57 protein-coding genes (3 of these 57 only partly in view) are annotated in these 54847 nt (G+C 62.4%); 32 read left to right on the top strand and 25 right to left on the bottom strand.

Annotated elements, in window-relative coordinates:
* Positions 1–357 carry the start of a DMT family transporter gene (locus tag ACFFP0_RS02960; protein WP_377255920.1) on the bottom strand. It extends 534 nt beyond the left edge of the window, so the window shows 357 of its 891 coding nt (coding positions 1–357); the start codon lies at positions 355–357; its stop codon lies beyond the left edge, outside the window.
* A gap of 321 nt (positions 358–678) precedes the next feature.
* Between ACFFP0_RS02960 and ACFFP0_RS02955 the strand changes: the two genes are divergently transcribed.
* The 4 genes from ACFFP0_RS02955 (at position 679) to ACFFP0_RS02940 (ending at position 4629) form a co-directional block, all read left to right on the top strand.
* Positions 679–2088, top strand: a complete 1410-nt coding sequence (locus ACFFP0_RS02955; protein WP_377255917.1) for a circularly permuted type 2 ATP-grasp protein — start codon at positions 679–681, stop codon at positions 2086–2088.
* A gap of 11 nt (positions 2089–2099) precedes the next feature.
* On the top strand, positions 2100–3041 hold the full coding sequence (locus ACFFP0_RS02950; protein ID WP_377255914.1) for an alpha-E domain-containing protein: 942 nt from the start codon (positions 2100–2102) through the stop codon (positions 3039–3041).
* A gap of 11 nt (positions 3042–3052) precedes the next feature.
* Positions 3053–3895: a transglutaminase family protein gene (locus ACFFP0_RS02945; protein WP_377255912.1), complete on the top strand. Its 843-nt coding sequence runs from the start codon at positions 3053–3055 to the stop codon at positions 3893–3895.
* Positions 3896–4155: 260 nt separating this feature from the next.
* Positions 4156–4629, top strand: a complete 474-nt coding sequence (locus ACFFP0_RS02940; RefSeq protein ID WP_377255909.1) for a hypothetical protein — start codon at positions 4156–4158, stop codon at positions 4627–4629.
* Positions 4630–4722: 93 nt separating this feature from the next.
* Here ACFFP0_RS02940 and ACFFP0_RS02935 read toward each other — a convergent pair whose 3' ends face one another.
* Together ACFFP0_RS02935 and ACFFP0_RS02930 are read right to left on the bottom strand one after the other, a co-directional pair.
* Complete coding sequence (locus tag ACFFP0_RS02935) at positions 4723–4896, bottom strand: DUF3329 domain-containing protein (protein WP_377255902.1); 174 nt, start codon at positions 4894–4896, stop codon at positions 4723–4725.
* Between the two features lie 4 nt (positions 4897–4900).
* A complete protein-coding gene (locus tag ACFFP0_RS02930) occupies positions 4901–6127 on the bottom strand; it encodes an ROK family transcriptional regulator (protein WP_377255899.1) in 1227 nt (408 codons plus the stop codon).
* Positions 6128–6430: 303 nt separating this feature from the next.
* On the opposite strand from ACFFP0_RS02930, the gene xylF reads away from it, so the two are divergent.
* From xylF to ACFFP0_RS02900, 6 genes are all read left to right on the top strand, one after another.
* On the top strand, positions 6431–7471 hold the full coding sequence (gene xylF, locus ACFFP0_RS02925) for a D-xylose ABC transporter substrate-binding protein (RefSeq protein WP_377255897.1): 1041 nt from the start codon (positions 6431–6433) through the stop codon (positions 7469–7471).
* Between the two features lie 179 nt (positions 7472–7650).
* On the top strand, positions 7651–8973 hold the full coding sequence (locus tag ACFFP0_RS02920; protein WP_377255894.1) for a sugar ABC transporter permease: 1323 nt from the start codon (positions 7651–7653) through the stop codon (positions 8971–8973).
* 26 nt (positions 8974–8999) lie between these two features.
* The gene (locus ACFFP0_RS02915; protein ID WP_377255891.1) at positions 9000–9785 is read left to right on the top strand and encodes an ATP-binding cassette domain-containing protein; all 786 of its coding nucleotides are present in this window, start codon (positions 9000–9002) and stop codon (positions 9783–9785) included.
* Positions 9786–10119: 334 nt separating this feature from the next.
* Complete coding sequence (gene mgtA, locus ACFFP0_RS02910) at positions 10120–12678, top strand: magnesium-translocating P-type ATPase (protein WP_377255888.1); 2559 nt, start codon at positions 10120–10122, stop codon at positions 12676–12678.
* A gap of 958 nt (positions 12679–13636) precedes the next feature.
* Positions 13637–14422 carry a helix-turn-helix transcriptional regulator gene (locus ACFFP0_RS02905; RefSeq protein WP_377255885.1) on the top strand — a complete coding sequence of 262 codons (786 nt, stop codon included), beginning with the start codon at positions 13637–13639 and terminating at the stop codon, positions 14420–14422.
* A 261-nt stretch (positions 14423–14683) separates the two neighbouring features.
* Entirely contained in the window at positions 14684–15121 is a 438-nt protein-coding gene (locus tag ACFFP0_RS02900; RefSeq protein ID WP_377255882.1) for a universal stress protein, read from the top strand.
* Positions 15122–15314: 193 nt separating this feature from the next.
* Here ACFFP0_RS02900 and ACFFP0_RS02895 read toward each other — a convergent pair whose 3' ends face one another.
* The 4 genes from ACFFP0_RS02895 to ACFFP0_RS02880 form a co-directional block, all read right to left on the bottom strand.
* Positions 15315–15752 carry a hypothetical protein gene (locus tag ACFFP0_RS02895; protein WP_377255879.1) on the bottom strand — a complete coding sequence of 146 codons (438 nt, stop codon included), beginning with the start codon at positions 15750–15752 and terminating at the stop codon, positions 15315–15317.
* 151 nt (positions 15753–15903) lie between these two features.
* Positions 15904–17472, bottom strand: a complete 1569-nt coding sequence (locus ACFFP0_RS02890) for a SpoVR family protein (RefSeq protein WP_377255876.1) — start codon at positions 17470–17472, stop codon at positions 15904–15906.
* Positions 17469–18743, bottom strand: coding sequence for a YeaH/YhbH family protein (locus ACFFP0_RS02885; protein ID WP_377255872.1), 1275 nt, complete (start codon positions 18741–18743; stop codon positions 17469–17471). Before ACFFP0_RS02885 ends, ACFFP0_RS02890 begins: the two co-directional genes overlap by 4 nt.
* A gap of 19 nt (positions 18744–18762) precedes the next feature.
* The gene (locus ACFFP0_RS02880; protein WP_377255869.1) at positions 18763–20706 is read right to left on the bottom strand and encodes a PrkA family serine protein kinase; all 1944 of its coding nucleotides are present in this window, start codon (positions 20704–20706) and stop codon (positions 18763–18765) included.
* A gap of 697 nt (positions 20707–21403) precedes the next feature.
* Here ACFFP0_RS02880 and ACFFP0_RS02875 point away from each other — a divergent pair.
* From ACFFP0_RS02875 to ACFFP0_RS02865, 3 genes are all read left to right on the top strand, one after another.
* Positions 21404–21583, top strand: a complete 180-nt coding sequence (locus ACFFP0_RS02875; protein ID WP_377255866.1) for a hypothetical protein — start codon at positions 21404–21406, stop codon at positions 21581–21583.
* A 105-nt stretch (positions 21584–21688) separates the two neighbouring features.
* Positions 21689–22078 carry a group II truncated hemoglobin gene (locus ACFFP0_RS02870; protein WP_377255864.1) on the top strand — a complete coding sequence of 130 codons (390 nt, stop codon included), beginning with the start codon at positions 21689–21691 and terminating at the stop codon, positions 22076–22078.
* A 4-nt stretch (positions 22079–22082) separates the two neighbouring features.
* The gene (locus ACFFP0_RS02865) at positions 22083–22454 is read left to right on the top strand and encodes a DUF423 domain-containing protein (RefSeq protein ID WP_377255861.1); all 372 of its coding nucleotides are present in this window, start codon (positions 22083–22085) and stop codon (positions 22452–22454) included.
* A 90-nt stretch (positions 22455–22544) separates the two neighbouring features.
* On the opposite strand, the gene ACFFP0_RS02860 is transcribed toward ACFFP0_RS02865, so the two are convergent.
* Together ACFFP0_RS02860 and ACFFP0_RS02855 are read right to left on the bottom strand one after the other, a co-directional pair.
* A complete protein-coding gene (locus ACFFP0_RS02860) occupies positions 22545–22772 on the bottom strand; it encodes a hypothetical protein (protein ID WP_377255858.1) in 228 nt (75 codons plus the stop codon).
* Entirely contained in the window at positions 22753–23172 is a 420-nt protein-coding gene (locus tag ACFFP0_RS02855; protein ID WP_377255855.1) for a DUF2325 domain-containing protein, read from the bottom strand. The genes ACFFP0_RS02860 and ACFFP0_RS02855 overlap by 20 nt, the downstream gene beginning before the upstream one ends.
* Before the next feature lie 225 nt (positions 23173–23397).
* Between ACFFP0_RS02855 and ACFFP0_RS02850 the strand changes: the two genes are divergently transcribed.
* The 3 genes from ACFFP0_RS02850 to ACFFP0_RS02840 all read left to right on the top strand — a co-directional run bounded on the left by ACFFP0_RS02850 (position 23398) and on the right by ACFFP0_RS02840 (position 26406).
* Positions 23398–24759: an NAD(P)-dependent oxidoreductase gene (locus ACFFP0_RS02850; protein ID WP_377255852.1), complete on the top strand. Its 1362-nt coding sequence runs from the start codon at positions 23398–23400 to the stop codon at positions 24757–24759.
* Positions 24760–24773: 14 nt separating this feature from the next.
* Positions 24774–26087, top strand: coding sequence for an NAD-dependent dihydropyrimidine dehydrogenase subunit PreA (gene preA, locus ACFFP0_RS02845; RefSeq protein WP_377255849.1), 1314 nt, complete (start codon positions 24774–24776; stop codon positions 26085–26087).
* A 211-nt stretch (positions 26088–26298) separates the two neighbouring features.
* On the top strand, positions 26299–26406 hold the full coding sequence (locus ACFFP0_RS02840) for an SEC-C metal-binding domain-containing protein (RefSeq protein ID WP_377255845.1): 108 nt from the start codon (positions 26299–26301) through the stop codon (positions 26404–26406).
* 84 nt (positions 26407–26490) lie between these two features.
* Here the strand turns inward: ACFFP0_RS02840 and ACFFP0_RS02835 are convergent, their stop codons facing one another.
* Complete coding sequence (locus ACFFP0_RS02835) at positions 26491–26838, bottom strand: carboxymuconolactone decarboxylase family protein (RefSeq protein WP_377255842.1); 348 nt, start codon at positions 26836–26838, stop codon at positions 26491–26493.
* A 73-nt stretch (positions 26839–26911) separates the two neighbouring features.
* On the opposite strand from ACFFP0_RS02835, the gene ACFFP0_RS02830 reads away from it, so the two are divergent.
* Positions 26912–27214, top strand: a complete 303-nt coding sequence (locus ACFFP0_RS02830; protein WP_377255839.1) for an ArsR/SmtB family transcription factor — start codon at positions 26912–26914, stop codon at positions 27212–27214.
* A 1-nt stretch (position 27215) separates the two neighbouring features.
* Entirely contained in the window at positions 27216–27761 is a 546-nt protein-coding gene (locus ACFFP0_RS02825; RefSeq protein WP_377255836.1) for a rhodanese-like domain-containing protein, read from the top strand.
* An 84-nt stretch (positions 27762–27845) separates the two neighbouring features.
* On the opposite strand, the gene ACFFP0_RS02820 is transcribed toward ACFFP0_RS02825, so the two are convergent.
* Positions 27846–28859, bottom strand: coding sequence for a zinc-dependent alcohol dehydrogenase family protein (locus ACFFP0_RS02820; RefSeq protein ID WP_377255833.1), 1014 nt, complete (start codon positions 28857–28859; stop codon positions 27846–27848).
* 102 nt (positions 28860–28961) lie between these two features.
* Between ACFFP0_RS02820 and ACFFP0_RS02815 the strand changes: the two genes are divergently transcribed.
* On the top strand, positions 28962–29861 hold the full coding sequence (locus ACFFP0_RS02815; protein WP_377255830.1) for a LysR family transcriptional regulator: 900 nt from the start codon (positions 28962–28964) through the stop codon (positions 29859–29861).
* Here ACFFP0_RS02815 and ACFFP0_RS02810 read toward each other — a convergent pair.
* The gene (locus ACFFP0_RS02810; RefSeq protein ID WP_377256042.1) at positions 29851–30771 is read right to left on the bottom strand and encodes a LysR family transcriptional regulator; all 921 of its coding nucleotides are present in this window, start codon (positions 30769–30771) and stop codon (positions 29851–29853) included. The two genes, ACFFP0_RS02815 and ACFFP0_RS02810, sit on opposite strands and share 11 nt — an antisense overlap.
* A gap of 112 nt (positions 30772–30883) precedes the next feature.
* On the opposite strand from ACFFP0_RS02810, the gene ACFFP0_RS02805 reads away from it, so the two are divergent.
* On the top strand, positions 30884–31924 hold the full coding sequence (locus ACFFP0_RS02805; RefSeq protein WP_377255827.1) for a YeiH family protein: 1041 nt from the start codon (positions 30884–30886) through the stop codon (positions 31922–31924).
* A gap of 45 nt (positions 31925–31969) precedes the next feature.
* On the opposite strand, the gene ACFFP0_RS02800 is transcribed toward ACFFP0_RS02805, so the two are convergent.
* A complete protein-coding gene (locus ACFFP0_RS02800; RefSeq protein WP_377255824.1) occupies positions 31970–32167 on the bottom strand; it encodes a DUF2735 domain-containing protein in 198 nt (65 codons plus the stop codon).
* A 447-nt stretch (positions 32168–32614) separates the two neighbouring features.
* On the opposite strand from ACFFP0_RS02800, the gene ACFFP0_RS02795 reads away from it, so the two are divergent.
* A complete protein-coding gene (locus ACFFP0_RS02795) occupies positions 32615–33649 on the top strand; it encodes a glutamine synthetase beta-grasp domain-containing protein (protein ID WP_377255821.1) in 1035 nt (344 codons plus the stop codon).
* A gap of 140 nt (positions 33650–33789) precedes the next feature.
* Here the strand turns inward: ACFFP0_RS02795 and ACFFP0_RS02790 are convergent, their stop codons facing one another.
* Positions 33790–34434, bottom strand: a complete 645-nt coding sequence (locus ACFFP0_RS02790) for a TetR family transcriptional regulator C-terminal domain-containing protein (protein WP_377255817.1) — start codon at positions 34432–34434, stop codon at positions 33790–33792.
* Positions 34435–34680: 246 nt separating this feature from the next.
* On the opposite strand from ACFFP0_RS02790, the gene ACFFP0_RS02785 reads away from it, so the two are divergent.
* Genes ACFFP0_RS02785 through ACFFP0_RS02770 form a run of 4 tightly spaced genes read left to right on the top strand, consistent with a single transcriptional unit; the run spans position 34681 to position 38109 of the window.
* Positions 34681–35934, top strand: coding sequence for a Zn-dependent hydrolase (locus ACFFP0_RS02785; RefSeq protein ID WP_377255814.1), 1254 nt, complete (start codon positions 34681–34683; stop codon positions 35932–35934).
* A complete protein-coding gene (locus ACFFP0_RS02780) occupies positions 35931–36275 on the top strand; it encodes a hypothetical protein (RefSeq protein ID WP_377255811.1) in 345 nt (114 codons plus the stop codon). Before ACFFP0_RS02785 ends, ACFFP0_RS02780 begins: the two co-directional genes overlap by 4 nt.
* Positions 36272–37726, top strand: a complete 1455-nt coding sequence (gene hydA, locus ACFFP0_RS02775; protein WP_377255809.1) for a dihydropyrimidinase — start codon at positions 36272–36274, stop codon at positions 37724–37726. Before ACFFP0_RS02780 ends, hydA begins: the two co-directional genes overlap by 4 nt.
* A gap of 5 nt (positions 37727–37731) precedes the next feature.
* Positions 37732–38109, top strand: a complete 378-nt coding sequence (locus ACFFP0_RS02770; RefSeq protein WP_377255806.1) for a hypothetical protein — start codon at positions 37732–37734, stop codon at positions 38107–38109.
* Positions 38110–38111: 2 nt separating this feature from the next.
* Here the strand turns inward: ACFFP0_RS02770 and ACFFP0_RS02765 are convergent, their stop codons facing one another.
* On the bottom strand, positions 38112–38525 hold the full coding sequence (locus ACFFP0_RS02765) for a cupin domain-containing protein (RefSeq protein WP_377255800.1): 414 nt from the start codon (positions 38523–38525) through the stop codon (positions 38112–38114).
* 127 nt (positions 38526–38652) lie between these two features.
* On the opposite strand from ACFFP0_RS02765, the gene ACFFP0_RS02760 reads away from it, so the two are divergent.
* From ACFFP0_RS02760 to ACFFP0_RS02730, 7 genes are all read left to right on the top strand, one after another.
* A complete protein-coding gene (locus tag ACFFP0_RS02760; RefSeq protein WP_377255796.1) occupies positions 38653–39450 on the top strand; it encodes an ABC transporter ATP-binding protein in 798 nt (265 codons plus the stop codon).
* 39 nt (positions 39451–39489) lie between these two features.
* Positions 39490–40374, top strand: a complete 885-nt coding sequence (locus ACFFP0_RS02755) for an ABC transporter permease (RefSeq protein ID WP_377255793.1) — start codon at positions 39490–39492, stop codon at positions 40372–40374.
* Positions 40371–41498, top strand: a complete 1128-nt coding sequence (locus tag ACFFP0_RS02750; RefSeq protein ID WP_377255790.1) for an ABC transporter permease — start codon at positions 40371–40373, stop codon at positions 41496–41498. Before ACFFP0_RS02755 ends, ACFFP0_RS02750 begins: the two co-directional genes overlap by 4 nt.
* Positions 41499–41556: 58 nt before the next feature.
* Entirely contained in the window at positions 41557–42522 is a 966-nt protein-coding gene (locus ACFFP0_RS02745; protein WP_377255787.1) for an ABC transporter substrate-binding protein, read from the top strand.
* 296 nt (positions 42523–42818) lie between these two features.
* Entirely contained in the window at positions 42819–44012 is a 1194-nt protein-coding gene (locus ACFFP0_RS02740) for an efflux RND transporter periplasmic adaptor subunit (protein ID WP_377255784.1), read from the top strand.
* Between the two features lie 32 nt (positions 44013–44044).
* Entirely contained in the window at positions 44045–47380 is a 3336-nt protein-coding gene (locus tag ACFFP0_RS02735; protein ID WP_377255781.1) for an efflux RND transporter permease subunit, read from the top strand.
* A gap of 297 nt (positions 47381–47677) precedes the next feature.
* A complete protein-coding gene (locus tag ACFFP0_RS02730) occupies positions 47678–48361 on the top strand; it encodes a Crp/Fnr family transcriptional regulator (RefSeq protein WP_377256039.1) in 684 nt (227 codons plus the stop codon).
* Positions 48362–48490: 129 nt separating this feature from the next.
* Here ACFFP0_RS02730 and ureG read toward each other — a convergent pair whose 3' ends face one another.
* Positions 48491–49102: an urease accessory protein UreG gene (ureG, locus tag ACFFP0_RS02725; protein WP_377255778.1), complete on the bottom strand. Its 612-nt coding sequence runs from the start codon at positions 49100–49102 to the stop codon at positions 48491–48493.
* Between the two features lie 45 nt (positions 49103–49147).
* Positions 49148–49819, bottom strand: coding sequence for an urease accessory protein UreF (locus ACFFP0_RS02720; RefSeq protein WP_377255775.1), 672 nt, complete (start codon positions 49817–49819; stop codon positions 49148–49150).
* A 6-nt stretch (positions 49820–49825) separates the two neighbouring features.
* Entirely contained in the window at positions 49826–50314 is a 489-nt protein-coding gene (ureE, locus tag ACFFP0_RS02715; RefSeq protein ID WP_377255772.1) for an urease accessory protein UreE, read from the bottom strand.
* A 131-nt stretch (positions 50315–50445) separates the two neighbouring features.
* A complete protein-coding gene (locus ACFFP0_RS02710) occupies positions 50446–50988 on the bottom strand; it encodes a peroxiredoxin (protein ID WP_377255769.1) in 543 nt (180 codons plus the stop codon).
* 207 nt (positions 50989–51195) lie between these two features.
* Positions 51196–52905: an urease subunit alpha gene (gene ureC, locus ACFFP0_RS02705; protein ID WP_377255766.1), complete on the bottom strand. Its 1710-nt coding sequence runs from the start codon at positions 52903–52905 to the stop codon at positions 51196–51198.
* 60 nt (positions 52906–52965) lie between these two features.
* The gene (locus tag ACFFP0_RS02700; protein WP_377255762.1) at positions 52966–53373 is read right to left on the bottom strand and encodes a lysozyme inhibitor LprI family protein; all 408 of its coding nucleotides are present in this window, start codon (positions 53371–53373) and stop codon (positions 52966–52968) included.
* Positions 53370–53675 carry an urease subunit beta gene (locus ACFFP0_RS02695; RefSeq protein ID WP_377255759.1) on the bottom strand — a complete coding sequence of 102 codons (306 nt, stop codon included), beginning with the start codon at positions 53673–53675 and terminating at the stop codon, positions 53370–53372. Before ACFFP0_RS02695 ends, ACFFP0_RS02700 begins: the two co-directional genes overlap by 4 nt.
* A gap of 19 nt (positions 53676–53694) precedes the next feature.
* The gene (locus tag ACFFP0_RS02690) at positions 53695–53997 is read right to left on the bottom strand and encodes an urease subunit gamma (protein WP_377255755.1); all 303 of its coding nucleotides are present in this window, start codon (positions 53995–53997) and stop codon (positions 53695–53697) included.
* Between the two features lie 19 nt (positions 53998–54016).
* Positions 54017–54847, bottom strand: partial view of an urease accessory protein UreD gene (locus ACFFP0_RS02685; protein ID WP_377255752.1) — the 3' portion only. It continues 15 nt past the right edge of the window; the window shows 831 of its 846 coding nt (coding positions 16–846); its start codon lies beyond the right edge, outside the window; the stop codon is at positions 54017–54019.
* Positions 54799–54847 carry the end of a CE1 family esterase gene (locus ACFFP0_RS02680; protein WP_377255749.1) on the bottom strand. 1010 nt of this gene lie beyond the right edge of the window, so 49 of the gene's 1059 nt are visible here — the last part of the coding sequence; the start codon falls outside the window, past its right edge; the stop codon is at positions 54799–54801. Before ACFFP0_RS02680 ends, ACFFP0_RS02685 begins: the two co-directional genes overlap by 64 nt.

Here is a 54847-nt window from a genome sequence, read left to right as displayed (position 1 = left end):
CGGCCGGAGCCGCTCGCCGAGGAACATCGGCGCGACCATGGCGGTCAGCAGCGGCTGGAGCCCGGCGATGATGCCCGACAGGCCGGCAGGCACGCCCTGCCCGATCGCATACCATACGCCCGCCAGGTAGAACCCGTGAAGAAAGACGCCGGACAGGATGGCGTGACCGGCCTGGCTGCGGCTCCTCGGCCATTTTGCCCGCACGATCTGGCAGACGACGAAGAATGCGACGGCCGCCAGCGCATGGCGGGCGGCGAGGAACGTCAGGGGATCGGCGTGGGCGGCCGCATATTTCGCGACGATCCAGCCCGTGGACCACAGAAAGACGAAAAGGGCCGGAGCCAGACGGTCGAGCATGGGGGATTTCCGGCGGATTCTCGAAGGACGGACCACATCGTCTATGCGCGGCGGGTTTGATGGTCAAAGCAGAAAAACTGATCGTTGCATTGAACGACGCTTGAACAGCGCGTGGGCAGTTGACGCTTTTACAGGCAAGGAGCCGGAACGCCCCTGCGAAAGGAGTAGGCCCGCCCGTCGCCGAAAGTGGTACATTTGTCGGTGCGGAGTGCTTCGGGACGGCATTTTTCAGCTCTCCAAATTCTTCGCAGGCAACTGTGCATGGTTCTTGCATTGGTATCTGCGTTGTACTCTTATGGTCAAAAACCGGGGAACGCGCCTTTGGCATTTGATGAAATGTTAACTGCGGAGAACTTTCCGCGATCGCCATACAAGACCTACCATGAGTGGTATACCAGTCAGGATGCCGCCCATCTGATCCGCAAGACCCAGGATGCGGAGAACATATTCAGAAAGACGGGCATCACCTTCGCGGTCTACGGACACGCCGACAGTTCCGAAAAGCTCATCCCCTTCGACATCATCCCCCGCATCATCTCCGCCCGCGAATGGCGAAAGCTCGCCCAGGGCATCGAGCAGCGGGTTCTCGCCCTCAACGCCTTCCTCGACGACATCTACCACAAGCAGGAAATCATCAAGGCCGGCCGCATCCCGCGCGAGCTGATCGAGAAGAACAGCGCCTTCCTGCCGGAAATGATCGGCTTCAAGCCGCCGGGCGGCGTCTATACCCATATCGTCGGCACCGATATCGTCCGCACCGGCGAGGACCAGTTCTATGTGCTGGAGGACAATGCCCGCACGCCGTCCGGCGTTTCCTACATGCTGGAGAACCGGGAAACGATGATGCAGATGTTCCCGGAACTCTTCGCGCTGAACAAGGTCCAGCGTGTGGAGGACTACCCGCGCCTGCTCCGCCAGTCGCTCGCCTCGCTTGCGCCGCCCGGCTGCAAGGGCCGGCCGCGCGTCGCGGTGCTGACCCCCGGCATCTACAACTCCGCCTACTACGAACATTCCTTCCTCGCCGACACCATGGGCGTCGAACTGGTGGAGGGCTCCGACCTCCGCGTCATCGACGGCCGGGTGAAGATGCGCACGACGCGGGGCTACGAGGCGATCGACGTGCTTTACCGCCGCGTCGACGACGACTTCCTCGATCCCCTGACCTTCCGGCCGGATTCGGCGCTCGGCATTCCCGGCATCATGGATGTCTACCGCGCGGGCAACATCACCATCGCCAATGCGCCCGGAACCGGCATTTCCGACGACAAGGCGATCTATTCCTACATGCCCGAGATCGTCGAATTCTATACCGGCCGCAAGGCGCTGCTCGAAAACGTGCCGACCTGGCGCTGTTCGGAGCCTTCCAGCCTCAAATACGTGCTGGAGCACATCGACGAACTGGTGATCAAGGAAGTGCACGGCTCCGGCGGTTACGGCATGCTGGTCGGCCCGACCGCGACCAGGAAGGAACGCGCGGACTTCGCGGAGAAGCTCGCCGCCAAGCCGAACAACTACATCGCCCAGCCGACGCTGGCGCTTTCCACCGTGCCGATCTTCGTCAACAAGGGGATCGCGCCGCGGCATGTGGACCTCAGGCCCTACGTGCTGGTCTCCGACAAGGTGAAGATCATTCCCGGCGGGCTGACCCGCGTGGCGCTGAAGCAAGGCTCGCTGGTGGTCAACTCCAGCCAGGGCGGCGGCACCAAGGATACCTGGGTTCTGGAAGATTGAGGTCGTCATAAATGCTCGGAAGAACTGCAAACGGCCTCTATTGGATGTTCCGCTACATCGAGAGGGCTGAGAATATCGCCCGCCTCGTCGACGCCGGCCTTCGCGTTTCCCTGACCCGCGCAGGCTCCTCCGACGAGGACTGGCACGGCGTGCTCGAAAGCGCCGGCGTGCGCGAAGCCTATTCGGAAGTGCATGCCGAACTGACCGCGGCCAATGCGATCGACTATCTGCTGCGCGATACGTCCAACCCGTCGAGCGTCATCTCCTGCATCGAATGGGGCCGCAACAACGCCCGCATGGTGCGCACGGCGCTGACCCGCGAGACCTGGGAAGCCACCAACGAATGCTGGATCGACCTGAAAGCCAGGCTCGGGCACAGGCTGAAGCCGGCCGACCTGCCGGAGCTGATCGACGTCATCAAGCACCGCTGCGGCCTGATCCGCGGCGCCTTCCACGGCTCGATGCTGAGGAACGACCTCTACAACTTCTCGCGCATCGGCACGTTCATCGAGCGGGCGGACAATACGAGCCGCATCCTCGACGTGAAATATTACGTGCTTCTACCGTCGGTCAGCCAGGTCGGCTCGGCGCTCGACAATTTCCAGTGGGAATCCATCCTGCGCTCGGTCTCCGCCCACCGCTCCTACGGCTGGGTCTATGACGGGGAATACCAGGCCACCAATATCGCCGACTTCCTCATCCTCAAGGTTCAGATGCCCCGTTCGCTCGCCTATTGCTACGAGAAGATCGTCAGCAATCTCGGCTATATCGCGGAAGACTACGGAGAGCGCCTGAAGGCGCATGAAACGGCCGATGCCATCCGCTCGACGCTGAAGCGCGGCACGATCACCGACATCATGGATCACGGCCTGCACGAATTCCTGGAGGATTTCGTCAGCCGCAACAACCAGCTCAGCGTCGAGATCTCCGAAGGCTACCGTTTTTATCAGTAGGATGACCGCACATGCGGCTGAAAATTTCCCATACGACCGAATATGTCTACGACGAGCCCGTGGCCTACTCGCTGCAGCGCCTGCGGCTGACCCCCGTCGACGGCCCGGGCCAGAAGGTGCTGAACTGGTCGATCGCCGTCGACGGCGCCAAGATCGAGGCGGGCTATGCCGACCAGTACGGCAACCGCACCGAGCTCGTCTCGGTGGAAGGCGCCGAGCACACGATCCGCATCGCGGCTTCGGGAGAGGTGGAGACCCAGGACCGCGCCGGCGTCTACGGCCAGCATCAGGGTTTCTGCCCGTTGTGGCTTTTCCTGCGCGAAACGCCGCGCACCAAACCGGGCAAGCTCGTCAGGGAGCTGGCGAGAAGCGTCAAGGGCGACAGCGAACTCGCCCAGATGCATGCGCTGATGGAAACGATCCATGAAACGGTCGCCTATACGCCCGGCTCCACCGACACGGAGACGACCGCCGAGGAGGCGCTGGCGGCCAGAACCGGCGTCTGCCAGGATCATGCGCATATCTTCGTCTCGACGGCCCGGCTGCTCCATCTGCCGGCGCGCTACGTCTCCGGCTACCTGCTGATGGAAGGCCAGACGGAACAGGTCGCCACCCATGCCTGGGCGGAAGTGCATCTGCCCGGCCTCGGCTGGGTCGGCTTCGACGCAGCGAACAAGATCTGCCCGGATGACCGCTATGTACGGATCGCCTCCGGCCTCTGCTACCGCGACTGCGCCCCGGTCTCGGGCATGCGGATCGGCCCGGCCGGCGAAAACCTCAAGGTTTCGCTGACGGTGGCGGCGAGCCAGAAGCAGAGCCAGAATGGGCAGGGCCAGAGCCAGGAGCAAAGCTAAAGCCGATCGCTGGCTGATCCACCCGCCCCGATCTGTCCTTGCAACCCGGACCAGCCGGTCAGATCGGGGCTGGTCGTCGTGCCGTGTGACCGATCAAAGGGGCATTTTAACTTTGCGCAACGGCGTACAGTTCAACCTTGCGGCCACAGAGCCAGCCTGCCTCGTTCGGCCGGCAAGGCGATTTCCCAGCAGCTGATGACAAGCACAAGCCCTGCACCACCTCCACAGGTCATCTTGCGTCTCCGGCCAAGAGGTGAGGAATGCTGTTCGGACAATCCGTCTTCCAGTCGGTGCTGACGCGGCTGAAGGAAGAAAGCGGCGAGGAAGAGACCGAAGAGACGGGCGCGGCCTTCCGCATCCAGGGGCTGGGCCTTGGCTTCGTCGCGCCGACGGATGAGCGAGCGACTGCCGCCTCCGCCGACACCGAGGCCTATTTCGCCTTCCTGCCCGAACTGCCGGAGATCGTTTCGGAGTTACCTGCCCCGGAGCCTGAAGCTCCGGCATCGCCGCCGATCCCCCCGCATCTCACCCGCCTGACGCAGGAGGAGATCGCCGAGGAGCTCGCGATCACGGCCTCGGACACGGGGGCGACGCTGGCTGAAAAACGTCGCCGGTTCGCCAAGGCCAATCATCCCGACGGCCTCCCGCCTGAATTCCGCGACAATGCCAATATCCGCATGAAGACTGCCAATCTATTGATCGACACGGCGATCAAGGGACTTTTCTGGCGGTGACGGGCTCCGCCATCGCATGCCGGAAGTCCGATGTTCTCCATTCCGGCACGCTGGTCATTCCTGCGGCTCGTCCGCGGGTTGCTTGGCCGGCGGCTACCGCCTTTCGACAAACAGCTTGTAGGTGGCGTAGATGCCGATCGCTCCGACGATGGCGGCCCAGATGGGTTCGCCCGCAAGAAGCTCGAAAGCCACCCAGACGGCGCAGATCGCCGGGATCAGCAGCCGCCGCCAGAGCGGTTCGTAAAACGGATGGTTCGGATCGATCATGGCCTCACTCCCCGGCCGCCTGAAGATGGGGCCGCGAGGCGATAATATCCTGATCGACAATGGAAAACGCAAGGTTGAGATGGCCTTCGAAAACGAGCGACGGCTCGTCGGGCGCCACCGTGAGCGCCGGCATGCCGCCCAGGCGCACGACCTGGGTCTGCGAAAGCCCCTCCTCGATACCCGCCTGCAGCAGGTCCTGATGCCTGGTCCCCGGCCCCGTGATGAAGACCGGCATGTGCCCATGCAGGCTCAGCAGCCGCGACAGCCCGTTGCCGAGCGCCACGCCGGCCTGGCGAAAGGCGAATTGGGCCATGCGGTTGCCCTGCCTCGCCTGGGTGGCGATCTTGTCGATCTCGGCGAGGGGAACGAATTTCGCCGGGATCGTGTCCATCGGCACTTCGAAAGCGGTGCGCAGGATGGCGTAGAAACCCGCATAGGCCTCGATGCAGCCCCGCGCGCCGCAGCGGCAGAGGGCGCCATTCGGCATATGCAGCATGTGACCGAAATTCGGCGCCGATATTTCCGCCGCCCGGGCGGCGTTCCGGCGGGCGATGCCGAGACCGATGCTGTGGCCGAGCGAAAGCGCGGCAAGCATCGGCTCGCCCCCGCCTTCCTTTTTTGCCTCCCGCTCCAGCAGGGCGCCCGCCACCAGCAGCGTTTCGTTGTTGAGGATGACCTTGGCCGACCAGTCCTCCCCCAGCGCATCCGTGAAATCGACCGGCTGCGAACCGAAGACCGGCGACCAGACGAGAACCGGCTCGGCCGGATGCGCAAGCCCCTTGCTGCTGACGGAAACGAGTAGCACGCTGCCGGGATGGATGCGCGAGCGGGCGAGCGTACGTTCGAATGCCGCCGAGATGGAGGCAAGGAAGGCCGCCGTCCCGCCCTCGCCGCGCGGCTCGGTGAAACGGTCGAGCAGCGTGCCGGCATAATCGACCAGCGAATACTGGATGGAATCGGAGGAGATGATGACCGTGATCAGGTAACCGCAATTGCGCCGCTGGCTGAACAGCACGCGCGGGCGTCCCCTGCCGGTCGCCGCGAGCTGCTCGCTCTTCTCGATGATGCGGGCACGCTCCAGATCGGCGGTGATGGCGGATACCGTGGCCGACGCCAGTCCCGTCGCATCGGAGATTTCCGTATGCGCCAGCCGCCCGCGCCGCCGCAGGGCAGACAGAACCAACGCGCTGTTCTGCTGACGGACCAGTTCCGTGCTCGATTTCGCCAGCATTGATTTCCGCCGCCTCTCCTCGCTAGCGCATGGACCCGGAAACCGAACGGTTTTCGGCAAGCACGATGCGCAGACTCCCAGGTTGCTACAGCGTCCTTTGTGCGTCATGCATGACGCACGGCGCTGTAGTGTCGATACGGCACCCTCTTCTCCTCCACAAGTGCCGATTGACAGCCTTCCAAAACTCTGACATCTAATTTCTCGACTGTCGAGAAAAAGCTTTGATCTTTTCTCGGGCAGGAAATCCGGCGGGGGGAGAGCACGGAGGCTTCAGGTCCGTCCGCCGTCACTCGGGAGGACAACATGAGATCGTTCGTAAAGCTGATGGCCGGCGCGGCCATCCTCGTTTCCATGAACACGGCCGCCATGGCGGCGAACCTGGTGGTCGGCGTTTCCTGGTCGAACTTCCAGGAAGAGCGCTGGAAGACCGACGAGGCCGCCATCAAGAAGGCGCTTGAAGCTGCCGGCGCCAAGTATATCTCCGCCGACGCCCAGTCTTCCGCCGCAAAGCAGCTCACCGACGTCGAGTCGCTGATCTCGCAGGGCGCCAATGCGCTGATCATCCTCGCCCAGGATTCGAGCGCCATCGGCCCCGCCGTCGAAAAGGCCGCCGCCGAAGGCATCCCGGTCGTCGGTTACGACCGCCTGATCGAAAATCCGGCAGCCTTCTACATCACCTTCGACAACAAGGAAGTCGGCCGCCTGCAGGCCCAGGGCGTGTTCAAGGTGAAGCCTGAAGGCAACTATGTCTTCATCAAGGGCTCGTCCGCCGATCCGAACGCGGACTTCCTGTTCTCCGGCCAGATGGAAGTGCTGAAGGCGGCGATCGACGCCGGCAAGATCAAGAATGTCGGCGAAGCCTATACCGACGGCTGGAAACCGGAAAACGCCCAGAAGAACATGGAACAGTTCCTGACCAAGAACAACAACAAGGTCGACGCTGTCGTGGCCTCGAACGACGGCACCGCCGGCGGCGCGATCGCCGCGCTCGACGCCCAGGGACTTGCAGGTTCCGTTCCGGTTTCCGGCCAGGACGCAGACAAGGCGGCCCTGAACCGCGTCGCGCTCGGCACCCAGACCGTCTCCGTCTGGAAGGACAGCCGCGAACTCGGCAAGAATGCCGCCGAAATCGCGCTGGCGCTCGCCGGCGGCAAGAAGATGGCCGAGATCAAGGGTGTCCAGGTCTTCGAAGGCGGCCCGAAGAAGGCCAAGATGCAGTCGGTCTTCCTGAAGCCGCAGGCCATCACCAAGGACAACCTGAACCTCGTCATCGAAGCCGGCTGGATCAGCAAGGCGGAAGCCTGCCAGGGCGTCAAGGCCGGCACGGTGGCTGCCTGCAAGTAATGGCAAATCCGGTTTGACAAACAACCCGACGCCGCAGCGCTTCTGCCGCGGCGTCGGTTTTTGGCGTAAGATGGCATGGCCGCATGAGAAGAGAAAAAACGCGGCGTGGCGTCATTCGAGGCACGGCCGGTCCCGGTTTCGGACCGCAACGCCTCACGAACGGTGGAGAACGGCAGGACATGGCCGACACGATACATTCCACGGGCAATTCCACGACATCGGGAGCAAGCCAGACAGAGGGTAACATCGTCGCGCGCTTTTTCCGCGCGACCGAGATCGATACGCGCATGCTCGGCATGGTCGGCGCGTTGCTGATCATCTGGGTCGGGTTCCATATCCTGACGGGCGGTCTCTTCCTGACGCCGCGCAACCTCTGGAACCTTTCGGTGCAGACGGCGTCCGTCGCAGTCATGGCGACCGGCATGGTGCTGGTCATCGTCACCCGCAACATCGACCTGTCGGTCGGCTCGATCCTCGGCTTCACCGGCATGATCATGGGCGTGCTGCAGGCGCGCTTCCTGCCGGAGATATTCGGGTTCGATCACCCGGCGATCTGGATCATCGCTCTTGCCGGCGGGCTTGTCGTCGGCGGGCTGATCGGCACGCTGCACGGCCTGATCATCGCCTTCCTCGGCGTGCCATCCTTCATCGTCACGCTGGGCGGCCTGCTCGTCTGGCGCGGCGCGACCTGGTTCGTCACGAGCGGCCAGACGGTCGCGCCGATGGACGCCAATTTCCGCCTGATGGGCGGCGGCACGGAAGGCTCGATCGGAGCCACCTGGAGCTGGGTCGTCGGCATTATCGCCTGCCTCGCTATCATCGCGGCGATCGTCAACGGCCGCCAGCAGCGCAAGCGCTTCCACTTCCCGCGCCGCCCGGTCTGGGCCGAGTACGTGCTCGTCGCGCTTGGCTGCATCATCGTCCTTGGAGCGGTCTCGATCGTCAACGACTACTACTGGCCGATCAACATCGCCCGCCGTTATGCGGAAGAGAACAACATTCCCTGGCCGGAAGGCGGCCTGCTCATCTCGCAGGGCATCGCCATCCCCGTTCTGATGGCGATCGCCGCCGGCATCGTGATGACCTTCATCGCCACGCGGCTGCGCTTCGGGCGTTACGTCTTCGCGATCGGCGGCAATCCGGAGGCAGCGGAGCTCGCCGGCATCAAGACCCGCTGGGTGACGGTGAAGATCTTTGCGCTGATGGGCGTTCTCTGCGCCATCGCCGCCGCGATCTCCACCGCGCGCCTCAACGCGGCGACCAACGCCCAAGGGGAGCTCGACGAACTCTATACGATCGCAGCCGCGGTCATCGGCGGCACCTCGCTTGCAGGCGGCATGGGCTCGATCGCCGGCGCCATGCTCGGCGCGCTCGTCATGCAGTCCCTCCAGTCGGGCATGGTGCTCCTCGGCATCGACACGCCCTTCCAGCGCATCGTCGTCGGCGCCGTCCTCGTGCTCGCCGTCTGGCTCGACACCGTCTACCGCGCGAGAGCCAAGTAACCGGCCAAATAACAGGAGTTTTCATCGTGACGGAACAACCCACTCCGCTCGTGGAAATGAAGAATATTTCCATCTCCTTCGGCGGGATTCACGCTGTCGAGAACGCTTCGGTCGACCTCTTTCCTGGCGAGGTCGTGGCGCTGCTCGGCCATAACGGCGCGGGCAAGTCGACGTTGATCAAGATCCTTTCCGGCGCCTACAAACGCGATGCCGGCGACATCCTGATCAACGGCGAGGCCGCCGATATCCGCAACCCGCGCGACGCCAAGAAATACGGCATCGAGACGATCTACCAGACGCTCGCGGTGGCCGACAACGTCGACGCGGCCGCCAACCTCTATCTCGGCCGCGAGCTGCAGACCAAATGGGGCACGCTCGACGATGTTGCTATGGAGGCCAACACCCGCGAGGTGATGGGCCGCCTCAATCCCAACTTCAAGCGCTTCAAGGAACCCGTGAAGGCGCTTTCCGGCGGCCAGCGGCAATCGGTGGCGATCGCCCGCGCGATCCTCTTCGATGCCCGCATCCTGATCATGGACGAGCCGACCGCAGCGCTCGGGCCGCAGGAAACGGCGCAGGTCGGCGACCTCATCAAGCAGCTGAAACGCGAAGGGATCGGCATCTTCCTGATCAGCCACGACATCCACGACGTCTTCGATCTCGCCGACCGCGTCTTCGTGATGAAGAACGGCAAGGTCGTGGGCCACGCCCGCACCGGGGACGTCACCAAGGACGAGGTGCTCGGCATGATCATCCTCGGCAAGGTGCCGCCGGGCGCGACACCCGGCCCCGGCGCCATGAAAGTGTCGTGATCGGCCCGAGACCGCGGCTGCGCCGCCCTTCGCGATCCGCCGTCGGAAGGGCGAGCCGGGGCGGAACCAGGCTTTGCCCGGTTCCGCCTTACTCCTTTCACAGCAAACCCTTGCCGGATGGCGGCACTTTCCGGGCAGGCCTGCCGATGGCCCGCAGCCGTTCTGCAACGGCAGGGGGGCGGCATGGTTTTATGGCGTGGTTTTCATGATCGCGCATGCCGGCGAAGCGTGCTGATCTGCCGCTGATTTTCCCGCTATGCAGCGGCGGCGAAATTGCTCATACCTGCGGACGGATGGTTCATCGGCTTTGGAAAAACCGGGCGGGGCGAATAGCATGGCTGATCTCGTTGATGTTCACGTTGCCCCGGAACCTGCCCGCGGCGCCCCGACGACGGAGGACCTGTTCAAGGCGCTCGGCACCTCCGACAGGGGGCTTGGCGCGGACGAAGCGGCCAGGAGACATATCGCCGAAGGCCCCAACCTGCTCGACGAGCAACCGCGCCGCCATCTGGTTTTCAGTTTCCTCAAGCGTTTTGCCGATCCGCTGGTCCTCATCCTCCTGGCATCGGCAGGCATCGCCGCGCTGATGCAGGAACGGGAGAGTTTCTTCATCATCGTGACCATCGTGGTGATCTCGGTGCTGATCGACTTCGTTCAGGAACACCGCGCCGAGACGGCGGCGGAGGCGTTGCGGCAGCGGGTGGCGCTGCGGGTCAAGGCGGTGCGCGGCGGACAGGCCATGGATATTCCCGCAGCCGATCTCGTCACGGGCGATGTCATCCTGCTCTCGGCGGGAGACCTCGTGCCTGCCGATTGCCGTCTCGTCGAGGCGCGCGACCTGTACGTCAACGAAGCCCTCCTCACCGGAGAACCTTACCCTGCCCGGAAAACGGCGGCAGCGGCGCCCGAACCGGAAAACGAAGACGCGACGCCCGTCGACGGCGTCTTCATGGGAAGCTCCGTGATCAGCGGAAACGCACGCGCCGTCGTCACCGCGACCGGAAAGGCGACGCGGATGGGAGCGATCGCCGGCGCGCTCCGCAAGGAACCACCGCCGACCGCCTTCACGATCGGAATCCGTCGTTTCGGCATGCTGATCGTCCGGCTGACGGTGCTTCTCGTCCTGTTCGTGCTGCTGATCAACGTCCTGTTCGACCGCCCGCTGATCGAATCCTTTCTCTTTGCCCTCGCGCTGGCCGTCGGCCTCACGCCCGAGCTCCTGCCGATGGTGGTTTCGGTCACCCTCGCCCGCGGCGCGGTGCGCATGTCCGGCAAGCAGGTCATCGTCAAGCGGCTTTCGGCGATCCACGATCTCGGCAGCATGGACGTGCTTTGCAGTGACAAGACGGGCACGCTGACGGAAGCGCATATCAAGCTCGTCCGCGAGGTCGGCATCGAGGGCGACGACAGCCGGGACGTCCTGCAATGGGCCTATGTCAACGCGGCTTTCGAGACCGGCCTCAAGAGCCCGCTCGACGAGGCGATCATCGAAAGGACGCCGCTCGATATCGGCGCATGGCGGAAGATCGATGAGGTTCCCTTCGATTTCGAGCGCAGGCGCGTGTCGATTCTCGCGGAGAAGGAGGAGCAGCGCTTCCTGATCGTCAAGGGTGCGCCGGAAGACGTGCTGCAGCATTCCGCGCGCTACCGGAACGCCGCCGGCGCCATCGTGCCGCTGGATGAGAGTGCGCTGGAACGCGCGCGCGCAACGCTCGCAAGGCTCGGCGACGGCGGCTTGCGGGTGCTGGGCGTGGCCCTGCGGCAGGTCGAGCCCGGACGGAGCCATGCGGATATCAGCGACGAGACCGACCTGACATTCGTCGGCTTCGCCGCCTTCCTCGACCCTCCGAAGGAGAGCGCCGGACCGGCGATCGAGGCATTGGCCCGCCTCGGCGTCGACGTGAAGATTATCACCGGGGACAACGAAGGCGTCACCCGCCATGTCTGCAAGACGCTCGGCATCGAGGTCAAAGGCTGCCTCAACGGCGCGGAACTGGCCAACCTGAGCGACGAGGCCCTGAACGCCAGGCTTGCCGCGACCACCATCTTCTGCCGCGTTTCCCCGCCCCAGAAGGCGCGCATCATCCGCGCCCTGCGCCGCCGCGGCCATGTCGTCGGCTACCTTGGAGACGGCATCAACGACGCTCCGTCGCTGCAGGCGGCGGATGTCGGCCTTTCGGTCGACGGCGCAGTCGACGTCGCCAAGGAAGCGGCTTCGATGATCCTGATGGAACGCGACCTCGGCATCCTCGCCGAAGGCGTACGGGAAGGCAGGCGGACATTCGCCAATATCCTGAAATACGTCATGATGGGCACGAGCTCGAATTTTGGAAACATGTTTTCCATGGCGGGCGCGGCGCTGCTGCTGCCATTCCTGCCGATGATGCCGGTGCAGATCCTGCTGAACAACCTGCTTTACGATCTTTCCGAGATCGCCATCCCGCTCGACCGGGTGGACGACGACATGATCGCCCGGCCGCGCCACTGGGACATGAACTACGTCAGGGACTTCATGCTGACGCTGGGGCCGGTCAGCTCGCTGTTCGATTTCCTGACGTTCAGTCTGCTGCTCTGGGCCTTCAACACCAGCGAGGCGCAATTCCAGACCGGCTGGTTCGTCGAATCGCTCGCCACGCAGGTGCTCGTGATCTTCGTCATCCGTACCCGGTCGCGCCCATGGTCCAGCAGGCCGCACCCGATGCTGCTTGCAAGCTCCGTCGGCATCGTGGCGCTGGCATTCCTGCTGCCCTTCACCACGGTCGGAAGCTGGTTCGGCTTCGTCCCCCTGCCCGCTTCCGTGCTGCTGGCGCTGGCCGCGCTGACCGCCGCCTACCTCTTGATCGTCGAGCAGGCAAAGCGCCTCTTCTACCGCCACCATCGCCTGGCGCGGTGAACTCCTGGAGGCTCCGGAAAAGGAAGCACCTGAAGGAAACGGCGGCCGGAAGGCAAGCTCTGCGAAACTCGCCTTCCTCGCGCCGGCGTCTGCGAACGAGACCCGGGCACTCCACGCCGCGTCGACCACCTCAAGCCGAAAACCCAAGGCTGTCCGAACGGGCCGACGGGCGGTCCGAATGAGGCACCGCGATCGAGAGCTGCTCGATGGTTCCAACCAGCTCTCCCCCGCAGGGCCTCCCCTGCGTCGGTCCTATGGCAAGAGGACGCCACGATCACGCCGTCATCCCCGGTCCCGATTTCACATAGACCAGAAGGCCCACACTGGTCCGCCACTGCGCGGACCTTCCGGACTAGACGCACTACAATCAGGTTTGGATGAAGGTTTACCGTGACATGCCTTCAAGCGATCCGGCCAGAATAGGCGCGTCGCCGATGCGGGTGCAATTGACCAAAGGGATTATCCGACCATCGCCCCCATACCCATTAAGTATTAGCCTCAATCGAGCGCATCTCAACTCGACCGGAGGATGCAATCTTAAGTAAGATAATAGAAAAGGAATACACGCAAGATTCAGCCGATTCATCAATCCAGAAATTCCAAAGAAGAAGAATAAATACATTCAAGTATTCTCGTAAAAAATGCAAATAATATAATATTCACTTAAAAGTAGAATCCCGAATTCAGTTTTTGACGGAATCCAGGAACTAAAATTTAAGTCACTGATAATTAAAGAATAAAATCGGAGGCATCGAGGTCGCACACCAATACCATGTCAGCTACGGATTACGCAATTACAACGTTAATATTTGATGGTTTTGACAGATACTCATCCAAAGGTGTATTAGACATTATTGATTTTGAGAAATCTAAATTAGCAGGCAGATTCGAAAACTAAGCCTTATGGCCAATAAAAAAGAGGAAACATCAACAACAACAGAAAGTCAGGGGGCCACCCATGGACACGGAAAGACAAAATATGACTGGCTTGATCGTACTGATTGATAGTCTTGAGATGCGCCGAGCATGCCTTTTGTCTGCTCTCGAACCCTGGGCTCAAAGCTCATCTCTGGATTTGATACCTTCGACGCCCGAAGGTATTCATAGATTCAAGGACAGCGATGAAAACCTTGTCCGTCTTGTCATCATCAATATTGGCGGGGCATCACTGAGCGATCGCGAACAGCACGGGCTGCTGATGGCGGTAAAAGCGTGCTTCAGAGGTCCTTACGCCGTCATCTCCGACAGACCGGACCCGGACGACGCGGTCGCCGTCGCCGGATTGGGCTTCCAGGCGTTCCTGCCCGCAGCGCTGCCGCTGGAGATAGCAAAACAGGCGCTGAGCTTCATCATGAACGGCGGAACCTACTTCCCCCGTGAAGCCTTGCTTGCGAGCCTTTCCACGCCGGCCACGCGAAGCGCCGGCCGATATCATGCCTCCGAAGCCTCCGGCAACCTCACGCAACGGCAATGCGAGGTGCTGGAGCGTCTGCGGTTCGGAAAGTCGAACAAACACATCGCTCGTGAATTGAACATGCAGGAAGCCACCGTGAAGGTCCATGTTCGGCAGATCATGCGAAAGCTCGGCGCGGCGAACCGCACGCAGGCGGCGCTGCTTGCTCAATTGACGATGCCTTCGAACCCAGGCCTCACGCGCGAAGACGTTTTCAGCGAAGCCCCTCCGGGCCTGCTCGCCAGCCTGCCGGCGAAACTGCGACTGCCGGAAGCGACGGTTACCAGTTGAAGCCGGAAACCGGCGCGGATCGCGTCCTCCGAACCATGAAAATACAAACGCCGGCAGGTCGAAACCAATCTCCGGGCTTCGCCGGATGATACGGTTCGTCCGTGAGCCACGCATGATCGCGAACCGAGGCATCGGGCGATACGGCAAGCATCTCCGCGGCCGGCCGATAACGGTTGACCGTGTCCGCGATGCGGCGCTACGTAGATCGGATATTCTGCCAGGAAAACCTGATCTTCATTTCATCCGAAACGGAAACTTCCCATGTACAACCGTATATTGATACCCACGGACGGATCAGAAACCGCTGCCAAAGGTGTCGAACACGGCCTCGCGCTCGCGCAGGCCCTCAATATTCCGGTGACGATCGTCACGGTCACCGTGCCCCTTTCGGGACTGGCGCTCGAAAGCGTGGTGCAGGGCGAAGCGTTCGACAGCTATAACGAGGCTGTTCAGGAAGAGGTGAAGGGCCTTGAGAAACGTGTTCGCGAACAGGCGGCCAAGGCGGCCGTCCCGATCGAATTCGTCAGCGAATTCAACGTTTCCCCCGCCGCCGCCATCCTGGAGACGGCGCATGCGAGGAAATGCGACGTGATCGTCATAGCCTCCCATGGCCGCAGGGGTATCCGCCGGCTGATGCTCGGCAGCCAGACGGCCGAGGTCATCGCGAATTCGACCATTCCGGTTCTCATCGTCAAATAACGAAGCCCCCTCGGATCGCCTCTCCCCGGTCGATCCCGGCAATATCGGGATATGACGGCAAAACACGTCCGCGCCCGGCCTGCAGGCCGGCGCCGACATGCATCAAATAGAAGCCCAAGGCGTGATCGCGGCGCACCGCAGCGACGGGCGATGACGTTCGGACGATCGAGGCTGCATCGCCCCTTCGGACGGTCTATTGTCCGAAGAAGGCGGCCAGCCGGGCGATGATGCCGTTATTCTCGCGCGCGGCCATCGAACGCATATGGGGGGCGACCGTCCCCGCGCTCACATGCCCTCCGAAATGGCAAAAGCAGACCAGTCGATGCAGCTGCCGGTCGGTCAGTTCGAAAAAACGCTTGGCCTCGCCGTAGGTATCATTCTCCAGACCCGCAGCGCGCAGGACGGGATCGGCGAAAGCGACGGAGATCGCCGTTCCGTCGTCACGCATGGCAGCGCGCATGGCCGCCGGCTGATATTCGGTTTCATGAAGTGTCGAAAGAGATCGGCCGGCATCGTGCTCAAGAACCTCGGCCCACCGCTCCAGCTTTTCACGACGCGACATTTCGGAGCTCGGATAGGTGCGGTTGATCTTGGCTATGGCCTTCAGCTGATCGACTGCATGCTGTTCCATTACGGCCTCCTATTTGAAGAAAATAGATCGCCCGTCTCCCGCCAGTTACCGTGATCCAGACAACAGCCATTGTCCAATCACGATTGGCCGCCCGCCCTGTCCGCAATTATCGTTCAATCAAAAGTGATTGATCGGCGCCGTGACAGGCGCTCTATGGATGAGAACCGTTGCTGAACAAGCCATGGCGAGGACGCGCCAGATGCTCCTTCGTCACCTTTTCGGCTCCATCGATCTCCTGCATCAGGACATCGTAACCCCACAGGTCGGCCAGGTGCTGAAGCACCTGCTTGGTTTCGCTCTCTTCGAGAAGCAAGTCGTTGCTGGCCCGATGCTGCAGCAGCAGCCGGCGATCGCCGGCAAGGTCGACATCGACGATATCTATCCCGGGATCGGTCCAGCCGATATCGTATTCGCGCGCCAGTTGGCGCCGGATGCGCTTGTAGCCCCGTTCGTCGTGAATGGCCGCGACCAGTATGCCCTCGCTCATCTCGGGATCGTCGTGAAGCTGGAAGAGACGCAGTTGCCGCATCAGGTTCGGGCTCAGGAACTGGCTGATGAAGCTCTCGTCCCGGTAATCGGCCCAGACGCCGCGCAGCACTTCCATGGGATCGCCGCGCCCGGCGATATCCGGGAACCAGTCGCGATCCTCGTCGGTGGGGTTCGTCACGATCCGCTCGATATCCTGCATCATCGCAAAGCCCAGGGCATAGGGATTGAAGCCGGAGAAGCGGCGATCGTCGTAAGCGGGCTGGAACACCACATTGGTATGCGACTTCAGGAACTCGAAATAATGCCCGTCGGCAATCTGGCCGCGCTCATGCAGCCTTTTCATGATCCTGTAGTGGACGTAGGTCGCCGTGCCCTCGTTCATCACCTTGGTCTGGCGCTGCGGATGGAAATATTGCGCGACGTGGCGGACGATGCGCAGGATCTCGCGTTGCCACGGCCGCAGCCGCGGGGCCGATTTCTCGAGAAAGTAGAGGATATTGTCCTGCGGCAGGCCGAGCGCCGCACGCCGCTTCTCGATGTCGAGGTCGGCGCCGCTCCGCTTGGGGCCGGTCGGCACCGTCCGCCAGAGGTCGTTGAACATCTGCTCTTCGTGGGCCCGCCGCTCCTGCTGGCGCCGCTCCTCGTCCCGCAGGTCCACCTTCGTCTTGCCGGCATAACGATGCACGCCGTGCGACATCAGCGCGTGGGCGGCGTCCAGCGTCCGTTCGACCGCCGCCTCGCCATAACGCGCTTCACAGCGGGCGATGTAACCCTTGGCGAAGTCCAGATAGTCGAGAATGCCTTCGGCATCCGTCCAGAGCTTGAACAGATAATTGTTCTTGAAGAAATGGTTATGGCCGAAAGCGGCGTGCGCGATGACCAGGGCCTGCATCGTCGCCGTGTTCTCCTCCATCAGATAGGAGATGCAGGGAGAACTGTTGATGACGATCTCATAGGCGAGATCGCGCATCCCGCGGCGATAGAAGGCTTCGTGATGCGCGAAATGCTTACCGAATGACCAGTGACGATAAAAAAGCGGCATGCCGGTCGAAGAATAGGCATCCAGCATCTGCTCCGCCGTGATCACCTCAATCTGGTTCGGATAGACATCCAACCCCAGTTCGCCGAGCGCGATCTCCTCGCAGGCGTCATGGATGCGCTGAAGCGTCGCGAAATCCCAGTCGGCGCCCTCGAACAGCAATTGCCCTTGCTTTTCCGCCAGCTTGGTCATGGCTCCACCTTCGAATGCGCCTGCTTCTGGAAGAGGTCATGGAAGACCGGAAATATCTCGGTCTTCCGGCAGACCTTGCGCATCGCCAGGGGAAGCAGGTCGGAGCGGATGCCTTCGTAAAGGCTCCAGAGCGGCGAGTTGGAGACCGATGAATCACCGTCCTCGTCTCCAACCTCGATATAGGCGAAATACTGGCAGAGCGGCAGGATCGCGTGGCGCAGGAGCTCGCCGGTCGCGGTTTCGTCCCGGTAGGAATTGTCGCCGTCCGAGGCCTGCGCGGCGTAGATGTTCCATTCCGAAGGATCGAAGCGCGCCGCGACGATGGTCCGCATGGCGGCAAGCGCGCTCGAAACCATCGTACCCCCAGTCGCCTGGCCGTAGAAGAAGGTTTCCTCGTCGACCTCTTCGGCCTTCTCGGTATGCCGGATGAAGACGATCTCCACCTTTTCGTAGCGTCGCGTCAGGAAAAGATACAGAAGCAGATAGAAGCGTTTCGCCAGGTCCTTCATGTGCTCGGTCATCGATCCGGACACATCCATCAGGCAGAACATGACGGCCTTCGTCACCGGTCGCGGCGTATTCTCGAAGCGGCGGTAGCGGACGTCGAGAGGGTCGATATAGGGGATGCGCCGGCTCTTGTCCTTCAGCGACTTCAGCCTGGCTTCGAGGAGGATGCGTTTTTCCTCGATGTCGCATTCGTCGATCTCGCGCTGCAGCGCATCGATCTCCTCGATCTTCGGTCGCCGGAGCGCGATGCGCCGCATCATCGCCAGGCGGGTCGTCCTGCTGATCGCGATGTTGGATGGAGAACCCGAGACCGTGAAGCCGGCGCGCGTCGGGGTCGTCTCCTCGGTTTCGCTGAGCCGCCGTTTCGCCAGATCCGGCAGCTCCAGGTCGTCGAGGAAGATGTCGAGGAACTCCTCGCGCGTCAGCACGAAGCGGAAACTGTCTTCACCATCGCCCTCCCCGGCTTCCTTCGGCCGTCCGCCGCCACCGCCCGGAGGGCGCTGGATGATGTCGCCCTCCGTGAAGTCCGTATTCCCGGGCAGGACCCGGTCCCGGACCCCGCCCTCGCCTCTATGAAAGCTCGGCTCGGCCACTCCTCCGATCGGAATGCTGACCTCACCGCCGTTGAGCACATCGCGAAGGTTACCGTTCTGCAGGGATCGTCTGACCGCTTGCTGCACGGCGTCCTTCGCGCGCCGAAGAAACCGTTGCCGATTTTCCAAACTTTTACCGCGCGGATTGAGCCGCCGGTCAATAATGTGCATGTGAGCTCCTAAGTGGGCATTAACTCGCCTGCTTCACACGCATGTACCATTCCACGAGACGACGAACCTGTCTTTCGGTGTAGCCCCGGGCGGCCATGCGCGAAACGAACTCGTTGTGCTTCTTCTCGGTTTCGCTGTCCTTCTTCGAACCGAAGGAGATGACGGGCAGAAGATCCTCCACCTGGGAGAACATCCTCTTCTCGATCACTTCCCTGATCTTCTCATAGCTTGTCCAGGAAGGATTCCTGCCTGCATTGTTGGCCCGCGAACGCAGGCAGAACTTGACGATCTCGTTGCGGAAATCCTTCGGATTGGCGATGCCGGCGGGCTTCTCGATCTTGGTCAGTTCCTGATTGAGCAGTTCCCGGTCGAGGAGCTGGCCGGTGTCCGGGTCCTTGAAATCGATATCCTCGATCCACGCATCGGCATAGGCCACATAGCGATCGAAGAGGTTCTGCCCGTAGTCGGCATAGGATTCGAGATAGGCCTTCTGGATCTCATTGCCGATGAATTCCGCATAACGCGGCGCAAGATCGGCCTTGATGAACTCCATGTAGCGCTTCTCGGTATCCTCGGAAAACTGCTCGCGGCGGATTGCCTGCTCGAGAATGTACATCAGATGCACCGGATCGGCACCGAGATCGGTGGTGTCGTAGTTGAACGTCGATGCGAGCACCTTGAACGCGAAACGTGTCGATATTCCGTCCATGCCCTCGTCGACGCCCGCCGCATCCCGATATTCCTGGACGCTCCGCGCCCGGGGATCGGTCTCCTTGAGGTTCTCGCCGTCATAGGCGCGCATCTTGGAGAAGAACGTCGAGTTCTCATGCTTGCGAAGGCGCGAGAGCACCGAGAACCTGGCGAGCATTTCGAGCGTCGCGGGCGCGCAGGGCGCATCCGCAAGTTCCGAGCCTTCGATCAGCTTCTCATAGATCTTCTGTTCCTCGGCCGCCCTCAGGCAATAGGGCACCTTGATGACGCAGATGCGGTCGATGAAGGCCTCGTTGTTCTTGTTCGCCTTGAAGCTCTGCCATTCGGCTTCGTTCGAATGGGCGAGGATGACTCCCGAAAACGGAATGGCGCCGATATTCTCGGTGCCCATGTAGTTGCCTTCCTGCGTCGCCGTCAGCAGCGGATGCAGCATCTTGATCGGCGCCTTGAACATCTCCACGAATTCGAGCAGGCCCTGGTTGGCCCGGTTGAGGCCGCCGGAATAGCTGTAGGCATCCGGATCGTTCTGTGAGTAGTTTTCGAGCTTGCGGATATCGACCTTGCCGACCAGCGACGAGACGTCCTGGTTGTTCTCGTCGCCCGGCTCCGTCTTGGCGATCCCTATCTGGCGCAGGCGGGAAGGCTGCAGCCTCACCACGCGGAAGCGGGTGATGTCGCCTCCGAACTCGTCGAGACGCTTCAGGCACCAGGGGCTCATCAGGCCGTTCAGCCGCCGCGTCGGAATGCCGTACTGCTCGAGCAGCATCGTCCCCATCGTCGTCGGGTCGAAAAGGTTGAGCGGGCTTTCGAAGACGGGGCTTATCTCGTCGCCCGCCTTGAGCACATAGATCGGATTGGTCTCCATGAGCTGCTTCAGCCGCTCCGCAAGCGAGGATTTCCCGCCGCCGACAGGCCCGAGCAGGTAGAGGATCTGCTTGCGTTCTTCGAGACCTTGCGCCGCATGCCGGAAGAAGGAAACGATCCGCTCGATCGTCTCTTCCATTCCGTAGAAACCGGAAAACGCGGGATAGGCCCGGATGGTCCGGTTCATGAAGATCCGGCCCAGCCGCGCATCCTTGGCGGTGTCCACGATCTGCGGCTCGCCGATCGCTGCCAGCAGGCGTTCCGCCGCGTTGGCATAGGCCATCGGTTCCTTCTTGCAAAGCGCAAGATAGTCCGCTATGGACATGTCCGCTTCGCGGCGCGCCTCGTAGTTTCGCGTGAAAGTATCGAATAAAGATTCACTCAGCATCGGCCACTCCAGTTTGGGTTGCGCCACAGCCCCAATTGCCGCAAAGATCGCAAGCGATGCGACAATTCATTGAGAATCCACTAGGTTTCGCAGGATAATACGAAACCTGCTGCTATTTCATGGCAACACACAAAAATGTGCATTCACAAGTCTTTTTGATCGGGGCCACTCCGGAAGACATGAAGCAAGATTCGTTCCATTCGGCTGGCAGTGCGTTCGAATGCTGCGAAACGGCAGCAACGTCTCCAACGAATTCGAAGCACTTGTCCATGATCGGCACGCCGGCCCATCCTTTCTCCAAAGCGCCAGAAGCAGCCTCGACCTGAAAAGCCACACTCATGGGTCTCGGCGCTTCATTGCTCCAAACAGGCTGGCTGTGGAGCAACACATGAAAGAATCTCCTTCTTTAGACAAATATACATTTCTCCCGGGCGATTGACATTAGTAGATGCCACAGGTGAGCACCAATGCGGCACATTCAACGGCAGGGTGCACGAAGGGCCGCTACGCACGAATTCCGACGAACAGAGAGCCTCGGACATTCCGATGTTGCAACGAGTCGTCCGGCGCTATGTTCCACGATGACGCGAATATCGGGAGAGAATTGGAACACCGCCGCCGGCAACCGCCGTTCCCCCGCCGGAACCCCTCGCCCTCGCCCACGTTTCCCCGACAGGCCAAACATCGAGGACTGGACATGGCGGAAGACAGGAAAGCACGCGAATCGGTCGAGCACGCCAGCAAAGCGGCCGCGTCCGCGGATCGCCCGGCTGCCGGCCCGCACGCCAAGGAACATCTGATCGACCGGGACAAGACGCCCGGCACCGGCTCCCTGCCCGAACCCGACGCCAGGGAAACGGACGCAGGTCCGGACTGACCGACGGCAGGCAGACCGGCGGGCGCTTCGGGCTGCGACGCCTTGGCGCTTGCCGTCGTCGCGCCGCATCGATAACACCGTGGACAACGCATCACGGAAGGCGGCATGGCGGGCGAAACCATCACACTCTACGAAGCGATCGGCGGCGACGCCGCGGTGCGCGCGCTGGTGAAGCGCTTCTATGAACTGATGGATACGCTGCCCGAAGCCGCGCGCTGCCGGGCGATCCACCCTGAAAGCCTCGAAAGCAGCGAGGCGAAGCTCTACGACTACCTCACCGGATATCTCGGCGGACCGCCCGTCTATGTCGAGAAATACGGCCATCCGCGCCTGCGCGCCCGTCATTTCGGCGCTCCTATCGGTCCGGAGGAACGAGACGAATGGTTGCTCTGTTTCCGCCGCGCCATGGAGGAAACGATCGAAAATCCGAAGCTGCGCGACATCATCTGGCCGCCGGTCGAGCGTCTCGCCTTGCACATGCGGAACAGGGAATAGCCGGATGGAAAGACTCGACTATTTGAGGCCGTTGATTCTGTTTGTGAGCGGTTTGATGGGCGCTTGCGGCGTGGCCCTGGCGGCGGCTGCAAGCCATGGCGGCGATACCCCCTTCCTCGGCTACGCCTCGACCATGTGCCTGGCCCATGCGCCCGTTCTCCTGGGACTCCATGTCGGCCACAAATCCTTCCGCACCGCGACCATCGCCGCTCTGGTGCTCGGGCTCGGCACGATCATCTTCGCCGGCGACCTGGTCTCGCGGCATTTCCTGGGCGACCGGCTTTTCCCGATGGCCGCCCCCACGGGCGGCACGACGATGATGCTTGGATGGCTGCTCGTCGCGCTCGGCGCCTTTTTCACCTGGAAACGCACCTGATTCCCGCCGGCGCCGGAGGTTCCTTTCCTCCGGCCCGGGGCGGGATCGGCATGACGGCCTGAACCGGCTGCCCCTTGCTCTTTCCGGTCACTATCGGCGTTTTTGAAATGCCAGCACCACGCCCTGCCCGTCGTCGGCAACGGGGACGTTTCTGGTCAGGCGCGGCATGGCGGCAAGCGGGACCACGTTCGTCATGTCCGGTTGCGCCGCGCGGGTGGAAAGCAGGGCATAAAGTTCCGGCACCAGCCCGTCGCCGTTCTGCTCGGCCAGTTTATGCAGGCCGATGAAGAGGCTCATGTCACGACGTTCTTCGCTCATCATTGCGTTCCTTCATGGTCTGGAGCGCCCGCTCCAGACTGGATTTCGAGCCGTTGCGCAGCGGGATGAAGGTCACGCCGAACTTCTTGCAGCCGGTCTTCACCCTCAGGCACGCATCGTGGCTGATACAGTCGATGGGGCAGAAGACGCAGTCCACCGACGGCAGCACCGTATCGATCCGCGAGACCGCTTCGCGCAAACCACCATCGTGATGGATCAGTTCCGCGCCATGTTTGCTGGCGATTTCGCGCAGATGCGCAACCTGACAGTCACGGCCTCCGACATAGAGGAAACTGCGCACGTCGATCGCGCCGTTCACCGCGTTCACCGGCGCCGATCCCGCCTTGCCGGCCTCGTCTCCGCCGTTGCCGCCGTTTTTCCGCTTCTGCTTCTTCGCCATGACGCTCCCCGTTTGGCCTGCCCGGTCCGGGCGAAACCCCTCGATGGCGCGCACCATATTAAAGTTGATTTTGAGAGTAAAGATTAAACTCGACTCTTTTTATCAGGAAATATGCGGCAGCCTGACGCGCTGGCGCAGCCAAAATTTTACCGTTTGATAAATTTTTTGGCTGTGCTACCTTCGTCCTGATAGTTGTCCATGAATCCATAAAAGAGGGAACGTAAGATGGATCGACTGGGAAACGGTATTGAGGCCGGCCGCCTCACGCCGGCGGAATACGATTCGAATTTCACCGACCTTCACCCGCGCCTCGACAGGCACGAAGCGCTCGTCGCTTCCGACCGCTGTTATTTCTGTTACGATGCTCCGTGCATGACGGCCTGTCCCACCTCGATCGATATCCCGCTGTTCATCCGGCAGATATCGACGGGCAATGCGCTGGGTTCGGCGAAGACGATCTTCGACCAGAACATCCTGGGCGGCATGTGCGCCCGGGTCTGTCCCACCGAAACGCTCTGCGAGCAGGCCTGCGTGCGTAACACCGCCGAAGACAAGCCTGTCGAGATCGGCAAGCTGCAGCGCTACGCGACCGACATGGCCATGGAGCAAGGCCGGCAGTTCTACAGCCGCAAGACGCCGACCGGGAAAACCGTCGCGGTCGTGGGCGCCGGTCCAGCGGGCCTGGCGGCGGCCCACCGGCTCGCGATGCACGGCCATTCCGCGGTGATCCTCGAAGCCCGGGAAAAGTCCGGCGGCCTCAATGAATACGGCATCGCCACCTACAAGGCCGTCGACAACTTCGCCCAGCGCGAGGTGGATTACGTCACCGCCATCGGCGGCATCGAGATCCGGAACGGCCAGGCGCTCGGCCGCGACTTTTCCCTTTCCGACCTCACGACGAAATACGATGCGGTCCTGCTCGCCATGGGCCTTGCCGGCGTCAACGGGCTTGGCGTGGAAGGCGAGGAACTGGAGGGCGTGGTGGACGCGGTCGATTTCATCGCCGCGCTGCGTCAGTCGGCGGACAGGTCGGTGGTGCCGATCGGCCGGCGCGTGGTCGTTCTCGGCGGCGGCATGACCGCCATCGACGCGGCGATCCAGTCGAAACTGCTCGGCGCCGAGGAGGTGACGATCTGTTATCGCCGCGGCAAGGAGAACATGAACGCCTCGCCCTACGAGCAGGATCTCGCCGCCGCCAGCGGCGTCATCATCCGTCACTGGCTCGCTCCCAAGACGATCATCGGCAAGGACGGCAAGGTGGCCGGCATCGAGGTGGAATATACCGCGATGCGCGACGGCCAGCTCGTCGGGACCGGCGAGACGGGCGTGATCGCAGCCGATCAGGTCATGAAGGCGATCGGCCAGAACTTTTCCGCCTCCGGCCTCGGCGCCCTGCAGTTCGAGAAGGGCAAGATCGCCGTCGACCCGGAAGGCCATACCTCGGTCGAGGGCGTCTGGGCGGCCGGCGATTGCATCGGCCTCGGTGAAGACCTGACCGTCTCGGCCGTCGCGCAGGGACGCGACGCCGCCGAAAGCATCAATCGCGCGTTTGCGGCCGGTGCACGGCCGGCCACCGCAGTGGCTTGAAAGGGGATCGAACCATGGCTGATCTTCGCAACGATTTCGTCGGCATCAAATCCCCGAACCCGTTCTGGCTGGCCTCCGCGCCGCCGACCGACAAGGCCTACAACGTCGAGCGCGCCTTCAAGGCCGGCTGGGGCGGCGTGGTCTGGAAGACGCTCGGCGAGGAAGGCCCGCCCGTCGTCAACGTCAACGGTCCGCGTTATGGCGCGGTCTGGGGCGCCGACCGCCGCCTGCTGGGCTTGAACAATATCGAGCTCATCACCGACCGCGACCTTTATACGAACCTGCGGGAAATGAAGCAGGTGAAGATGAATTGGCCGGACCGGGCGCTGATCGCCTCGATCATGGTGCCCTGCGTCGAGGAAAGCTGGAAGGCGATCCTGCCGCTCGTCGAGGAGACCGGCGCCGACGGTATCGAGCTCAATTTCGGCTGTCCGCACGGCATGTCCGAACGCGGCATGGGTTCCGCGGTCGGGCAGGTGCCGGAATATATCGAAATGGTGGTCCGCTGGTGCAAGCAGTATACCCGCATGCCGGTCATCACCAAGCTGACGCCCAATATCACGGACATCCGCAAGCCCGCCCGCGCGGCGAAGGCCGGCGGCACCGACGCCGTGTCGCTGATCAACACGATCAACTCGATCGTGTCCGTCGACCTCGACAACTTCGCGCCCAACCCGACCGTCGGCGGCAAGGGCACCCATGGCGGCTATTGCGGTCCGGCGGTGAAACCCATCGCGCTCAACATGGTGGCCGAGATCGCCCGTGATCCGGAAACCCGCGGCCTGCCGATCTCCGGCATCGGCGGCGTGACGACCTGGCGCGACGCGGCCGAATTCCTGGTGCTCGGGGCCGGCAACGTGCAGGTCTGCACCGCGGCCATGACCTATGGCTTCAAGATCGTCCAGGAGATGATCACCGGTCTTTCCGACTGGATGGACGCCAAGGGCCACCGGACGCTGGACGATATTACCGGCCGCGCCGTTCCCAACGTCACGGACTGGCAGTATCTCAACCTCAACTATATCGCCAAGGCCCGCATCGATCAGGATGCCTGCATCAAGTGCGGGCGCTGTCACATCGCCTGCGAGGATACCTCGCACCAGGCGATCACCAGCTTCGTCAACGGCGTGCGCCAATTCGAGGTGATGGAAGACGAGTGCGTCGGCTGCAATCTCTGCGTCAACGTCTGTCCGGTCGAGAACTGCATCACCATGGTCGGGCTCGAGCCCGGCGCTCTGGATCAGCGTACCGGCAGGCCGGTCGATCCGGCCTATGCCAACTGGACAACCCATCCGAACAACCCGATGAGCCGTCAGGCCGCCGAGTGACCGGCCGGCAACGCCGCGAAAGAATTCCTCTCGCGGCGTTGCCTCCCCAGGCGCCGCTCGCTAGTTTTCTCTGGCTGCAAGATCGCAGTTCACCATCAGGAGGAGGCAGCCATGGCTCGCAAACACCTCATCGACCTCAGCTTTTGAGGTCACGTCCAAGCGGCGCAGATCCTATCCATTCGAAACCAGGGTCAAGACCGGCTCCCGGTTCGTGCATGGCGACGTCGAACTGATCGAAAAACTCGGACGCAACGATCCCTGCCCCTGTGGTTCAGGGAGGCGGTTTCAGGCATTGCTGCCTGCAATCCGGCCGAGATGACGGCATGCACAGGGATCATTACTTTCAGGGAGCGTGAATAGTCACCGCCCCGCCCGGGAAGGCGGCATGCCGCCTTCCCCACTTTCACGCCGCCTCGGCGAACTGATCCCAGGCGCGCAGTGCATCGGCGGCATACATCAGCGCGGGTCCGCCCCCCATATAAACGCCCATCGCCGCCACTTCCGCGATCTCCTGCCGCGTCGCACCGAGGCCATGCAGCGCCTTGGCGTGGAAACCGATGCAACCATCGCAACGCTGGGTGATCCCGATCGCCAGTGCGATCAGTTCCTTGGTCTTCCTGTCGAGCGCCCCGTCCGCACCGGCCCCTTTCGACAACGCATGGAAGCCCTGCATCGCATCCGGCGTCAACTTCCGCATTTCGGCGGTGTAGCTCGATATGTCCCTGGTGATCTGGCGATAGTCCTTCGTCATTGCGGCCTCCTTCAGCCTTTACAATTCATATTTTTATGATATTATGAAAATGTGAATTGTAAAGGAGTATCCGATGGACATGAGCGATGAAATGCCCGCCAGGGCCGAAGAGGTCGCCAGCTTCCTGAAGGGGCTTGCGAACTCCCATCGGCTGCTGGTGCTCTGTGCATTGGCTGAAGGGGAAAGAAGCGTTTCCGAACTCATCGAAGCGACCGGGATCGCGCCGACGTCGATGTCGCAGCATCTCGGCAAGCTGAAGGACGAAGGGATCGTCGACTTCCGGCGGGAACACCGGACGCTCTTTTATTTCATTGCCCATCCGGCCGCGCACGAGCTGATGGGCGTTCTCTATCAACACTTCTGCAAGAACAAATAGAATGACGACCGAAACGATATCCACCGTACCGCCGGCGAAAGCGGCCGAATGGCTTGCCTCCGGCGAGGCAATCCTGATCGACGTGCGGGAGCCGGACGAATTCCGGGCGGAGCATATCGCCGCCGCCGCCTCCCTCCCCCTCGATTCCGTCTCCCGCCTCCGGCAGACCCTGCATATCCCCGAGAATCGCAAGATCGTCGTCCAGTGCCTGAAGGGCGGACGCGGCGAGCAGGCCTGCCGTATCATCCGGGATATCCTGCCGAACCAGGAGACCTATAATCTCGACGGCGGCATAACGGCATGGAAGCAGGCAGGCCTTCCGGTTGTCGGCGCGGCAAAAGCGGGAGGCGCCCCGTCGATTTTCCGCCAGGTGCAGATGATCGTGGGCAGTCTGGTGCTGATCTGCGTGATCCTCGGTTTTGCCGGCCTGACACCCGCCTTCGCGCTCGCCGGCTTCTTCGGCTTCATGCTGGCATTCGCCGGTTTCAGCGGCTGGTGCGGGCTGGCGCTCTTGCTTCGCCGCATGCCATGGAACAAGGCAGCCTGAAGCAGGCCCGGACACCGCTCCCGACCTGGAGAACGGTCCGCTTCGAGGAGCCCGGCAATCGGCCGGGCCCGAATCGCAGGCCCGTCAGAACTCGATGACGATCTTGCCGAAAGCACCGCGATCCAGATGGGCGAAAGCCTTGTCGGCCTCCTGGAAACCGTAACGCCCGTCGATCACCGGTTTCAGCGCGGTCGCGTCGACGGCACGGACGAAATCCTCCAGAGCCCTGCGATGGCCGACGGAGATACCCTGCACGGTGGGCGCCTTGAGAAGGAACGGCGCGGCCGGGGCGGTGATATCGAATCCCTCGAACACGCCGATCAGCGATATCCGCCCGCCGACGGCGACCGCATTCAGCGAATGCGCAAGACCCGGGCCGCCGGCGATTTCCAGAATGTGGTCGGCCCCATGGTCCGCCGTCAGGTCGAGCACGCGCTCCACCCAGCCATCACGGGAAAGAAGATGATCGGCGCCGAGCTTGCCGGCACGCTCAAGTTTTTCGGCGCTGGACGAGGTGATGAAGACCTCCGCGCCATGGGCCTTGGCGATCTGAAGTCCGAACAGCGCCACTCCGCCGGTCCCCTGGACGACCACCTTGTCGCCGGCCCTGAGCCGGCCCGTCTCGATCAATGCGAACCATGCGGTGAGCCCGGCGCAGGGAAGCGTGCTCGCCTCGGCGGCGTCGAGCGTTTCAGGCGCCGCCACGAACCAGTCCTCCGGAAAGACCACGTATTCGGAAAGGACGCCGGGATGGTAACCTCCAAGCGTCTTGTAGGGAGGATGGCGGGCGTCTCCCAGCCCCTTGCCGTCGATGCGTCCCGGAGAGAAGGTCGAGATGACCCTGTCTCCCGGCTTGAACCGCGTCACGCCCGCCCCGACCGCTTCCACGATGCCTGCCATGTCGGATGCCGGCACGAAGGGGAATTCGAGCGGCAGGCCCATGCCGTTTTCAAGCACCAGCTTGTCCCGGAAATTCAGCGACACGGCTTCCGCCCGCACCAGCATTTCGCCGGCGGACGGCTGCGGAACCTCGGCCTCGCGAATCCGCAAACCTTCCGGTCCCAGGGCCGAAATGCTCCATTGTCTTGCAATCTTCATCTCCTGGCTCCTCTTGGATATTGGATGAGGGCAGGATATCGTTGAAGCTAATTCAGCAGTTACGATATTATTTCCGCAGAATGGTTCCATGAAGGATACAAAATGGAGCACTTGAAAGGTATTTCCGTTTTCGTGGAAACGGTCGAGGCAGGAGGTTTTTCCGCTGCGGCCAGAAAGCTGAACCTGACGCGCTCGGCCGTGGGCAAGACGATCGCCCGGCTGGAGGAACGGCTTGCCGTCCGGCTGTTTCATCGCACCACGCGCAACCAGAGCCTGACGGATGAGGGACGGTTCTTCTACGAACGGTGTCTCCGGGCCATGGAGGAGATACGCCTGGGTGAGGCTCTTCTGGAATCCGGCCGGAGAGAGGTCCGGGGCAAGCTGCGCATCACCATGCCGGTGATATTCGGTCGCCGATGCGTGGCGCCTGCGCTGATTTCCCTCCTCGAAGGGCATCCCGGCCTTGAACTCGATCTCTCCTTCAGCGACCGCGTCGCCGATCTGCTGGAGGACGGCTTCGATCTCGCCGTGCGCAACGGTCCCCTGAAGGACGATCCCGACACGATGGCCCGCAGGCTGGCGAGGCAGCGCATGACGGTCTGCGCCTCACCGGCCTATCTGGAGAAACATGGCGAGCCGCTCCACCTGGAAGACATCGCCGGGCATGACGGCATCGTCTACGGAAAGCGCGGCAGCAACCGGACCTGGATATTTCCGGCGCCCGGCGATCCGTGGCGAAGCGCCCCTCCCCGCTCACGATTGCGGCTCGACGATCTTGAGGCGATCCGCGATGCAGCGCGTGCCGGCGTCGGCCTTGCATGGCTGCCCTGCTGGCTCGTTCGCGACGACGTCGCAGCCGGCAGCCTGCGGCAGGTGCTGAAATCGGTGCCTGCCGTGACGTTCGATACCCATGCGGTCTGGCCGAAATCCCCCGTCATGCTGCCGAAGGTCCGCCTGGCGATCGACACGCTGGCAAGGGAACTGCCGCGCTTCATGGAGTGAGTCGCGGCTCGGCATCCTGAAAGATCGGCTCCGGCTCTCCCAGCAGGTCGAGCATGGCGCGAAGCGCGCGCGTGACATGCCGTTCCCCGTGGTAGAGCGCCGAGAACTGGCGAAGCGGCATCGCGAAATCGGCGATGTGCAGCCGGCCGGAAAAGGAATGCGCGGCCGCCGCGCGGCTGGAAAGCACGGTCGCGGCAAGCCCCGCCTCCACCGCCGCCATGGCGGCCTCGTTCGACGGCATTTCCATCACCACCGAAAGCGATTGCGGCTCGATGCCGAGGTTGATGAGCTGCGCTTCGAAGGCCGAACGCGTGCCGGAGCCCATCTCGCGCATGATCCAGTTGGTCTCCATGAGATCGCTGGATCGTATCTTCCGGCCATCGGCCCAGGGATGGCGGCTGCCGACCACCAGAACGAGCCGGTCCTCCGCGACCTTGCGGCGCTTGAGCCCGGGAAAGAACACCTCTCCCTCGACGACCGCCAGTTCCGCGCTGCCGGTCAGCACCGCTTCCGCGGCGCTCTGCGTGTTGCCGACCGTAAGCCGCACGTCGACCCGCGGAAACCGCTCGTGGTAGCCGACAAGCCGCGCCGGCAGCCAGTAACTTGCAACCGTCTGGCTCGCATGGACGCGCAGCACGCCGGAAGCCGAACCGCCGAGGTCCGCAAGCATGTGCGCGGCGTTCCGTGCTCTCTCCAGCACCGCCCGCGCCTCCGGCACGAACAGCCGGCCCGCCTCGGTCAACTCGATCCGCCGCCCCACGCGATTGAAGAGGATGACCGCGTGCCGCGCTTCGAGCGCGGAGATCGCCGCGCTCACGGCCGACTGGGTGAGGTTCAAGGCTTCCGCGGCACGCGTCACATGCTCACGCGCCGCCACTTCCAGAAATATCCTGAGCTGCTCAAGCGTCATCGGGTCAATCATTCGTCATAATCGAACAGTTTCAGAAGATTTAACAATTGGATTTGTGATTTTGCAAGATAAAGGATGAATTTCGAAGAAAATGCAATTTCATGGAAAAATAATGAAGCAGAGCCAGCAGATTGCGGAACAGCGCCCCGCCCTTCTCTTCACGTATTTTCCGTCCGCCGTTCAGCTTCTGCCCGGACTTCTCCTGACCGCCGCGATCGCGACCGCAGCGCTTGCCATCCGCAGCCTGACGGGATGGACAGCGCTGAGCCCGCTCATCCTGTCGATCGTCATCGGCATGCTGATCCGCAACGCCTTCTCCGTGCCGGCCGCAACCGAACCCGGCATCGGCTTCTCCCTGAAGAAGATCCTGCGCTTCGGCATCGTGCTGCTCGGCCTTCAGGTGACGGCGCCGCAAATCCTTTCGCTCGGCGGCGCCGGCCTCGCGATGGTCGCCCTGACGCTTGCCACGACCTTCGTCGCAATCCGCATCGCCGGCCGGATGATGGGTGTGGAACGGGAGCTGACGGACCTGATTGCCGCCGGCACGTCGGTCTGCGGCGCCTCGGCCGTTATCGCGGCCAACACGGTCGTGCGGGGCAAGCAGGAACACGTCGCCTATGCCGTCGCCTGCGTGACGCTGTTCGGTTCGCTCTCCATGCTCGCTTATCCGCTTCTGGCCGCACCGCTCGGCCTCGATGCGCGCGGCTACGGATTGTGGACCGGGGCAACGATCCACGAGGTGGCGCAGGTCGTGGCGGCCGCCTTCCAGGGCGGAGACGTTGCGGGACAGTTCGGCACCATTTCCAAGCTCGCCAGGGTGGTCATGCTCGCTCCGCTCATCATGACGCTGGCGCTGGCCGCACGCTCCGGCGCCGATAACACGGCGAAAGCCTCGGCTCCCATGCCATGGTTCGTGCTGGGCTTCATCGGAATGATGCTGCTCAACAGCGCGGTGACCATTCCGGCGGATATCACCCGGACGTTTGTCACCCTGACAAGCTTCCTGCTTTCCATGGCGCTGGCCGCCATGGGGCTTCACACGGATATTCGCAAGCTCAGGGCAGAAGGCTGGCGGCCGCTTGCGCTTGGAGCCTTCGGCTGGCTGTTCATCGCAGCCTTCGGTTACGCGATGCTGAAGCTCTTCGCGTTCTGAGGAACAGGACGACCGCGGACCGGTCGCCCGTGGATGCTTCCGGGTTCAGCAGGGTTTCGGACGATCGCCGGGGCGGGAATCCCCCTCGCGCACGGCTTCATCGTGATACCAGCAGGTATCGACCACCGTCACCGCAACCTCATGGTTGCCGGCAGGCACGGCCTTTCCAGTGCCAGGCCGCCGCCGGGGCAGGACGGGAAACTGAATGATCTGGGCTGTCTTACGATGGATGTTTGTGGCCATCCTATCGTCTCCTCGACTTCAGAAGTGCATTTAAACACACAGGAGCACAAATATGCACATTTTTTGTGCTTATTGCATTATTTTATATCATCTCCACCTTTCACGCTAGGCACTAAATAAGCCACCGCAAACTCTTCGAAGAAGTTCCTTCCAGGAAAGACCCGCAGGAGGAGAACGCATGTCCGAAGTCCGGGGTTCCCGCCGGTCGCGGGCCAACCCGACAAACGGCCTCTTTTCGCGAGCGAACCTCGTACCTGAAACCGTTTTCGACGCCCCGTTTGCGGGATCGTGTGCGGCATTTTCACACTTTTTTAACCGGAAGCCCATGCGGCGGGTCAAACTGGCACGAGAAATGCCTTGTCTCTATCATCCCGGAGGCGCGGCTCGTTCAGATGCCGCATCCTCAGGATGGCTCAACCATGAACATCACGGCCTGAGAGATAAAAAATGACCAAGTATAAGCTCGAGTACATCTGGCTCGACGGTTACACTCCCGTACCGAACCTGCGTGGCAAGACGCAGATCAAGGAATTCGACACCTTCCCGGCACTCGAGCAGCTTCCCCTCTGGGGCTTCGACGGTTCGTCGACCCAGCAGGCCGAAGGCCGCAGCTCCGACTGCGTGCTGAAGCCGGTTGCCGTCTATCCGGACCCGGCCCGCAAGAATGGCGTGCTCGTCATGTGCGAAGTCATGATGCCGGATGGCGTTACCCCGCATCCGTCGAACAGCCGCGCCACCATCCTCGACGACGAGGGCGCCTGGTTCGGTTTCGAGCAGGAATACTTCTTCTACAAGGACGGCCGTCCGCTCGGTTTCCCGGAACACGGATATCCGGCGCCGCAGGGCCCGTACTACACCGGCGTCGGCTTCAAGAACGTCGGCAACGTCGCCCGCCAGATCGTCGAGGAACATCTTGAGCTTTGCCTGGAAGCCGGCATCAACCACGAAGGCATCAACGCCGAAGTGGCCAAGGGCCAGTGGGAATTCCAGGTTTTCGGCAAGGGCTCCAAGAAGGCCGCCGACCAGATCTGGATGGCGCGCTACCTGCTCCTCCGTCTCTGCGAAAAGTACGAGATCGATGTCGAATTCCATTGCAAGCCGCTCGGCGACACCGACTGGAACGGCTCGGGCATGCATTGCAACTTCTCGACCAAGTACATGCGCGAAGTCGGCGGCAAGGAATATTTCGAAGCGCTCATGGCAGCCTTCGAAAAGAACCTGCAGGCCCATATCGACGTCTACGGTCCGGACAACCACATGCGCCTGACCGGCAAGCACGAAACGGCGCCGTGGAACAAGTTCTCCTACGGCGTCGCCGACCGTGGCGCTTCGATCCGCGTCCCGCATTCCTTCGTCAACAACGGCTACAAGGGTTACCTTGAGGACCGCCGTCCGAACTCCCAGGGCGACCCCTACCAGATCGCTTCCCAGGTTCTGAAGACGATTTCGGAAGTTCCGGTCTCCAAGGCCGCTGCCGCCTGATCGACGGACGACCGACCAAGACGGAAACGCCGGCCCGAGGCCGGCGTTTTTCTTGATAGATGCATAGTCCTGCGGGACCGGTGCGTCATGCTTTCCGAAATCGCCCCGATTCCCGGGCCGGAATCGCCGGAGCCTTCGGGTCAGTCCTTGGCCGACCTCAGCCCGTTCATGTAGAGCTGTTCGAGGAAGCGGGCCGCATCTTCAAAACGCCCCTCGCCCGCATAGCTCTGCCCGAGCACGGCGCGAACCTGAACGTCGAAATCCGCATAATGCTGTGTTGTCGCCCAGATCGAAAAGATCAGATGATAGGGATCGCATCTGGCGATTTTCCCCGCCCGCGCCCAGGCGCGGATGACGTCCGCCTTCTCGTCCACCAGTTCCTTGAGCGGCCCCTTCAGCTCCTCCTCGATATGCGGCGCGCCCTGCAGCACTTCATTGGCGAAAAGCCGGCTTTCGCGCGGGAAATCGCGAGCCATCTCAAGCTTGCGGCGGATATAGGAACGAATCTCCGCTTCGGGATTGCCGTCGGCGTTGAAGGCCCGGAGCGGCTCCAGCCAGGTGAACAGCACCCGGTCGATCAGCGCCCTGTGGATCGCCTCCTTGGTACGGAAATAATAGAGCAGGTTCGGTTTCGACATGCCGGCGGCATCGGCAATCTGGTCGATCGTCGAACCGCGGAACCCGCTGGAGGAAAAGACATCGAGCGCCGCTTCGAGAATGCGCTCCTCCTTTTCCTCCTGGATGCGCGTGCGCCTCTGCGTCTTCGCCGCCCGTGGTATGGCCATCCGATACCCCGCCCCTATCTACATATCTCGACCGCGCCACTTGCCACCCGGAATTTCCTCTGGCTTTTCGTGATTTTCGGCTTGAGTGGCGGCGCGGAAATTGTAATGTTTTACCAACCGGTCAAATTATCGGCAACAAGCAAAACAAAGCAATGCCGATCTTCGCCCGCCCGGGCGGACAAGACCGAGGGGAACGAAAGCATGCCGCCCGCGACGGGCGGAGCATAAACAGGTGAGGACAGGAAAATGGTGGCAGCACCCGGCGAGAACTTGCGCGTCAACGGCGATCGCCTGTGGGATTCCCTCATGGAAATGGCGAAGATCGGCCCCGGCATTGCCGGCGGCAACAATCGCCAGACGCTGACGGACGAGGATGGCGAAGGCCGACATCTCTTCAGGAAATGGTGCGAGAGCGCAGGCATGACCGTGGGCGTCGACAAGATGGGCACCATGTTCGCAACCCGCGCAGGCACCGACGCGGACGCGCTGCCCGTCTATGTCGGCAGCCATCTCGACACGCAGCCGACCGGCGGCAAATATGACGGCGTGCTCGGCGTGCTCGGCGCACTGGAAGTCGTGCGCACCATGAACGACCTCGGCATCAGGACGAAGCACCCGATCGTCGTCACCAACTGGGCGAACGAGGAAGGCGCGCGCTTCGCGCCCGCCATGCTGGCCTCCGGCGTCTTCGCCGGAGTACATTCCCTGGAATATGCCTATGGCCGGAAAGACCCGGAAGGCAAGACCTACGGCGAAGAGCTGAAGCGCATCGGCTGGCTCGGCGACGAAGAGGTGGGCGTCCGCAAGATGCACGCCTATTTCGAGTACCATATCGAGCAGGGACCGATCCTGGAGGCGGAAAACAGGCAGATCGGGGTCGTCACCCACTGTCAGGGCCTCTGGTGGCTCGAATTCACGTTGACCGGAAAGGAAGCGCATACCGGTTCGACGCCGATGGACATGCGGGTCAATGCGGGCCTTGCCTTCGGCCGCATCGTCGAAATGGTGCAGGACGTGGCGATGAGCGAGCAGCCGGGCGCCGTCGGCGGCGTCGGCCAGGTCTTCTTCTCGCCGAATTCCCGCAACGTCCTGCCGGGCAAGGTGGTCTTCACCGTCGATATCCGCACGCCCTCCCAGGAAAAGCTCGACCGCATGCGCGCGAAGATCGAGAAGCAGGCGGCCGAGATCTGCGAGCCGCTTGGCGTCGGCTGCTCCGTCGAGGCTGTCGGCCATTTCGATCCGGTGACATTCGATCCGGTGCTGGTCGGCCGGGTGCGGGAGGCCGCGGAAAAGCTCGGCTACAGCCACATGGACATCATTTCCGGAGCGGGCCATGACGCCTGCTGGGCGGCCAAGGTCGCACCGGCGACGATGATCTTCTGCCCCTGCGTCGGGGGGCTTTCCCACAACGAAGCCGAGGAAATCTCCAGGGAATGGGCCGCTGGTGGCGCCGACGTGCTCTTCCATGCCGTGCTGGAGACGGCGGAGATCGTTGGATGAAGCTGGATGAGTTTGTGAAACAAACTTTGTTGGACATAACCAACGGTGTCGTTCAGGCGCAAAACGAGGCCTTGCTCTTTATCGCTCCAGGGACAGTCGAAGGCGAGGTCGTCAAGCAACCGCAAAACGTGAAGTTTGAGGTAACAGTTTCGGTAAGCAAAGAGGTCGGAGGCGGGATCAAGGTCTTCACCTTGGGCGATGCAAAAGCCCAAGGTAAATCCGAAAGTACCAACAAGCTGACATTTGAAGTGCCGGTCTATTTCAATGCGCCGACACCGAGAAATCCAAAACACTTCAGCAAAAAATCGGTAAGTCTAAGGGATTCGGAGGTACGTAAATGACCACAGTCATCAAGGGTGGAACCATCGTCACCGCCGACCTGACCTACAAGGCGGACGTCAGGATCGACGGCGGCAGGATCATCGAGATCGGCCCGAACCTCTCCGGCGACGAGGTGCTGGACGCGGCCGGCTGCTACGTCATGCCGGGCGGCATCGACCCGCATGTGCATCTCGAAATGCCGTTCATGGGCACCTATTCCTCCGACGATTTCGAGAGCGGCACCCGCGCCGGGCTTGCCGGCGGCACGACCATGGTGGTGGACTTCTGTCTGCCCGATCCCGGCCAGTCGCTGCTGGATGCCCTGAAACGCTGGGACAACAAGGCGACCCGCGCCAACTGCGATTATTCCTTCCACATGTCCGTCACCTGGTGGGGCGAGCAGGTCTTCAACGAGATGAAGGCCGTCGTCCTGCATCACGGCATCAACACCTTCAAGCATTTCATGGCCTACAAGGGCGCGCTGATGGTGAACGACGACGAGATGTTCGCCTCCTTCCAGCGTTGCGCCGAACTCGGCGCCCTGCCGCTGGTGCATGCCGAAAACGGCGACGTGGTGGCCGCCATGCAGACCAAGCTGATCGACGAAGGCAACGACGGGCCCGAAGCGCATGCCTATTCCCGTCCCGCCTCCGTCGAGGGCGAGGCGACCAACCGCGCCATCATCATCGCCGACATGGCCGGCGTTCCGCTCTATGTCGTCCACACCTCCTGCGAACAGTCGCATGAAGCGATCCGCCGCGCCCGGCAGAACGGCATGCGCGTTTATGGCGAGCCGCTGATCCAGCACCTGACGCTCGACGAAAGCGAGTATTTCAACAAGGACTGGGACCACGCCGCCCGCCGCGTCATGTCCCCGCCCTTCCGCAACAGGCAGCACCAGGACAGCCTCTGGGCGGGCCTCGCCTCCGGCTCGCTGCAGGTGGTGGCCACCGACCATTGCGCCTTCACGACGGACCAGAAGCGTTATGGCGTCGGCGACTTCCGCAAGATCCCGAACGGCACCGGCGGGCTTGAAGACCGCATGCCGATGTTGTGGACCTATGGGGTGGCGACCGGCCGCATCACCATGAACGAGTTCGTGGCGGTCACCTCCACGAATATCGCGAAAATCCTCAACATCTATCCGAGGAAAGGAGCGATCCTGGTCGGCGCAGACGCTGATATCGTCGTCTGGGACCCGAAGCGTTCGAAGACCGTTTCGGCCAAGAACCAGCAGTCGGCGATCGACTACAACGTCTTCGAGGGCAAGGAGGTGACGGGCCTGCCTCGCTATACGCTGACCCGCGGGGTCGTCGCCATCGAGGAATCCACCGTCAAGACACGCGAAGGCCATGGCGAATTCGTGAAGCGCGAGCCGTTCCAGGCGGTGAACAAGGCGCTCTCGACCTGGAAGGAACTGACCGCGCCACGCAAGGTGGAACGCACCGGCATCCCGGCAAGCGGGGTCTGATCCCCATGCGTGGCCGCCTCCTTTCGACGGCCGTCTCCCTGGCCGCGCTTTCCACCACGGCGATTGCCGATCCGCTGCCCATCAAGGGCAGCTACGGCAACAAGGAAGGCTGCGCCTACGCCGGGACCGGCGAGAGCCCGAGCTCCGACGACTTCTTTCTCCTGACCCCGGAGGCGATGACCACGGCCGCCGCCTATTGCGAGATCAGGAAGGTTCTGGCGGTCGAAGGCAGGAACTTCATCGCCACCGTTTCCTGTCAGGCCGAGGGCGAGGAAGGCGAGAGCGAAGACACGGCGAAAGTCACCTTCAGTTCCAGGGGCTATACGATCGGGCTGGCTTCCGATCACGACATCCAATGGGGGCCTCTGCCGCTATGCAGATGACGTCACGCCGGTACGATCTTGTCGAGTTCTGGCAACAGCACGACGCTCTCCTGTTCGTTCGGATCGGTGCGCGCGATCACCGCCGTGCAGGGCGTGCTGGAAAGATTGGCGGGCAGATGCGGCACGCCGGCCGGGATATACATCAGCTCGCCGGCATGCAGCACGACGTGGTTTTCCAGCCGGTCGCCGTACCAGGTATGTGCCGAACCGGAAAGCATGTAGATCGCCGTCTCATGGGATTCATGCAGATGGGCCTTCGCCCTCACGCCCGGCGGTATGGTCAGGAGATGCATGCAGATGCCCCTGGAGCCGACTGTCTCGGCAGCTATCCCTTGAAAGTAACTCAGCCCCTGCTTGCCGTCATAGCTGGCATCGGGCTTCACAACGCGGCAGGTGGGTTTTGATGCGGTATCCATTGCCATATTCCTCCATAGGGCGGGATCTTCCTTCAGAATACCACGATCCGGCACCTTGCGGAGAGAGGCCCGCATTCCTGAAAACCGCCGGCCCCATGGCCGGTCTCCAGCATGGACGCTATCCGAAATGTCGTTGAACGCCGCCCCCTTTTCCGTCGTTTCCGCCAGAAAGCTGGGGCTCACCTTCGAGACCGGCGACGGGCCGGTGCATGCGCTCTCGAATGTCGACCTGGAAGTCAGGAAAGGAGATTTCGTCTCCTTCATCGGCCCCTCCGGCTGCGGCAAGACGACCTTCCTGCGCGTCATCGCCGACCTTGAGAAGGCCACTTCAGGGGACATCACCGTCAACGGCATGACGCCGGAGGGGGCACGCAAGTCGCGCTCCTACGGCTACGTGTTCCAGGCGCCCGCGCTCTATCCCTGGCGGACGATCGAAAAGAACATCGCCCTGCCGCTGGAGATCATGGGTTATTCGACGGCCGACCGCGCGAGCCGTATCGAACGTACGCTCGACCTCGTCAACCTTTCCGGCTTCGGCAAGAAATATCCCTGGCAGCTCTCCGGCGGCATGCAGCAGCGCGCCTCGATTGCCCGGGCCCTGGCTTTCGATGCCGACCTTCTGCTGATGGACGAGCCTTTCGGGGCGCTGGACGAGATCGTCCGCGACCATCTCAACGAACAGCTCCTGAAGCTCTGGGCACGCACGGAAAAGACCATCTGTTTCGTCACCCACTCCATTCCGGAGGCGGTCTACCTGTCGACCAGGATCGTCGTCATGTCGCCGCGTCCCGGCCGGGTGACGGATGTGATCGAATCGACGCTGCCGAAGGAGCGGCCGCTGGAAATCCGCGAGACGCCGGAATTCCTGGAAATCGCCCACCGCGTGCGCGAGGGGCTGAGGGCGGGGCACAGCTATGAGGAATAGCATATCGGCCTGCGGTGAACTCCGTCGAAAGGACTTCGCATGAAGCCCGATACCCTCGCCCAGCGCATCCTCCCGGTCCTCGCCATTCTCCTTGTCATCGTCGCGATCTGGTATGTCGGCGCCTATTTCATGAATGCGCCCTTCCAGCGCGATCTCGACCGGCGCGGCAACGTGACATCCACGACGGGCGAATTCATCGCCAGGACGATGTCGCAGCCGAAGCCCGTCCTGCCGGCGCCCCACCAGGTGGTCCAGAACCTATACGAAAACACGTTCCTGCGCCGCGTCACGTCCAACCGCAGCCTCGTCTACCATGCCTGGGTGACGCTCTCCTCGACGGTGGCCGGCTTCACGTTCGGCACGCTTCTCGGCATCCTGATCGCCGTCGGCATCGTGCATGTAAAGGCGCTCGACCGCAGCCTGATGCCGTGGATCATCGCCTCGCAGACCGTGCCGATCCTGGCGATCGCGCCGATGGTCATCGTCGTGCTTGCGGCGGTCAACGTCACCGGCCTTGTCCCCAAGGCGCTGATCTCGACCTACCTTTCCTTCTTTCCGGTAGCGGTCGGCATGGTGAAGGGCCTCCGCTCGCCGGAGCTCATCCAGCTCGACCTGATGCGGACCTACAACGCCAGTGCGGGCCAGACCTTCTGGAAGTTGCGCGTGCCGGCCTCCATCCCCTTCCTGTTCACGTCGATGAAGGTGGCGATCGCCGCAAGCCTGGTCGGCGCCATCGTCGGCGAGCTCCCGACCGGCGCGGTCGCCGGCATCGGCTCGAAACTGCTGGCCGGCTCCTATTACAGCCAGACGATCGACATCTGGGCCGCGCTGATCGCCGGTTCCGTGCTCGCGGCATTGCTGGTGACGATCGTGGGCATCGTTGCGAAGATCGTCGACCGGGCCATGGGCGGGAGGCCGGCATGAGCCTGATCGCCCGGTCCTGGCAGGGAACGCTTGCCCTCCTCCTCTGTCTCGCCGCCCTGGCGTCCCTGCCCCTGCTAGCCCCGGAGGCACCCTCACCCTTCGGCGCAGGCTCGCTGGCCGTGATCTTCATCCTCGTCGCCGGCGGTGCGCTCCTTTCCTTCACCGGGCTCCAGGCCCCCATTCTCGCAGCAGCCCTGTTCTTCAGCGCCCATTTCGCCACATGGCTGCTGATCGGCGGGCTTTCGGGAAACGAAGGGCATGCCACCCTCGCCTTTTTCCTGCTTGTGGCGGCGAGCTGGCTTCTCGCCTGGCGCAGCGTCGCGGTTCTTTCCGCCATCAGGGCGCGCTCGAAGATGGCCGATACCTGCCTGCGGCTCCTCATCCCGGCGATCTTCGGCGCCTGGATACTGATCCTCTGGGAGGCGGTCACCCGCGGCGCCGACATTCCCTTCATCCTGCTCCCCCCGCCTTCCGCGATCGGGGCGCGCATTGCAGGCTCGCTCGCCATCCTGTGGGCCGACGTTCGGCAGACGATCTTCAAGGCGGTGCTGATCGGTTATGTGGTCGGCTGCGTGTCGGGTTTCGCCGTGGCGATCCTCGCCGACCGCTTCGCTTTCCTGCGTCGCGGCCTCATCCCGATCGGAAACATGGTCTCGGCCCTGCCGATCATCGGCGTCGCGCCGATCATGGTCATGTGGTTCGGCTTCGACTGGCAGTCGAAAGCAGCCGTCGTGATCGTCATGACCTTCTTTCCGATGCTGGTGAACACCGTGGCGGGCCTTGCCATGGCCGGCGCGATGGAACGCGACCTGATGCGCTCCTACGCTTCGGACTACTGGCAGACGCTGGTGAAATTGCGCCTGCCGGCCGCCATGCCCTTTGTCTTCAATGCGCTCAAGATCAACTCGACCCTGGCCTTGATCGGAGCCATCGTGGCGGAATTCTTTGGCACGCCGATCGTCGGCATGGGCTTCCGCATCTCGACCGAGATCGGTCGCATGAACGTCGACATGGTCTGGGCCGAAATCGCTGTTGCGGCACTGGTCGGTTCGGTTTTTTATGGTGTCGTGGCACTCGCGGAAAGAGCAACGACATTCTGGCATCCGTCTAACCGTGGCGGTTAGGCGCTTAAAATCCGGCCACGAACCAACGGGGCCGGCAAAACCACAGAGGGAAACGACAATGAAGAAAATCATGATGGCATTGATGGCGGGCGCGTTCTCGCTTGCTGCAGCCCAGGCGATGGCCGCCGACAAGGTCACGCTCCAGCTCAAATGGGTGGCCCAGGGCCAGTTCGGCGGATATTTCGTCGCCAAGGACAAGGGCTTCTATGAAGCGGAAGGCCTCGACGTCACCATCAAGCCGGGCGGCCCGGATATCGCCCCGGAGCAGGTGATCGCCGGCGGCGGCGCCGACGTGATCGTCGACTGGATGGGCGGCGCGCTCGTCGCCCGCGAAAAGGGCGTGCCCCTCGTCAACATCGCCCAGCCCTTCCAGAAATCCGGCCTGCAGCTCATCTGCCCCAAGGACGGCCCGGTGAAGGCGGAAGCCGACTTCAAGGGCCACACGCTCGGCGTCTGGTTCTTCGGCAACGAATATCCGTTCTTCGCCTGGATGAACAAGCTCGGCCTCAAGACCGACGGCGGCAAGGACGGGGTTACCGTGCTGAAGCAGAGCTTCGACGTGCAGCCGCTCGTCCAGAAGCAGGCGAACTGCATCTCGGTCATGACCTATAACGAATACTGGCAGGCGATCGACGCCGGCTTCAAGCCCGAGGACCTGATCGTCTTCAACTATACCGCCATGGGCAACGACCTGCTGGAGGACGGCCTCTATGTCATGGACACCAAGCTCAAGGACCCGAAATTCAAGGAGACCATGGTCAAATTCGTGCGCGCTTCGATGAAGGGCTGGAAATATGCCCTGGAGAACCCGGAAGAGGCCGCCGGGATGGTCATGGACAACGGCGGCCAGGACGAGAACCACCAGAAGCGCATGGTGGGCGAAGTGGCCAAGCTGATCGGTACCGGCAAGCTGGACATGGCGACCTACGACCGCACGGTGAAGGCGCTGCTCGACCAGAAGATCATCAACAAGAAACCGGAAGGCGCCTACACTACCGAAGTTACCGATGCCGCATTGAAATAATAATCGCGCATTGTTCACCTGGAGAGAACGCACGCCCGGCGGTCGTGCGTTCTCCGAAATTTTCTTATACAAAATATAACCAAAAGTCATTTATCCCATAACGAGCACGGATTGATTTGTGCGACGCAAACACGTAAAAGTTCTGCACTGAATGAATCTTTCGCTGCCGGTCTTGTAACCGTTTTATGCGGTTCCCACCTTGATCCGGGGTTATCGTGCGCTGGAGGGGGCGCGACGAGGCCGGACAGGCTCCCAGCGAGATGTTTGCCCCTTACAGTCAGGTCGGACGTAGTCGCATGTTTCGCAAGTTCCCGAAGTCTGCCGGTATACCGGCTCTCCTCCTCGCGCTTGCCGCGAGTTCTGCCCTGTCGCAGGAAGCGGCGCCCCCGGCGGCCGCAACGCCGAATCTGCCTTCCATCGTCGTCACCGAGGCGGTGACGAAGCCGCTCGTCGACCGCGTCATCGCCACCGGCACGATCAAGCCCGTCGAGGAAGTCCATGTGCAGCCGCTCGTTGACGGCCTTTCGATCAGGACGCTCAACAACGACATCGGCGATGAAGTGAAGGCCGGCAGTGTGCTGGCGACACTGAATGATGATGCGCTCATCCTGCAGAAGAGCCAGTACGAGGCCAACAAGGCAAAGGCCGAGGCCGCCGTCGCCCAATACAAGGCGCAGGTGATCGAAGCGCAGGCCAATCTCGACGATGCCACGCGCCAGCGCGACCGCACCAAACGGCTGAGCCAGAGCGGTACGAGCACGGTCTCCCAGCTTGAACAGGCGGAAGCCCTCGTGGACGTGCGGCAGGCACAGCTGAATGCCGCAAGACAGGCGGTCGCGGTCGGCGAATCGGATATCAAGGTCGTGGACAGCCAGATCGAGGACGTCGACCTGCGGCTTGCCCGCACCGGCGTGAAGACGCCGGTTGCCGGCGTGGTCTCGGCACGCGATGCCAAGGTGGGCGCGATCGCAAGCGGCAACGGCAATCCCCTCTTCACGATCATCAAGGACGGCGCGATCGAACTCGTCGCCGATCTTTCCGAAACCGACATCCAGAAGATCAAGGTCGGACAGAAGGCGGCCGTGGCCGTGGCCGGCGCCAGCAAGAAGATCGACGGCAAGGTGCGCCTCGTCTCTCCGACCGTCGATGCCTCCACCCGTCTCGGCTCGGTCCACGTCGTCATCGACGACGAGAGCGGAGCCCGCGCCGGCATGTATGCGAGCGCCGAGATCGTCATCAGCGAGACCAGCGCGCTGGCACTGCCCCTTTCGGCCGTCACCACCAGCCGCGGCGGCTCCACCGCCCGCAAGGTCGAGGACAACGTGGTCAAGCAGGTGAAGATCGAAACCGGCATCCAGGATGGCGGCTTCGTGCAGGTTGTCAGCGGTCTGGAAGCCGGCGATGTCGTCGTCGCGAAGGCTGGCGCCTTCGTCCGGGACGGCGATCGGATCGCGCCGGTTCCGGCCGAACCCGACACCATTTCCAACTGAGGCGCGAACCGAGGTCCAAGAGGTAAGTCCCCATGAACTTCTCCGCATGGTCGATCCGCAACCCGATTGCGCCGCTGCTCGGCTTCGCTCTGCTGCTCTATGTCGGCATCCAGTCCTTCTACGCGCTGCCGATCACCCGTTTCCCGAACATCGACGTTCCGGTCGTCTCGATCACCGTCACCCAGAGCGGCGCATCGCCCGCCGAACTCGAAATGCAGGTGACCAAGGAGATCGAGGACGCCGTCGCCTCGATCAGCGGCATCGACGAGATTCAGTCGACCGTGACCGACGGCCAGTCGCAGACCGTCGTGGTTTTCCGCATCGAAAAGCCGACCGAAGAGGCCGTGCAGGACACCAAGGACGCGATCGACAAGATCCGCAGCGACCTTCCCGCAGGCATCGAGGAGCCGGTCGTCACCAAGGTGGATGTCGAAGGCCAGGCGATCCAGACATTCGCGGTCTCCTCGCCCAACATGACGCTCGAGGAGCTTTCGTGGTTCGTCGACGATACGGTGAAACGCGCCCTGCAGGGCCAGCCCGGCATCGGCCGCATCGACCGTTACGGCGGGGCCGACCGTGAAATCCGCGTATCGCTCAATCCCGCCAAGCTCGATGCCTATGGCATCACCGCGGCGGACGTGAACCAGCAGCTGCGCGGCACCAACGTCGATCTCGGCTCCGGCCGCGGCCAGGTGGCCGGCAACGAGCAGACGATCCGCACGCTCGGCGACGCCCGCAACGTGGCGCAGCTTGCCGACACGTCGATCACCCTGCCCAACGGCCGTTTCGTAAAGCTCTCCCAGCTCGGCGTCGTCACCGACACCTACGAGGAGCAGAAGTCCTTTTCGCGCTTCAACGGAACGCCGTCCGTGACCTTCGCGGTCTTCCGCGCCAAGGGCGCCAGCGAAGTGTCCGTGGCCGAGACCGTTGCAAAGAGTCTCGACGAGGTCCGCAAGGCCAGTCCGAATGTCGCCATCGAAATGGTCGACGACTCCGTCTACTTCACCTACGGCAACTACGAAGCGGCCATCCACACGCTCATGGAAGGCTCGATCCTTGCCGTTATCGTCGTCTTCCTCTTCCTGAGGAACTGGCGCGCAACGCTGATCGCGGCGGTCGCCCTGCCGCTCTCAGCCATCCCGACCTTCTGGATCATGGACCTCATGGGGTTCTCGCTGAACCTCGTGAGCTTCCTGGCCCTGACGCTCGCAACCGGTATCCTGGTCGATGACGCGATCGTCGAGATCGAGAACATCGCGCGGCACATCAAGATGGGCAAGACGCCCTACCGGGCGGCGCTGGAGGCCGCCGACGAAATCGGCCTCGCCGTCATCGCGACGAGCTTCACGATCATCGCTGTCTTCGTGCCCGTGTCGTTCATGCCGGGCATTCCGGGCCAGTATTTCATCCAGTTCGGCCTGACTGTCGCCTTCTCCGTGTTCTTCTCGCTGATGGTGGCGCGCCTCATCACGCCGCTGATGGCCGCCTATCTGATGCGCGCCGAAGACGGCATGGAAGACCATCACGACAACGACGGCCGCCTGATGAAAGCCTACACGCGGCTCGTCACCGGCACGACCCGCAAATGGTACTGGCGTTATACGACGCTGCTTGCCGCCATCGCTTTCCTCATCGGTTCGATGGCGCTGCTCGCGCAGGTTCCGGGCAGCTTCCTGCCGCCGGACGATTCCTCGCGCGTGGTGCTCTCGGTCGAACTGCCGCCGAATGCGACCCTTGAGGAAACCGCCGCCGCCACGGACAGGATCTATGACGCCCTGCACGATATCGACGGCGTGGAGAGCCTGTTCATCCTGGGCGGCGCCTCGCCCAAGGGTGACCTCGAACTGCGCCGCGCAACCGTGCGCGTCATCCTGCAGAATATCGACCATTCGCTGGTGAAGACGCTCGTCAACAAGGGGCTCGGCTCGCTTCCCGTGATCGGCGGCTATCTGCCCAAGATAAAGGAAAACGGCCGCACCCGTCCGCAATGGGATGTCGAGAAGGATATCTTCGCGGCCGTCCGCTCCCTTCCGGATATCCGCATCTCCAAGGTCAACGACCGTGCGGAGCGCGATCTCTCGTTCAACTTCCTTTCGAAGAGCGAGGATGATCTCAACGACGCGGTCAGCCTACTGGAATCGAAGCTGCGCGCCTCGCCGATCCTTGCCAACGTCTCCTCGGAGGGTGGCCTTCCCCGTCCGGAACTGCAGATTCGTCCGCGCATGGACCAAGCCTCCCGCCTCGGCATCACGCCCCAGCAGATCTCCGAGACGGTACGCGTCGCCACGATCGGCGATATCGATGCCAACCTTGCCAAGATCTCGCTGGACGACCGGCAGATCCCGATCCGGGTACAGGCTTCGCTCGATGTCCGGCGCGATCTTGCCGCCATTCGCGCGCTGAAGATCAAGACCGCGGCCGGCGCGACCGTGCCGCTCTACAGCGTCGCCGACATCGACTATTCGGAAGGCCCGAGCTCGATCAAGCGCAACAACCGCAACCGCGTCGTGGCGATCGGCTCCGACGTTCCGTTCGGTACGGCGCTCGATACCGCGACGGCGGAGTTCAAGCGCATTGTCGATGAGACCGAACTCCCCAGGACCGTGCATCTCGCCGAAAGCGGCGACGCCAAGGTGCAGGCCGAAATGACGCAGAGCTTCGGCAATGCCATGCTGCTCGGCCTGATGCTGGTACTTGTGGTGCTGATCCTGCTCTTCAAGGACGTGATCCAGCCGTTCACGATCCTGTTCTCCCTGCCGCTCGCGATCGGCGGCGTGGCGGCGGGCCTGATCGTCACCCAGAATGCGCTCTCCATGCCGGTGCTCATCGGCATCCTGATGCTGATGGGTATCGTCACCAAGAACGCCATCCTGCTCGTGGACTTCGCCATCGAGATGAAGCGGCACGGCCTGGAACGGGTCCATGCCATGGTGGAGGCGGGCCGCAAGCGCGCCCGGCCGATCATCATGACCTCGATCGCGATGTCGGCGGGCATGCTGCCGTCCGCGCTCGGCGTGGGCGAAGGCGGATCATTCCGGGCGCCCATGGCGACCGCGGTGATCGGCGGCATCATCGTCTCGACGGTGCTCTCCCTCGTGGTCGTGCCGTCGTTCTTCCTGATCATGGACGATCTCTCGCGCCTGCTCGGCAAGATCTTCGGACGCATGGTCGGCAAGAAGGAAGACGAGGATTTCGGCCTTTCCACCGAGGAGCTCAGCAAGGAAGCCCACAAGAATTCCCAGTCGATCGCCTCCCTGGAAGACCGCCTCAACCAGATCGAGCGGCAGACCAGCGCCAACGACGACCGCTCGTCCGGCGCCCAGACGGGCAACAAGGTGCTCCGCCTTCCGCCGATGGCGGCGGAATAGCAGTCCCTCTTTTTTAATTCCGTTTCTGCAGCGCCGGGCCTTCGGGTCCGGCGTTTTTCATGATAGCGCCGCGCGCCCTTCATGACCCGCAGGAAAAGATCGCGCCGTAACTCCTTGATTCCGCACATCGCACGCCCCGAGATCACGTCCGATTTCCAGGCCGGCGCCATAGCTCGCAAAGATTGCAGAAAAATCCACCGGATTTGATCGGCGTCAAACACGGCTTTCATAAACTTGTTATTTTAGCATTATTGGGAATGCGTAGCGGCTCAAGCGATGGAAGAGACGACGGAAATGATGAATAGCAATCTCAAGCTCACCAGTCGGGATCGGGCGGTGCTGATGAAGACGCCTTTCCTGGCCGGATTGGGCGGCAATTCCCTCGTCCGGATGTTCACGAACATGACCGTGGTGAGCCTTCCGACGCGCAAGACGATTTTCCGCGAAGGAGAGCAGGCCGACGCCTTTTACTGCGTCCTCAGCGGTTATGTCCGGCTTTACCGGTTGAACCGGGAAGGCCGTGAGGCGGATGTCCGCATCTGCGCTCCGGGCGACACCTTCGCCGAATGCCTGCTCTATGGCGGCACGAAATATCGCTACCACGCCCAGACGGCCGAAGCGACGACGCTTGCGCGATTTGACATCCAGGAAGTGCGGGACCTGGCGGAACAGGAAACAGACATCGCCAAGGCGATCATGACATCCCTGTCGCGTCATCTCCTTTCGACGATGGAATGCATCGCCAACGACAGGTTGCATACCGCGCCTCAGCGGGTGGCGAACTACATCCTCGCCCGCTGTCCGGTTGACGGCGGGCCGGCCTCCATCCGCTTGCCTTTCCAGAAGAGCCTGCTTGCGGGCATGCTGGGTCTGGCTCCGGAAGCCCTCTCCCGCGCCTTCTCCAGTCTCCGGAAAATCGGCGTCACGGTGCGCGGCCGGGTCATCCAGGTCGGAGACGTGAACGCATTGCGAAACATCTGAAAAACTGAAACGAGGCGAGTTCGGATTGGCGGGTCCGACTTTCCCTGGCGCATGTCGCATGCCACAGGCGGGTGGCCGCGATATGCAGAAAGGCCGGTGGCTATCGGGAGCCGCCGGCCTTCTTTTTTGTCAAAGCCCGCCCTGTTCCTTCAGGAACCGTACCACATGGTCCACGCCTTCGCCTCGCTTCAGGTCCGTGAAAAGATGAGGCTTCGCCTCGCGCATGCGGTGGGCGTCGCGGTCCATGACGTCGAGGTCCACCCCGACGTAGGGGGCCAGGTCCTTCTTGTTAATGACCAGAAGATCGGATCGGGTGATGCCAGGCCCACCCTTGCGGGGAATCTCCTCCCCCTGACAGGTGGAGATCACGTAGATCGTGATATCGGCGAGATCCGGCGAGAAGGTGGCCGCCAGATTGTCGCCGCCCGACTCGATGAACACCACGTCGAGATCCGGAATACGTTCGTTGAGGCCCGCTATCGCCTGGAGATTGATCGTCGCATCCTCGCGGATGGCGGTATGTGGGCAGCCGCCCGTCTCCACACCGACGATGCGGTCGGAAGAAAGCGCCTGCATCCTGACGAGCGCTTCCGCATCCTCCTTGGTATAGATGTCGTTGGTGACGACCGCGACGGAATAGTCTTCCCGCATCGCCTTGCAGAGCTTCTCGGTCAACGCGGTCTTGCCGGAACCCACCGGTCCGCCGATGCCGACACGCAAGGGGCCATTCGCCGATTTCATGTGTGGTGGTCCTTTCCAATCTTCACGGAGAGCTTAAGCCCGCTTTCAGGAGCGGAAAAGCCGGGAATGCTGCGTTTCGTGCCGGAGCGACGCCAATTCCGCATGCACCGCGGCTCCGCCGAGATCGTCAAGCGTCGCCTGCGCTGCACGCTCCGCGGTCTCCCCTATCAACGCCTCCAGACCGGCAAGGATCGCCACGCCATCCGCCTGTCCCGTAACCCCGAGCCGGATCGCGGCCGAAACGGCCTGTGAGACGGCCGCATGCAGATAGGCGGCAAGCGCCTGTCCGGGCGGAATGCCATGCGCGGCCGCCACCGCGCCGACGGCGACCGGAAATGGCACATCTGCCGGCAGGCGGTCGAGAACCGGATGCGGCCAGGCGGACGCCGCAACGACGAAGGCCTTGCCGAGCGACGCCGTCTCCGCGAATCGTTCCGCCGAACCGGCCAGCGCCAAGCCCAGGGCAGCGACCTCCTTCAGCGCGGCTTCGTCCTCGAACCGCCGCCCCGCTTCTGCAAACAGCACGGCATCGTTCCACAGGGAGCCGTGGCGCATCAGGATTAGGAGCCAGCCGGCAAGGTTTGCGGCATCCTTCACCAGACCGTCGAACACGGCCCGCTCCAGCCCGCCCGACCAGGAGAACCCGCCGATCGGGAAAGCCGGGGAAAGCCAGGCCATCAGCCGGAGCAGCGCCTGGGTGTCGACGCCCTGGTTCATGCAGGCTCAATCGTGCGAGTGGTGATGGTGATGATCATGTCCGTGCGAGTGCCCATGCCCGCCATGCGAATGATAGGCGCCCCGGGCCGGCTGGAACGGCTCCTCGATCTCCCCGACGGCCGCACCGAGCCCTTCCAGCATGGAGCGTATCACATGGTCGCGCAGGATAAGGATGCGGCCTTCCTCGATCTGGGCCGAGAGGTGGCGGTTGCCGAGATGCCAGGCAAGCTCGATCAGGTGCAGCGTGTCGCGCGCCTTCACCTCGAAGAGTTTTTCAGGGGCTGCCCGCACCTCGATCGTATCGCCATTGTCGAGCACCAGCCGATCGCCGTGATGGAAAAGCACCGCTTCCTTCAGGTCGAGCATCACCATGTCCCCGTTCGAGAGATGCAGCAGCTTGCGGCGCAGATGGCGCAGGTCATGCGGCAAGGTCACGATGTCCACGGGCGGATCGGTGACGACGCCGGCGGGATGATAGGAATGGATGTGCTGCATTGGGAACTCGCCTGCTGCCAAAACCGCATCATCGCGAAGCTTTCCGCCATCGGCAAGGCCGCTCCTTCGCGGAACCGACAAAAAACCCGGACTTGCGCCCGGGTTTTGAACAAAGGTGCAAGAAGCGGCAATCAGGCAGCGATCTTCGCCGACTTCAGATGTTCCAGAATGTTCTGCGGAGAGGAAACGCCGTAGGGATCGCTTTCGCAATTGTCGGAATAGCCCTCTTCCTCGAACCACTGCTCGACGAGGCCGTTGTTGATGACGGCGGCATAACGCCACGAACGCATGCCGAAGCCGAGATTGTCCTTGGCGACCAGCATGCCCATCTTGCGAGTGAATTCGCCCGAGCCATCCGGAATGAGCTTGACGTTCTCAAGGTTCTGGCTTTTGCCCCAGGCATTCATGACGAAGGCGTCGTTGACGGAGATGCAGTAGATCTCATCAATGCCTTCGGCCTTGAATTCCTCTGCAAGCTTTTCGAAATCCGGCAACTGGTAGGTCGAGCAGGTCGGCGTGAACGCGCCCGGAAGAGAGAAGAGCACGACACGCTTGCCGGCGAAATAGTCTGCGGTCGTCTTGTCTTCCCAACGGAATGGGTTCGGACCGCCGATCGACTCGTCGCGCACGCGGGTCCGGAACGTCACATCGGGAATACGTTTTCCAATAAGCATGACTTTCAACTCTCCTGAAATGTCGGAAGAACAGGCGGCACGAAAACCGCCGCAATGAGACGGAAAAACGCTAGCGCAAAATCTCTTGCAGCGCAGCATGAAAGGCCGGCCGCATAGCTGCCATGCACGTCGTGCATACATGAATCGGGTGACGTGGCCGAAAAGCCGGTCGATCGCCCGGCTCCCCGTGGCCGGGGTTTACCGGCCTCAGAACAGGAAATAACGCTGCGCCATCGGTAGAACCGTCGCCGGCTGGCAGGTCAGCAGCTCGCCGTCCGCCCGCACCTCGTAGGTTTCCGGATCGACCTCCACATGAGGCGTGGCCGAATTGTGGATCATCGAAGCCTTGGAAATACCGCCGCGGACGTTCCTGACCGCAACCAGCTTCTTGGCGACGCCGAGACGCTGTGCAAGGCCGGCATCGAGCGAAGCCTGCGAAACGAACGTGACCGAGGAACTGGTCCTGAGCTTGCCGTAGGCCGCGAACATCGGCCGGTAATGCATCGGCTGCGGGGTCGGGATCGAGGCGTTGGGATCGCCCATCGGCGCTGCCGCGATCGAGCCGCCGAGCAGCACCATTTCCGGTTTCACGCCGAAAAATGCCGGGTTCCACAGGACCAGATCGGCGCGCTTGCCCACTTCGACTGAGCCGATCTCATGGGAAACGCCATGGGCTATCGCCGGGTTGATTGTATACTTCGCGATGTAGCGCTTGACGCGGAAATTGTCGTTGTCGCCGGCCTCCTCCTTCAGGCGTCCGCGCTGGCGCTTCATCTTGTCGGCCGTCTGCCAGGTGCGGATCGCCACTTCCCCGACACGGCCCATGGCCTGGCTGTCGGAAGAGATGATCGAGAAGGCACCGATATCGTGCAGGATGTCCTCCGCCGCGATCGTTTCCTTGCGGATGCGGCTCTCGGCAAAGGCAATGTCTTCCGGAATGGAGGGCGACAGGTGATGGCAGACCATCAGCATGTCGAGATGTTCGGCGAGCGTATTGACCGTATAGGGCCGGGTCGGATTGGTGGACGACGGGATGACGTTCGGCTGGCCGCAGACCTTGATGATGTCGGGCGCGTGGCCGCCGCCGGCGCCTTCGGTATGGAAGGCATGGATCGTCCGGCCCTTGATCGCCGCAACGGTATCCTCGACGAAACCGCTTTCGTTCAACGTGTCGGTATGGATCATCACCTGCACATCGAACTGGTCGGCAACCGCAAGGCAGTTGTCGATCGCCGCCGGGGTAGTGCCCCAATCCTCATGCAGCTTCAGCGACGAGGCGCCGGCGAGGATCATCTCCTCCAGCGGCGCGGGAAGCGAGGCATTGCCCTTGCCCGCCAGAGCCAGGTTCATCGGAAAGGCGTCGAAGCTTTCGATCATCCGCTCGATATGCCACGCGCCGGTGCAGGTGGTGGCGAGCGTTCCGTGCGCGGGACCGCTGCCGCCGCCGAGCATGGTCGTAAGCCCGCTCATCAGAGCCTCTTCGATCTGCTGCGGGCAGATGAAATGGATATGCGCGTCCATGCCGCCCGCCGTCAGGATCTTCCCTTCCCCGGCAATCGCCTCGGTCGAAGGGCCGACGATGATGGTGACACCCGGCTGCGTGTCCGGGTTGCCGGCCTTGCCGATCGCATGGATGCGCCCGTCCTTCAGGCCCACATCAGCCTTGTAGATGCCGGAGTGATCGACGATCAGCGCATTGGTGATGACGGTGTCGACCGCCCCTTCCGCCCGCGTCGCCTGGCTTTGGCCCATGCCGTCCCGGATGACCTTGCCGCCACCGAACTTCACCTCTTCGCCATAGGTCGTGAAATCCTTCTCGACCTCGATGAAGAGTTCCGTGTCGGCAAGGCGTACCTTGTCGCCCACGGTCGGGCCGAACATGCTGGCATAGGCGGCGCGGGACATCTTGTAGGGCATGGTCGGTCTACCTCTGGAATACGGTCGCTTGCAGCAATGGAATTTCGGTCGGCACGGGCGTCAGTTCCCCATGTTCCTGGTCAGCTCTTTCAGCTCGGCCGTTCGCTTGCGGGTCAGATCCGCCTGGCATCCGTAAATGAGCTGCGGCTCCATCGTCCCGCCCCGCGCCTGATAGCCATAGGACGCACATTGAGCGTCGCGATAGGCGACCCAGGCGCGCTGTGCCTTGACAAGCGCATCTTCCGCGCCCTTGAAACTGGCCTCGGCATCCGCATCCCATTTCTTCATGACCTTGCGGGCCTTCTGATACTCGGCGTTGAGTATCTTGTCGGCGGCATTCAAATCCTGCTCTTCGCAATAGGTCATTTCCATCTGCGTTATCGGGTTCTTGCAATCAGGCTTCGGTTCCTGGGCAAGCACCGGCACGGCGGAAAGCGCCAGAAAGAGAGCGGCAATCGTAATCTTCACAATGCACCCATGATCTGCTGCTGGAAACCAAAGACGGCACGTTTTCCCGAAAGCGGGATCAGCGTGACCTGCCGGGTCTGGCCGGGTTCGAAACGCACCGCCGTGCCGGCCGGTATGTCGAGCCGCATGCCGCGCGCCTTCTCCCGGTCGAAGGAGAGGCCGTTATTGGTCTCGAAGAAATGATAGTGGCTGCCGACCTGAACCGGCCGGTCACCGGTGTTGGACACCTCGACCGTGATCGTCGGAGCGCCGGAATTCAGCTCGATTTCGCCTGCGGCGGCAATGACTTCGCCCGGAATCATGAATCAACCTCCCAATCGCTTAACGTATCGGTTCATGCACGGTGACGAGCTTGGTGCCATCGGGAAAGGTCGCTTCCACCTGCACGTCGTGGATCATCTCCGCGATCCCCTCCATGACCTGATCGCGGGAAACGACATGCGCGCCTGCTTCCATGAGATCGGCGACGGAACGGCCGTCACGCGCGCCTTCCACGACGAAATCGGTGATCAGCGCGATCGCTTCGGGATAGTTGAGCTTGACGCCGCGCTCCAGCCGGCGGCGGGCGACGATCGCCGCCATGGCGATCAGCAGTTTGTCTTTTTCTCTGGGCGTCAGATTCATGAAAGCACCGCGTTCGACTTCAGATGTTCCAGACTTTCGGCACTGGCGCGCCGTTACGCAATACGGAAATTGCCGGTACCAGGATTTTCCTAAGGTCAAAGCCGGTCGGTGCCACGAGGCGCGCGATCAGCTTGCCGTTCCAGTGGCTGGCTCCGCCAGTCCACAGGCTTGCTCCTCCGGACGTGCCATCCAGGCATGCCCACAGCTTCGGGAAAAGCACCTCGGCAAGCGGCCCCGAATAGAAGAGCGTCGCAAAAGCGACCTGTCCGGACAGCACGGCGGCGGCCTGGGAAAGCCGCTCGATCTCTCCTTCGAATTTCATCTCCTCAGCATGGATCAGCCGGCCGGCGCGGCGCACCCGCCAGCGGTCGCGGAAGAGGCCGCCGCGCACCGCCTCGCCCATCGCCTTGCGGCCGAGCAATACGGCTTCGACGGCCAGGAATTCGGAGGTTTCGGCAAGATCGACGTCAAGCCGGCGCGTCAGCGAAGCCTGGTCGAAAAGAATGGTTTCCTGGGGAAGCCAATGCAGACTGGCGTCTTCGCCGACCGTGATATGGGTGGAGACGGAAGCCGTGCCGGCGGCGGCCTTGTAGATCTTCTCATTCGCCTGAGTGGTGACCGAAAGCTTCGTGGAGGCCGCGGCGGCGACGGACCATTCGATCACGTCGCCGCCCGTCAGTCCCCCTGACGTATTGATGAGAATCGCCTCCATTTCAGGCGAAAATGTTTCCGGAAGGCGTATTTTTGCGCAGCCTTCCTGGAAGAATTCGGCAAGCCTCGTCCGCTCGCCGAACGCCTTGGTCACAAGGCGTCCTGCCCCCCTTGCACGCTGCGGCGCGTATCGATCGGC

This window comes from Neorhizobium puerariae (assembly GCF_042429745.1).
GTDB classification, from domain to species: domain Bacteria; phylum Pseudomonadota; class Alphaproteobacteria; order Rhizobiales; family Rhizobiaceae; genus Neorhizobium; species Neorhizobium puerariae.
Note: the sequence above shows the minus strand (reverse complement) of the source record. Positions and strands in the feature narration are given on the sequence as shown.

What these genes read in the sequence shown, in the direction of transcription:
- ACFFP0_RS02950 (WP_377255914.1), top strand. Translation starts at nt 2,100, where the DNA reads ATGCTCGGAAGAACTGCAAACGGCCTCTATTGGATGTTCCGCTACATC.
- ACFFP0_RS02945 (WP_377255912.1), top strand. Translation starts at nt 3,053, where the DNA reads ATGCGGCTGAAAATTTCCCATACGACCGAATATGTCTACGACGAGCCC.
- ACFFP0_RS02940 (WP_377255909.1), top strand. Translation starts at nt 4,156, where the DNA reads ATGCTGTTCGGACAATCCGTCTTCCAGTCGGTGCTGACGCGGCTGAAG.
- ACFFP0_RS02935 (WP_377255902.1), bottom strand. Translation starts at nt 4,896, where the DNA reads ATGATCGATCCGAACCATCCGTTTTACGAACCGCTCTGGCGGCGGCTG.
- ACFFP0_RS02930 (WP_377255899.1), bottom strand. Translation starts at nt 6,127, where the DNA reads ATGCTGGCGAAATCGAGCACGGAACTGGTCCGTCAGCAGAACAGCGCG.
- xylF (WP_377255897.1), top strand. Translation starts at nt 6,431, where the DNA reads ATGAGATCGTTCGTAAAGCTGATGGCCGGCGCGGCCATCCTCGTTTCC.
- ACFFP0_RS02920 (WP_377255894.1), top strand. Translation starts at nt 7,651, where the DNA reads ATGGCCGACACGATACATTCCACGGGCAATTCCACGACATCGGGAGCA.
- mgtA (WP_377255888.1), top strand. Translation starts at nt 10,120, where the DNA reads ATGGCTGATCTCGTTGATGTTCACGTTGCCCCGGAACCTGCCCGCGGC.
- ACFFP0_RS02905 (WP_377255885.1), top strand. Translation starts at nt 13,637, where the DNA reads ATGGACACGGAAAGACAAAATATGACTGGCTTGATCGTACTGATTGAT.
- ACFFP0_RS02900 (WP_377255882.1), top strand. Translation starts at nt 14,684, where the DNA reads ATGTACAACCGTATATTGATACCCACGGACGGATCAGAAACCGCTGCC.
- ACFFP0_RS02895 (WP_377255879.1), bottom strand. Translation starts at nt 15,752, where the DNA reads ATGGAACAGCATGCAGTCGATCAGCTGAAGGCCATAGCCAAGATCAAC.
- ACFFP0_RS02890 (WP_377255876.1), bottom strand. Translation starts at nt 17,472, where the DNA reads ATGACCAAGCTGGCGGAAAAGCAAGGGCAATTGCTGTTCGAGGGCGCC.
- ACFFP0_RS02885 (WP_377255872.1), bottom strand. Translation starts at nt 18,743, where the DNA reads ATGCACATTATTGACCGGCGGCTCAATCCGCGCGGTAAAAGTTTGGAA.
- ACFFP0_RS02880 (WP_377255869.1), bottom strand. Translation starts at nt 20,706, where the DNA reads ATGCTGAGTGAATCTTTATTCGATACTTTCACGCGAAACTACGAGGCG.
- ACFFP0_RS02875 (WP_377255866.1), top strand. Translation starts at nt 21,404, where the DNA reads ATGGCGGAAGACAGGAAAGCACGCGAATCGGTCGAGCACGCCAGCAAA.
- ACFFP0_RS02870 (WP_377255864.1), top strand. Translation starts at nt 21,689, where the DNA reads ATGGCGGGCGAAACCATCACACTCTACGAAGCGATCGGCGGCGACGCC.
- ACFFP0_RS02865 (WP_377255861.1), top strand. Translation starts at nt 22,083, where the DNA reads ATGGAAAGACTCGACTATTTGAGGCCGTTGATTCTGTTTGTGAGCGGT.
- ACFFP0_RS02860 (WP_377255858.1), bottom strand. Translation starts at nt 22,772, where the DNA reads ATGAGCGAAGAACGTCGTGACATGAGCCTCTTCATCGGCCTGCATAAA.
- ACFFP0_RS02855 (WP_377255855.1), bottom strand. Translation starts at nt 23,172, where the DNA reads ATGGCGAAGAAGCAGAAGCGGAAAAACGGCGGCAACGGCGGAGACGAG.
- ACFFP0_RS02850 (WP_377255852.1), top strand. Translation starts at nt 23,398, where the DNA reads ATGGATCGACTGGGAAACGGTATTGAGGCCGGCCGCCTCACGCCGGCG.
- preA (WP_377255849.1), top strand. Translation starts at nt 24,774, where the DNA reads ATGGCTGATCTTCGCAACGATTTCGTCGGCATCAAATCCCCGAACCCG.
- ACFFP0_RS02835 (WP_377255842.1), bottom strand. Translation starts at nt 26,838, where the DNA reads ATGACGAAGGACTATCGCCAGATCACCAGGGACATATCGAGCTACACC.
- ACFFP0_RS02830 (WP_377255839.1), top strand. Translation starts at nt 26,912, where the DNA reads ATGGACATGAGCGATGAAATGCCCGCCAGGGCCGAAGAGGTCGCCAGC.
- ACFFP0_RS02825 (WP_377255836.1), top strand. Translation starts at nt 27,216, where the DNA reads ATGACGACCGAAACGATATCCACCGTACCGCCGGCGAAAGCGGCCGAA.
- ACFFP0_RS02820 (WP_377255833.1), bottom strand. Translation starts at nt 28,859, where the DNA reads ATGAAGATTGCAAGACAATGGAGCATTTCGGCCCTGGGACCGGAAGGT.
- ACFFP0_RS02815 (WP_377255830.1), top strand. Translation starts at nt 28,962, where the DNA reads ATGGAGCACTTGAAAGGTATTTCCGTTTTCGTGGAAACGGTCGAGGCA.
- ACFFP0_RS02810 (WP_377256042.1), bottom strand. Translation starts at nt 30,771, where the DNA reads ATGACGCTTGAGCAGCTCAGGATATTTCTGGAAGTGGCGGCGCGTGAG.
- ACFFP0_RS02805 (WP_377255827.1), top strand. Translation starts at nt 30,884, where the DNA reads ATGAAGCAGAGCCAGCAGATTGCGGAACAGCGCCCCGCCCTTCTCTTC.
- ACFFP0_RS02800 (WP_377255824.1), bottom strand. Translation starts at nt 32,167, where the DNA reads ATGGCCACAAACATCCATCGTAAGACAGCCCAGATCATTCAGTTTCCC.
- ACFFP0_RS02795 (WP_377255821.1), top strand. Translation starts at nt 32,615, where the DNA reads ATGACCAAGTATAAGCTCGAGTACATCTGGCTCGACGGTTACACTCCC.
- ACFFP0_RS02790 (WP_377255817.1), bottom strand. Translation starts at nt 34,434, where the DNA reads ATGGCCATACCACGGGCGGCGAAGACGCAGAGGCGCACGCGCATCCAG.
- ACFFP0_RS02785 (WP_377255814.1), top strand. Translation starts at nt 34,681, where the DNA reads ATGGTGGCAGCACCCGGCGAGAACTTGCGCGTCAACGGCGATCGCCTG.
- ACFFP0_RS02780 (WP_377255811.1), top strand. Translation starts at nt 35,931, where the DNA reads ATGAAGCTGGATGAGTTTGTGAAACAAACTTTGTTGGACATAACCAAC.
- hydA (WP_377255809.1), top strand. Translation starts at nt 36,272, where the DNA reads ATGACCACAGTCATCAAGGGTGGAACCATCGTCACCGCCGACCTGACC.
- ACFFP0_RS02770 (WP_377255806.1), top strand. Translation starts at nt 37,732, where the DNA reads ATGCGTGGCCGCCTCCTTTCGACGGCCGTCTCCCTGGCCGCGCTTTCC.
- ACFFP0_RS02765 (WP_377255800.1), bottom strand. Translation starts at nt 38,525, where the DNA reads ATGGATACCGCATCAAAACCCACCTGCCGCGTTGTGAAGCCCGATGCC.
- ACFFP0_RS02760 (WP_377255796.1), top strand. Translation starts at nt 38,653, where the DNA reads ATGTCGTTGAACGCCGCCCCCTTTTCCGTCGTTTCCGCCAGAAAGCTG.
- ACFFP0_RS02755 (WP_377255793.1), top strand. Translation starts at nt 39,490, where the DNA reads ATGAAGCCCGATACCCTCGCCCAGCGCATCCTCCCGGTCCTCGCCATT.
- ACFFP0_RS02750 (WP_377255790.1), top strand. Translation starts at nt 40,371, where the DNA reads ATGAGCCTGATCGCCCGGTCCTGGCAGGGAACGCTTGCCCTCCTCCTC.
- ACFFP0_RS02745 (WP_377255787.1), top strand. Translation starts at nt 41,557, where the DNA reads ATGAAGAAAATCATGATGGCATTGATGGCGGGCGCGTTCTCGCTTGCT.
- ACFFP0_RS02740 (WP_377255784.1), top strand. Translation starts at nt 42,819, where the DNA reads ATGTTTCGCAAGTTCCCGAAGTCTGCCGGTATACCGGCTCTCCTCCTC.
- ACFFP0_RS02735 (WP_377255781.1), top strand. Translation starts at nt 44,045, where the DNA reads ATGAACTTCTCCGCATGGTCGATCCGCAACCCGATTGCGCCGCTGCTC.
- ACFFP0_RS02730 (WP_377256039.1), top strand. Translation starts at nt 47,678, where the DNA reads ATGAATAGCAATCTCAAGCTCACCAGTCGGGATCGGGCGGTGCTGATG.
- ureG (WP_377255778.1), bottom strand. Translation starts at nt 49,102, where the DNA reads ATGAAATCGGCGAATGGCCCCTTGCGTGTCGGCATCGGCGGACCGGTG.
- ACFFP0_RS02720 (WP_377255775.1), bottom strand. Translation starts at nt 49,819, where the DNA reads ATGAACCAGGGCGTCGACACCCAGGCGCTGCTCCGGCTGATGGCCTGG.
- ureE (WP_377255772.1), bottom strand. Translation starts at nt 50,314, where the DNA reads ATGCAGCACATCCATTCCTATCATCCCGCCGGCGTCGTCACCGATCCG.
- ACFFP0_RS02710 (WP_377255769.1), bottom strand. Translation starts at nt 50,988, where the DNA reads ATGCTTATTGGAAAACGTATTCCCGATGTGACGTTCCGGACCCGCGTG.
- ureC (WP_377255766.1), bottom strand. Translation starts at nt 52,905, where the DNA reads ATGCCCTACAAGATGTCCCGCGCCGCCTATGCCAGCATGTTCGGCCCG.
- ACFFP0_RS02695 (WP_377255759.1), bottom strand. Translation starts at nt 53,675, where the DNA reads ATGATTCCGGGCGAAGTCATTGCCGCCGCAGGCGAAATCGAGCTGAAT.
- ACFFP0_RS02690 (WP_377255755.1), bottom strand. Translation starts at nt 53,997, where the DNA reads ATGAATCTGACGCCCAGAGAAAAAGACAAACTGCTGATCGCCATGGCG.